This is a genomic window from uncultured Butyricimonas sp., from assembly GCF_959596855.1.
Taxonomy (GTDB): domain Bacteria; phylum Bacteroidota; class Bacteroidia; order Bacteroidales; family Marinifilaceae; genus Butyricimonas; species Butyricimonas muris.
The window spans coordinates 1-52,682 of record NZ_CAUFYA010000040.1; the positions used below are offsets into that span (position 1 = coordinate 1).

The window sequence follows — 52,682 nt, forward strand, 5'->3', positions numbered from 1 at the left end:
TATTGGCTTGACGAGCATCGTTGGCATATCACGAATTGTTACATGGAGAAGAAGATGGAAAGAATATTACGGGATGCCGGTAAATGCCGTAAGGGGAATTGATGAACTTGGTTTTGCGGAAGTGTTAATCAAGTATGATGTCAGTTTTTTAATTTTTCAGGAGAGGGAAATATAAATCCCGGGTATTGTTGCAAGAAACTTATAAACGCTTATCTTTGTCAGTACATGCTCCTGAAATTTTATTATCGATGACAGAAAAGGAGTGTTCGAAATTTTAAATGTTGAATGTCAAATCGAGTAAACTAATTTCAAGAAACTACATGATATGAAATTTGCAGGGGTAAGATTGTTAGTTAAAGACTACAAGAAATGTTTCAAGTTTTACACGGAAAAGCTTGGTTTTGAATCTCTTTGGGGGGCAAGGAGAGTGGTTATGCTTCGTTCAAAGTAGCCGATGGGATAGAAGGGTTTGCTATATTTGTATCTGATGATATGGCTCCGGCGGTGGGTAACGTGGACAAAGAACAGCCCGTGGGATATCGTGAAAAATCAATGGTATCTTTTGAGGTGGAAAACGTGGATGATGCTTATCGGGCGCTTCTATTGAAAGGAATCGAATTTGTCAATCAGCCGACCGATATGCCTGAGTGGGGAATGAGAGTGGTTCATTTTCGTGACCCGGAGGAAAATTTAATAGAGCTTTATACTCCTCTTCATGCTAAATAAGGTTATTGTTGGATTATAGAGATAAGGCGATACATTGTGTCAAGGATACGGTATTGCCAATGCAAAGAAAGCAATTTGAAGAATGTGGCTGTTGTTTAGACGAACAGTATAAACGATACGGGAATACAGAATGGCTTTTTGCGGAAATAATTGAAGAAGGACACGTTTATGAAATTGGTTACCCGGCGTGTGTTTGTCCGGAAGTGGTAAGCGGAAAAATGTCGTTTTAAGGTAACCGTGGAGTAAGACCGGATTAGATTGACACGCCCCAAAAAAGAGTTCTTCTCTTTTAAGTTGCTATATCCCGTTGGTAACACTTTTTGTACTTTTAACGTACTACAGTTATCTTTCAATTTTTATCTTTATCTTTGCAAAGAGTAACAAATAGTTTTATGGCTGAACTTCGGGATGAAATAGTGAAAAAATCGTTACTCCAGTTTTTGAACCGGGGGTATAAAGGTACGTCTTTGAAGGATTTGGAGCAGGCGACAGGGTTGACGAAGGGGGCGTTTTATTATTATTTCAAGGATAAGAAGGAGATTCTGGAGGCCGGAATCGAACGTTATTTCAGTATCACGCGGGAGGAGAGTGACGAGGATGCGGAGCGGGTGGCGACGTTGCGGGAGTATATTGATTTGGTAATCCGGAACAAGGAGGAAGGTGCCGATTTGGCGCAGAAGTTTTTCGGGTGTTTCATTCTGGAAGTGTTGTTTTTTCAGCTTGTGCTGGAGGTGGCGCCGTTGTTTCCCGCTTTCAGGGAACGGATTTACACGTTGTCGAAAACTCGTTTGACACACTGGGAGCGCGTGATTCTGAAAGCGAAGCAAAAGGGGGAGATTCGGGAAACGCTGGATACTTCGGTGTTGGCGCGTAACTTGATGTCGGTGTCGAGCAGTATGTTGAATATTGAATTTGAGGAGCCGAATTTGCAGTATGTCTTTTCCGATATGCGGATGCAGTTCGAGCAATATTATATGTTGATAAAAAAATGAACGGAACGAGGGATACCATTATCGAGACCGCTTTCCTGTTGTTCCTCAAGAAGGGATACAAGGCGGTTACTCTCACGGATTTGGAAAGAGCCGTGGGGATGACGAGAGGTACTTTTTATTATCATTTTCTGAACAAGGAGGAGGTATTGAAGGAAGGTGTCACGAGGTATTACCGGATGTTGAATTGCCGGAGGGCGGAGGAGATCGGGCGTGTGCATTCCTTGAGGGAGTTTATTGATTTGACGATACATAATTTGCTGGAGATAGAGAATTACGGGGCAAAGCGGTTTGATAGCGATATCCCGGAGATTTTGTGCCTGTCGCTGATGGTGGAGGTGATTTCGCTTTACCCGGAGTTCAAACAGATGGTGAGTAACACGAAAATCTCGTGGATGTCGAAGTTGGAAGGGGTAATTCTGGAGGCCAAGAAAAATAAAGAGATACGGGATGACGTGGATACGTCTATTTTGGCAAAGAATTTGCTGAATATCAGCGTTGGGTTGATTCATTACGTGGTCATGCATCAAGATATAGCTTACGCTTTGTCGTCCGTGCGTTACCAGTACGAGCAGCTTTATTCGCTCGTGAAAGTGGGGTGAGATTTTTATAAAAGAACATACCGAAAAGTATAAAAACTGATAGAATTGAAAGAGGAAAATAAAAACGATAAGGTGATGAAAAAGTTTACAGTATGTAAATTAGGAATCGGTTGGAGTGTTGTTTTTCTGTGCTTTACATTGGCAGCGAACGCGCAGCAAGTGTTAAGTTTGGAGGATTGCCGACGCTTGGCGGTGGAGAATAACAAAAAACTGAAAATTGCAGACGAGGAGGTGAAAGCGAGTGAGGCACAAAAGGCCGAGGCTTTCACGAAATATTTGCCCGGCATTGATGCCATGGGGGTGTACCTGCGTAACCAGAAAGAGATTAATCTTTTGTCGGAAGACGCGCATTTGCCCGTGGGGACTATCGGGTCGGACGGGAAGTTCACGTTTCGTCCGGATCAGTTGATGGTCGGTGCGGACGGTAAACCGGTTATGGTGAACGGGCAGTACGTGCCGAAGGATTACGCCCTTCTGCCGAAGGAGGCGATGTCCGTGGATGCCCGTAACTTGGGAATCGTGCAGGTGGGGTTGACGCAGCCGGTGTACATGGGCGGAAAGATTAGGGCGTATAACCAGATAGCGGGGTTGTCCGAGCAATTGGCGAAAAGCAAGCGTGCGCAGGAGATGCAGAACGTGATTCTGGCGACCGACGAGGCGTACTGGCAGATTATATCGCTGGTTAACCGGAAAAAGTTAGCGGACAAGTACGTGCAGACGTTGCAGAAGTTCGTGAACGATGTCGAATTGATGCACACGACGGGAGTGGCGACGAAAGCGGACGTGCTTTCGGTGCGGGTGAAGTTGAACGAGGGGGAGATGGTGCAGACGAAGGTGGATAACGGGTTGAGTTTGTCCCGGATGTTGTTGAACCAGATTTGCGGTTTGCCGACGGATACCATCGTGGCGTTGCAAGAGGAAATGACCGAAACGGAAGTGGAAATGGTGCCGGAGGAATCTCTCGAACAGGTGTATAGCCGCCGCCCGGAAGTGGCGAGCCTGCAATTTGCCTCGGATATATACAAGAAAAAGGAAAAGATTGTGCTTTCAGAGTATTTGCCGACGGTGGCACTGACGGCAAATTACTTGAGCAGTACGCCTTCTTTTTATGACGGGGTGCGTAGTAAGTTCGAGGGAATGTGGAGCGTGGGAGTGGGAATAAAAGCACCGCTCTTTCATTGGGGGGCTTCCCGCAAGAGCCTGCGGAATGCGAAAGCACAGACCAATGTTATGAATTACAAGTTGGAGGAAGCGAAGGAACAGATAGAGTTGCAGGTGAATCAAGCGGAGTTTAAGATGAAGGAGGTCGCGAAGAAGTTGAAAATGGCGGAGAAGAATCTGGAACGTGCGGAGGAGAATCTGAAGTTCGCTAACCTTGGCTTTAAAGAGGGTACGATTCCCGTGTTGAATGTGCTGGAAGCACAGACGGCATGGCTGACGGCTAATTCCGAATTGATAGACACGAGGATTGAGGCAAGGTTGTGTAAAGTTTATTTGGAAAAAGCGTATGGAATTTTGGATTTATGATTTTAGATTTTTGATTGAGAGATTATAATATATAAGGAAGTTATGAAAGAGGAAAAAAAGGTTAGCGGGAAGGTATTGATGTTCACGGGGATTGTGATTATCGTATTTTTAGTGGCTATTTTTGGATTTATATTCTGGGAGCCGGTGCCGGAGGTGATACAAGGGGAAGCGGAGGCGACGGAAGTTCGGATTTCCGGTAAGGTGCCGGGGAGAATCGAGAAGTTTTTGGTGGACGAGGGTGACCGGGTGAAGAAGGGGGACACGGTGGCGATTCTGGATAGTCCGGAGGTGTTGGCGAAGTTGAGTCAGGCACAGGCGGCGGAGGATGCAGCCCAAGCGATGAGTAATAAGGCTCAGAAAGGTGCCCGGGAGGAGCAAAAAGCGATGGCTTATCAAACTTGGAAGAAAGCACAGGCGGCTCTTGAGGTTGCCCGGAAATCGTATGAACGGGTGCAAAAGTTGTACGAGGGTGAGGTGATGTCCGCCCAGAAACGGGATGAGGCGGAAGCTAATTATAAAGCTATGCTGGCAACCGAACAGGCGGCTAAAGCTCAGTACGAAATGGCTAGAAACGGGGCGGAGAAAGAAGATAAAATGGCTGCCGAGGCTCAGGTAAATCGGGCGAAAGGGGCAGTCGAGGAGGTGAGTTCCTATATCAAGGAAACTTTTTTGGTATCCCCGATTGACGGGGAGATTTCGGAACGCTACCCGAAAGTGGGTGAGTTGGTTGGAACGGGTTCTCCGGTGATGAACGTGTTGGATTTGGAGGATATGTGGGTAGTTTTTAACGTGCGGGAGGATTTGCTCGGAGATTTGAAGATGGGTGCCGAGTTCACGGGTTATATTCCGGCGTTGGGGGATAAAGAAGTTCGTTTGAAAGTGACTTATTTGAAGAATATGGGAACTTATGCCGCTTGGCGGGCGACGAAGACAACCGGACAGTATGACGCGAAGACCTTTGAGGTGAAGGCGGTGCCGATGGAGAAGGTGGAAGGGTTGAGGCCGGGGATGAGCGTTTTAAAAAAAATTTAAAATTGAACTATGCGTGAAAATATAAAGGCGGTGGGGGCGCTGATGAAGCGGGAGATTCGGATGCTGGCAGGGCATCGGATTTACTGGTTCGTGATGGTTTTTGCCCCGCTGTTTTGTTTTTTGTTTTTCATGGATTTGTTGAAGGACGGGTTGCCGAAGAAGTTGCCCGTGGCGGTCGTGGATGAGGATAACACGACGACTTCACGTTCGTTGGTGCGTTCGCTGAATGCTTTTGCCCAGACGGATGTGGTGATGCGGTCGGCGAATTTTAGTGAGGCGAGGGAGGCTTTGCAACGGGGGGATGTGTACGGGATATTTTATATCCCGGCGAACTTCCGGCGGGATGCCTCGACGGGGAGTGAACCCGTGTTGTCGTTCTACACGAATGATACCTATTTTTTGGCGGGTTCGCTGCTCTACAAGGATATGCGTATGCAGGCGAATCTGGCGAACGGGGCGGTGCAACAAACTTTATTGTTGGCACGAGGGGAGAATCAACCCGTGTTGACGGCGAAGTTGATGCCGGTGGTGTTGGACACCCACCCGTTGAATAACCCGTGGTTGAGTTACGCCATTTATCTGGCGAATTTCCTGTTGCCCGCGTTCCTGTGTATGTTCGTGATGTTTACCACGGTGTATAGTATCAGCGAGGAGATTAAGCAGAGGACTTCAAGGGAGTGGTTGAGTGTCGGGAACAATTCGATTGTCGTGGCGTTGTTGGGTAAATTGCTCCCACAGGCGATTATTTTCACGATTATGGGTATGTTGTATCTGTCTATCCTGTACGGTTACGCTCATTTCCCGTTGAATAGCGGTTACTTCCCGATGTTTCTGGCGATGGTGTTGATGATTCTTTCGGCGCAGTGTTTCGCGTTGTTCGTGACGGGGATTAGTCGGCGCAGTCGGATAGCATTGAGTGTATGTGCCTTGTGGGGAGTGTTGTCATTCTCTATTTGCGGTTTCACGTATCCGGTACGTTCGATGCCGGAATTGGCGCAGATCGGTTCTAACCTTTTCCAGATGCGTCACTATTTTTTGATTTACGTGGATCAAGCTTTGAATGGTATACCGATGATCTATTCATGGCAGAATTACGCGGCATTGGTAGTGTTCCTGTTTTTGCCCCTGTTTATCCTGCCGAAATTGAAGTTGGATTTGTTGGAGTTTAAATATATGCCGTAAGCCGCAGAGCGGCTTACGGGTTGCAGGTTACAGGTTGCATTTGCCTGCGGCAAGTTGCAGGTTGAAATCTAAAATCATAAATCTAAAATGGAATGATGGTTTTTTGGACAGATATATATTACGTTTTCAAGCGGGAGTTTTACTCGATTTTTCGGGATCATGCCGTGTTGACGTTTTTTGTGGCGTTGACGTTGGGTTATCCGATCGTGTACACGTTCATTTATAGTAACGAGATCGCACGGGAGGTGCCTGTTGCCGTGGTCGATCATTCGAAGTCGGTGGCGAGTCGGGAGTTTATCCGGAACTGGGACGCGACGGCAAGCGTGGATGTCGTGGCACGTTGTGCGGATATGGAAGAGGCGAAGATTTTGATGTATAAAAAAGATATTTACGGGGTTCTGGAGATACCGGAGGATTTTAGCAAGAATATAGCTCTCGGGGAGCAGGCGCACGTGTCGCTGTTCTGTGATATGGGGGCTTTGTTGAATTACAAGGCTTTGCTTATGGCGGCAACGGATGTGGCTTTGCAAATGAGTAAGGATATCCAGATACGGGGTATGGAGTATGCCACGAAGATAACGGAAGAGATTAAAGCGTCGCCCGTGAAGATTCAGGACGTGAAGTTGTTTAATCCGCAGGGTGGTTTTACTTCTTTCCTGATTCCGGCGGTATTGATTCTGGTGATTCAACAATCTTTGTTGCTGGGAGTGGGAACGATTGCCGGGACGGAACGGGACAGGCGTCGCAAAAGAAGCCAGTTGCCCGTGGGATGTCATTTCTGTCGTCCCGCGCGGGTAGTGTTGGGTAAGGCGTTCGCTTATCTCCCGGTTTATTTTGTCATGGGGTATTGGGTATTTTTTATCGTGCCCCGTTTGTTTGGGATGACACAGATCGGGGAACGGGGGGAATTGATGTTGTTTTTGTTCCCGTTCTTGTTGGCGTGTGTCTTTTTCGCGATCGCGATGTCATTCTTGAGCCGGGAACGGGAAATGCCGTTTCTGATATTTGTATTCACGTCGGTACCGTTGATGTTTATTTCGGGGATCTCGTGGCCGAAGTCGGCTATCCCGGAGTATTGGGTATGGTTCGGCAAGTTGTTTCCCTCGTCGTTCGGGATAGACGGTTTTGTGAAAATTAATAACACGGGTGCCACTTTGTCAGAGGTATTGCCGGAGTTCTGGGGATTGTGGATTTTAGTGGCGGTTTATTTTATTGTGGCATGTTTGTTGTATAAAATAGAGTATAGAAAGCTAAAAAATAAAAAAGATTTAGTGGTTTCGTAACCGGGACAGAAAGATACTGAATCTGAATGTTTAAATGAAAAGATGATGAAAGGTGTTGTGCTTCCCCTGCTGGGGATCGTTTTATTGTTGTGTGCTTGCGGGAATAATAAGTCCGGGCAAGAGCGTACGAGAGCAACGGTGAAAGCCGATACGGTGAGAGATTACCGGGGAGAATTGTCTGTTGTTTATCCGGGGAAGGTTAAGGCTGCTTCGGAGGTGAAATTGTCATTTCGGGTAGCGGGTCCTATAAAAAACGTGTTCCCGGAGGTGGGGGCATTCGTGAAAAAAGGTCAGTTGCTTGCGCGGATAGACCCTCGGGATTACGAGATACAGTTGTCGGCGACCGAGGCGGAGTATAAGCAGGTGAAGGAGGAAGCCGGGCGGGTGATGGAACTGTACCGGCGGGGAAGTGTTCCCGTGAATGACTATGACAAGGCGGTGTCGGGAATCAACCAGATCACGGCGAAGTATAACGCGCATAAAAACGCGTTGGAGGATACGCGTCTGACGGCTCCTTTTGACGGGTATGTACAGCATAAATATTATGACGCGCATGAAACGGTAGCGGCGGGTTATCCGGTAGTGTCGATGATTAACAGTAATTATTTTGACGTGGAGATTGATATTCCGTCAAGTGATTTTGTACGGCAGGATCAATTTAAGGAGTTTTTTTGCACGATAGATGTATTTCCGGGAAAAGAGTTTCCTCTTGAATTGATAGAAATCACGAGAAAGGCTAATTTGAATCAGCTTTACCGGATGCGGTTGCGTCTGAAGCCGGTGGAGGGGTTGGATATTGCTGCCGGAATGAGCGTGAACGTGACGATAAGTTATAATCCTAACATGGATGCACTGGTGATTATGCCGTTGTCCGCGATCTTTGAGGATAACGGACAGGCTTCCGTGTGGGTGTATAATCCGGGGAAACAGGTCGTGGAGAAACGTCCCGTGCAGTTGAAGAAGTTATTGAGGACGGGCGAAGTGATCGTTTCCGAGGGATTGGTTCCCGGTGAGATTGTCGTTTCGGCAGGTGTGCATAGTTTGAAGGAGGGGATGCAGGTGGAGTTGTTGAAGCCGGTATCGAAGACGAACGTTGGGGGACTGCTTTAATTTTAGATTTTAAATTTTAGATTTAAGATTCGGCAGCTATGCTGCCGTGAACAAAGCGTCCCGCGGTGCCCATTGACCTTATAAACTTTATGGACTTTATAAACTTTATGAACTTTAAACGTTGCGAAGCAACAAAATATGATGAATCTCGCGGAATATGCATTGAATAATAAGGCGCTGGTGAAGTTTTTTATCGCCGTGCTGGTGATTGGGGGTATTTTTGCTTTTATCTCGATGAGTAAGCTGGAAGATCCGGAAATCAAGGTGAAACAAGCTATGGTGGTGACGGTTTACCCGGGGGCTTCGGCGCATCAGGTGGAATTGGAAGTGACGGACGTGTTGGAAAAATCCATCCGTTCGATGGGGGCTATCGGTAGTATAGAGTCGAAGTCGATGGCTGATTTGTCGATGATTACGGTGGAGTTGGAGAGTACCGTGGGACCGGATGAGTTGGAACAGAAATGGGATATTTTGCGCCGCAAGGTTACTAATGCGCAGGCGCAATTGCCGGATGGGGCACGGGCTTCCGTGGTGATGGACGATTTCGGTGACGTGTACGGGATGTTTTACGCAATTACGACGGACGGTATCGGTGACGAGGAATTGTTGGACTATGCCCAACTGGTGAAACGTGAATTGCAGGAAGTGGAAGGTGTGCGTCGGGTGGAGATTTACGGGAACCGGACGGCGTGTATCAATATAGAGATTTTGCAGGATAGAATGGCAAATCTCGGAGTGCATCCGATGGAGGTGCTTGCCACGTTGAATAACCAGAACAAGACGGTGTATCCCGGTTATTTTAACAGCGGGGATCAGCGTTTGCGGGTGGCGGTCAATGATAGTTATCATTCGGTAGAGGATATAAAGAATCTGATTATACAAGGACACGAGGACGATCAGTTGCGCTTGCGGGATATTGCCAGCGTGACGGAAGGATACGAGGAACCTTCCCGCAACGAGATGCGCTATGACGGGAAACGGGCTTTCGGGCTTGCCGTGTCCATGGAGAAAGGCGGGAATATCGTGAGTCTGGGAAAGAAGGTGGATCGGGAACTGGAACAACTGAAAGAATCGAGGATTCCCACGGGTGTTGAGTTTCACAAGGTGTTTTTTCAGCCGGACAGGGTGAATGACGCGATAAGCGTGTTTATGGTTAACCTGATCGAGTCGGTGGTTATCGTGATTCTGGTGCTGATGCTGACGATGGGATTCCGGAGCGGTGTGATTATCGGTACCGGGTTGGTGATTATCGTGCTAGGTTCTTTCGTGGTGCTTTATTTGTTTGACGGGACGTTGCAACGGGTGTCGTTGGGTTCTTTGATCGTGGCGATGGGGATGCTGGTGGATAATGCAATCGTGATTGTAGACGGTATCCTTGTCGATCTGGAACGGGGGGTGAAGCGTCCGGCGGCGTTGACGAATATAGCGAAGAAGACGGCAATGCCTTTGCTGGGAGCCACGTTGATAGCGATACTGGCGTTTTTCCCGATATTTATATCCCCGGATACGACGGGGGAATACGTGCGGGATTTGTTTATCGTGCTGGCGGTGTCGTTGTTGTTGAGTTGGGTGCTGGCATTGACGCATATACCGATTCACGCGGATCATTCTTTGAAGGTAAAAGCCAAGAAGAGTGGAGAGCAGTTGTATGACAGTAAGATATATCGTTTGTTCCGGCAATTCCTTTCTTTTATGCTTTGGCACAAGTCGATGGCTATCGGGGTGGTCGTGGTGTTGCTGGCGATCACGGCTTTCCTGTATCGGTATATCCCGCAAGGATTTTTCCCGGATTTGAGTTACACGCAGTTATATATAGAATTCAAGATGCCGGAGGGCACGAGAGTGGAGCGGGTGGAATCCGATTTGGCGGAGATCGAGGACTATTTGATGAACCGCCCCGAGGTGACACACGTGACGACGAGTATAGGGGGTACTCCTGCCCGCTACAATCTGGTACGGTCTATTGCCGAACCGTCGATGAGTTACGGGGAGTTGATCGTGGATTACACGACCCCGGAGGCGTTGAAAGAAACGATGGAGGAGATACAGGATTATCTCACGGCGAATTATCCGGACGCTTACGTGCGGATGAAGCGGTATAACCTGATGTACAAGAAATACCCGATAGAGTTGATGTTCACGGGACCTGATCCGGCGGTGTTGAAGGAGTTGACGGAGAAGGCGGAGCAGATCATGCGGGATGAACCCGCGGTGGTGCTGGTGACGAATGATTGGGAGCCGATGACGCCGACTCTGATGGTGAATTATTACCAGCCTATTGCCCGAGCGATTGGTCTTTCCCGTTCGGACGTGGGACTTTCCATGCTTTCCGCCACGGATGGAATGCCTATCGGCTCGTATTACGAGGGGGTGCATGCCAAACCGATTTATCTGAAGAGTCTGGATAGCAAGGGCGAGAAGGTGGAAGCCTTGGATAATATTCCCGTGTGGAGTATGTTGCCCTCGACTGCCGCTTTGAATGAAGAAACGCTGAAAGGTTTGTTGATGGGGACGACTTCGGGTGAAGATTTGTTGTCACAGACTATCGGTTCGATTCCGTTGAATCAAGCTACGCGGGGAATCACGATGAAGTGGGAAGATCCCGTGGTGCGTCGCTATAACGGGCAGCGTGCTTTGCGGGCGCAATGTAATAATGCCCCCGGGTATACAGCCGAGAGCGCCCGGAAGCTGTTATTGGCGAAAATCGACACGATAGCGTTGCCGGAGGGTTACGCGATGCAATGGTTGGGAGAACATAAGGCGAGCGGGGATTCCATGCGTTACTTGTTTGCCAATATCCCGCTGGCGGTAATTTTGATGATCGCTATATTGATCATGTTATTCAAGGATTTCAAGAAACCCGTCATTATATTCTGTTGTTTGCCTTTGGCGGCAATCGGTATCGTTTTGGGAATGTTGATCAGTGGCAAGGAATTTGGTTTCGTGGCGATAGTCGGGGCGTTGGGGTTGATCGGTATGATGATTAAGAACGGGGTGGTGCTGTTGGATGAGATTGGGTTGCAAATTGCTTCCGGGAAGGATCAGACACAGGCATTGCTCGATTCGTCTTCTTCTCGTTTCCGTCCGGTGATGATGGCGTCGCTGACCACGATTCTGGGAATGGTACCGTTGCTGGGTGATGATATGTTCGGTTCGATGGCGGTGACGATTATGGGCGGTTTGTTGGTGGGGACGGTGATCACGCTGGTGTTTATCCCCGTGTTGTATGCCGTATTTTTCAAGGATAAAAAAGTAACAGGTAAAGAGTTATGAGATACGCGTTAGTAATATTGTTGGCGGTTGCCTGTAGTTCGGTTTTCGGACAGGTACATCTGGATTTGAAGAAATGCCGGGAAATGGCATTGGAGAGCAGCAAGAAAATGGCTATTGCCGTGAAGCAAGAGGAAAAGGCGGAAGCGGACAAGAAGTCATATCGAGCCAATTTCTTGCCTAAAATCTCGGCGACGGGCTTGTATGCTTACATGCAGAAAAAGACTTCGTTCACGATTGACGGGGGGTATTTGCCGACATTCGTGCCTCAATTGGACGGGACGTTGAAGCCGAATTATTTGTTGAACCCGTTGACGAACGAGCCGTTGATCGGACCGGACGGGAACCCGATATTTAATCAATACGCTTTTATGCCGGATATTGATTTGGAATTAGGCTTGCGGGGGGCGTATTCGGCGGGAGTGATGTTGGAACAACCCGTTTACATGGGTGGAAAGGTACGTTCCGCTTACCGTATGGCTTCTATCGGTAAAGAAATGGCAGAGATTAATAAAGAGTACAGTCGGGCGGAAGTGATTACCGAGGCGGACGAGGCGTACTGGCAATATTTGCGGGTGGTGGAGTTGGTGGCTTCCGCCGGGAAATATAAATTGGTGGTATCCGAGCTGGTGCGCAACCTGACGGATGCTTTTGAAACGGGGATGGCTTCCCGTAACGATTTGCTGAAAGCACAGGTGCGTCTGAATGAGGCGGAGTTAATGTTGCAAAAGGCGGAGAACGGGAGAGCTTTGTCGGGTATGAATCTTTGTCGGGTGATAGGCATAGATCTTCATTCCGTGTTGCTGGTGAATGATTCTTTGCAGGAGAACGTGACGCCGGGGGTATTGGACAGCAATGAAGGGGTGGGAGGACGCCCGGAATATAATTTGTTGGAAAAAGAGGTCGAGTTGAAGAGCAGGGAGGTTGCCTTGACACGTTCCGATTTCCTGCCTGAATTAGGGGTATCCGCATCATACGGGTATCACGGGGGTATCTCGTTAAACGGGAAGTCCACGGATGTTTCTTCTTTTTCCGCGATAGCGTCATTGAAGATTCCTATATACAATTGGGGTGAAGGAAGAGGTAAAATCAAGGCGATGAAGGCAGAAGAGGAGATGAGCCGATTGAAAAAAGAGGAGATGACTCAATTGATGTTGCTGGAAATAGCTCGTGCCCGTTATAATATCGAGGATGCCCGAACGAGGGTGACTCTGACTCGCAAGTCTTTGAGTCAAGCGGAAGAAAACCTGACCGTGAGCAAAAACCAGTACGAGGTGGGAATGGAAACGATTACCAATTATCTGGAAGCACAAGCCCAATGGCAGAAGGCGTGGAGCGATTGGATCGATGCCAAGGCCGAATTGAGATTGAGTGAAACGAAATATCTGAAAGCGACGGGAAGACTGAACTGATTTTGGATTGAATGATTCCGTGATTCGGTGATTGCTGACAGCCGTGTAAGGGGAAAGTAACGTGTGATCATGCAAGAAGAGTACTTCGTGATTTATGAAGAAAGATGCTCATTTACTTGCAATTGTATTTTATTCTTCCTATCATTGTGAAAACGTGCGCGAAGCTCTTGAGCTAATAAGAATTTTTAAATGCTGTCATCATGAATCTTCACAATTTGAGAACGGTTGCCGCTTACAACTCTAGGTTATTGCTGCGGAGTTGGTTGTTTCGAATCTTTTTTTTACTGACGTTCTGTTGTATTATTTTATACCAAATATTGATTCAGTCGAATCTTTTTATGCTATCGAATAGCGGGTTAATTAGCCTGTCTTCGTTTTTCCCTTACATGAATGCTTATTTGTTCGCGGGATTGCAGGCTATTCCGTTGATATTTCTGGCGGGAATGTTTCTGACGAAGGAGAGGAAGCTGGATTCGATGGATACGATCTATTATCGTCCGGAGAGTAATGCCGAGTATGTACTGGGTATGGCTGCCGGGTTCGCGGGGGTGTTTATCGTGATGGCGATTGTATCTTTGTTTTTCGGTTCTTTGCTGCATTTTTTTGCCAGTAGCTCCCCGATGAACGTGTGGATATATTTGTTTTATCTGGTTACTTTGATTATTCCGGCATTGATTTTCATGGTTGGACTTTCTTTCTTTATCCATACTTGGGTGCGTAATCAGGCTTTGAGTATTTTACTTCTTTTGGTGATTGTCGGATTTACGATTTTTTATGCGGGGGGTATGGGACAAGGTGTTTTCGACCCGTTCGGGCATAGCTTGCCGAATACTTTCTCGAGCGTGACGGGACATTCGGATTTGACCGGTTATCTTTTACAGAGGTTGTGTTGGTTGCTTGTCGGTTTCGGTTTGCTCGGATTCACGGTGTGTTTGTTCAAGCGACTTTCCAATCGTCCGGTGAACCGGGTACGCGTGATGGGACTTTCTATTGCTTGCATGATAGCGGGTGTTATGGCGGGAGGTCTTGTTTATTCTTTTCACTCCCAAAAAATCTCCGTGAGAAAGGTTTACACGGAGACTTACAATAAATATAATAACGTGCCGAAAGGCAGCGTGACACGTCATGATATACGTTTCGAACAACAAGGTGATGAAATGAGCGCGAAAAGTACTCTATTGATACAGAACCGTACACGGGAAACATTACCGGAGATTATTCTTTATTTGAACCCGGATTTGGAGGTGCTTTCGATCAAGGGGGATTCGGATTTATCGTTCGAGCGGGAGCAACAAGTGATTCGGGTACGAAGGGAATTGCAAACTGACGAGGAGATCGTGCTGACGGTAGTGTACCGGGGTGGAATAGACGAGCGGATATGTTACTTGGGAGTGCCTGATGATATCGTGTTCGAGCAGGAAAGTAATGCTTATTTGAAATGCCGCTACGGAAAGAGGTTCATGTTTTTGGATAAGAATTTCACTTTTCTGACACCGGAATGTCTGTGGTATCCGACAACGACACCGCCAGTGAATCCGGCTCACCCGTATGACGTATCTCCGGAGTTCACGTTCTATTCGTTGCAAGTATCGAACCCGGGCGAACGGACGGTTATTGCACAAGGGGATGAGGAAAAAACGGATAACGGGTTACATTTCACGAATCACCTTCCATTGCCGGGAATTTCACTTTGTATCGGCGGTTACGAGAAAAGGGAGATAACCGTTGATTCCGTGCGGTATGAACTTTATCTTTTCAAAGGGCATGATGATATTTTGAGGGGCTTGGAGGCGTTGTCTGATTCATTGCCCGGGTTAATCCGGGAGATGCGGGAAACTGTCGAGTATCAGATGCGTCATTCTTATCCTTATTCCGGTTTGAAGTTGATTGAAACGCCGATAACTTTAGCGAGTTTCTTCCGGCAGGAAAAAGGGACGAGTGAATATATCCAACCCGAGATGGTCTTTCTGCCGGAACGGGGAGTTGGGGTTTGGTCCGATCACAAGGCGGTAATGGAAAGAACAATGAAGATGCTGGCTTCCGTCGCCGGTTTTGATAATATATCCGAGATGGACAGACTCCGGCAGACGGTTCATGGGAGGTTAACGAATTTATTGACAAGTGCCACAACCATGAATTATGATCGGGGGCAGATACTTATGCGGTGGTTTGGTCCTTCGGCAATCAAGAATGTGGCAGGAAACAGTTACTCGACACGCAACAGTTTGTATTATGCCGCTTCTATGTTTTATGACTATTCGCTTTGTTTCCGGTCGGATGATTATCCGGTTATTAACGCGGTATTATTGAATATATTGAAGGGGCGCTCACGAGATTATTCCGGTCAGGCGACAGAAGAACGTGCTTTGAATTATCTTTCCTCTCATAGTTTTGAAGACTCTTTTCATGACCGGGAACTTGATCCGGTTGTTTTGTTTCGTGTATTACGGATGAAATCAAAAGAGTTGGTCAGGAGATTGGCTTTAGGAGATATGACAGAAGAGCAGGTCGTCGATTTCTTGGATGGATATATCGCGACACATCGTTTTCAAAAGATTGATTTCGACCAGTTTGATGAAACCTTTGCACGGGAATTTGGCGTCCGTTGGCGGGATGTATTGCCTTCTTGGTACACGAATAAGCGATTGCCTGAATTTTGGATAAAAGATTTTAAAGCGGAGTCCGCGGGTGTAGATAAAGAAAAGGCGGATGAGATGAATCGAATTTTATCTCTTATAGGTAATGGAAGCGTGTATATAGATGGATTGGGCGGTAGTGCTTCAAGGGTGCGTCTTACTATTTTTAATGATAGTGATGTGGATGGGGTGGTATCTATCGAAGCCCGGAAGACAGAGGGGCGTCCTTCTTCCGGCGGTTCCGCTTGGAATTTCGGAAGAAGAATGGAAGAGTCTACCATCACTCGTAATTATTTGATAAAAGCAAAGAGCGGGAAGGAGATCGTGACTAATTTTGACGAGGGTATGATTACTTTGAATACTAATCTTTCTTTGAATATTCCGACAACTCTGAGTGGAGAGAGAGGGGGTACGACAGATGATAAAACCGGCGATAACGAGAGAGAGCTCGGGCGCTCTTATTTTCTTCCCGGTGAAAACGTGACCGTGGTAGATAACGAGGAAGAGGGTTTCCGTATTGTACAGTCTTCATCCAAGAAGCGGTTACGCGATTTGTTCGCCAAGGAGCCGGAGAGTAAATATCTGCGCCAGAATAGATCGATACAGCTCATGGATGGAGTGGAAGTACGACCGGGATACGTGCAAAATGAGAGTGCTTACGGGCTTTCCAAACGTACTCATGCCTTTATGATGCAAGGCGGGGGTGCAAGTATGGAGTGGGTTACCCGGATCGAAAAGGAGGGCGAATATGATGTTTATGCATATATTCCGCCAAAGATGAGTGCTTATAGAGTCGATAAGGAAAAGCAGGGAAAAGGTATAACCGCCGGTTTTTCCATGGTGACCGCATTTTCGACAACAGAGAGTGATGCGGGATTTAGGCAATATTATACCTTGACAAATGGCAATGAGGAAAAAGAGGTTGTCGGGGAGTGTGACGGGACATTCGGTTGGATATTATTAGGACGATACCGGCTTTCCCCGGGCGAATGTAAAGTCGTGCTGACTGACGAGGGGGAGGCGGATCAGGTGCTTTTAGGTGATGCCGTCAAGTGGGAATATATAGAGGATAAATGATTTTATAGAAACTTTAACACGGGCTTTTGAGTATATATAGTCGATTTAAATGACATATATATGAACAAGACAGTGTTTTCGGTATTGAAATGGGCTTCCGTGTCGGGACTTTTGTTGCTCGTATTTTCCTGCCGTAGGGCTACGCCCGGTTTGGAGATAGCGCAACTGGTAAAGACAGCGGAGGTGCAGAAGTATGAAGGGGAGAGTAGTACGACTTTTCCGGGGAAGATAAAAGCGGCTTCTGACGTGCAGCTGGCTTTCCGGGTAGCGGGTCCTATTTTACGTTTCAACACAGAGGTGGGAGAGTATGTGCGGAAGGGACAAGTGCTGGCAGAGATAGACCCTAGGGATTACAAGTTGCAGTATGACGCCACGAAGGCGGAGTACGAGCAGGTGACGGGAGAATCGGATCGGGTGATCGAGTTGTATCACCGGAAAAGTGTCCCTGTAAATGATTATGACAAGGCGGTTGCAGCGAAGCAACGAATTGCGGCATTGTATCATGCCCACTTGAATGCCTTGAATGATACGAAACTGAAAGCCCCGTTTGACGGGTATATTCAAAAGAAATTCTTCGGTGCCCACGAGATCGTGAACACGGGGACTCCCGTGCTGTCCATGATTAATAATGATTACTACGAGGTAAATATTGATATACCTTCCAGTGATTTTATCCGTCGGGAGAGTTTCGAGGAATTTTATTGCGAGGCGGACGTGTACCCGGGGGTAAAGATTCCTTTGGAATTGCTGGATATGACACAACAGGCGAATTACAATCAATTGTTCAAGGTACGTTTCCGGATGAAACCGGAGTCCGATCTGAGTCTGGCGGCAGGGATGAGCGTTAGCGTGACGATTCGTTTTACTCCCGGGCAAGCGGGTCTTGCTGTTGTTCCCATTTCTTCCCTTTTCCAGAAAGAGAATAAGTCGTATGTATGGGTGTATGACACCGCGAAAGAGGTCGTGGGGATGCATCCTGTTCAGATTGTGGAACTGCATAAGGACGGACAGGTAATTGTCGAATCCGATCTGTCGGACGGGACGGTGATTGTTTCGGCAGGAACCAATACCCTTAAAGACGGACAGAAAGTACGGCGATTGACTCCCGTGTCTTCTTCCAACGTGGGAGGACTGCTTTAATTTTAGATTTAAGGATTTTAGATTTTAGATTGAACTCCTCCGTCGGCTTTGCCGCCAAGTGAGCCCGGAAGCCGGTCTCGAACCAGCTCACACTCAGCAAACCGAGAGCAAGCTCTCTTTCTGCCCTCGCTTAATCGCTGGTTTCCTCTATAAACAGAGGAGGAGCTGGAATACAGTCTTGAACGCGAGAGAAACAACTTGTAACTTGCCGAAGGCAAATGCAACTTGCGACTTGTAACTCGCCGCAGGCGACTCTAAACAGAGGAGGAGCGGTGAATCTTACCGAAGACGGTGAGTATTTTAGCTCTCCCTCTGTTTATAGAGGGAGTCCCCGAAGGGGGAGGGAATTTGAAATTAACTTGCAACCTGCAACCTGATAACTTGCAGCGTTGCCTAGCAACAATATATTATGAACTTTACGGAATATGCATTAAAGAATAGAGCTTTTGTCTACTTCTTCGTTTTCGTTTTGGTAGTGGGGGGAATATACTCGTTTTTCACGATGAGTAAGTTGGAAGATCCGGCGATTACCGTGAAGCAGGCTATGGTGGTGACGGCCTATCCGGGGGCTTCTGCCTATCAAGTGGAGTTGGAAGTGACGGACGTACTGGAGAAAGCGATTCGTTCCATGGGCGATTTGGACCACGTGTCCTCTCGTTCGATGGACGACGTGTCGGAGATTATGGTGGAGTTGAGCAGTACGGTTCCGTTAGCGGAATTGCAGCAGAAGTGGGATATTTTGCGAAGAAAAGTGATGGGTGTACAATCCCAACTCCCGGATGGTGCCCAACCGTCTATTGTTATGGATGATTTTGGGGACGTGTACGGTATGTTTTATGCCATGACGTCCGACGGTTTTGATTATCAGGAGATGTCCGACTACGCCGAACTCGTCCGGCGTTCCGTGCTGGATATTGACGGGGTGAGCAGTGTGGACGTGTACGGGGAACGGCAATCGTGTATTAATGTCGAGTTCTTGGAAGACAAGATGGCAAACATGGGAGTTCACCCGGCAGAGATAATCATGACGCTCAACGGACAGAACAAAACCGTGTACTCCGGTTATTTCGACAGCGGGGAGAAACGGGTACGTGTAAACGTGAACGGGGCGTATAAGGCGATCGACGACATCCGGAACTTGCTTATTAAAGGGCACGAGGAGGATCAGATACGACTTTCGGACGTGGCGCGAATCACGAAAGGATACGTGGAACCCCAGCGGGAAGGCTTGATATATAATACTTTACCGGCAATAGCTATATCCATAGCCATGGAAACCGGGGGAAATATTCTCGAACTGGGTAAAAAAGTGGATGACAAGCTGGCAGAATTGAAACAAGAGATTATTCCGGCGGGGATAGATTTCCAGAAGGTTTTCTTTCAGCCTGCCAGAGTACGGAGTGCCATTAACGTGTTTATGGTCAATCTGATCGAATCGGTGATTATCGTGATTCTTGTCGTGATGCTTTTCATGGGGTTCCGGAGCGGATATATTATCGGGACAGGATTGGTGATCGTGGTTTTAGGATCGTTGCTCGTATTATACATGATGCACGGTACGTTGCAGCGGGTTTCGCTCGCTTCCTTTATTGTGGCGATGGGAATGCTTGTCGATAACGCTATCGTGATAACGGACGGTATTCTGGTCGATTTGAAGAAGGGAATCTCGAAACCCGCCGCGCTGGTTAATATCACGAAGAAGACCGCTTGGCCGTTACTCGGGGCTACAACAATCGGTATCTTGACTTTCCTGCCGATATTCCTTTCTCCCGACACGACGGGCGAATACGTTCGGGATTTGTTTATCGTGCTGGCAGTTTCCCTGTGGTTGAGTTGGATTCTTGCCCTCGCTTTCGTGCCAATCCAAGCCGATCGGGCTTTGCGGGTGAAACCGGGCGAGGTGGAGGACGAGCAGAAGATGTATAGTACCCGGACGTACCGGGCGTTTCGTTCCACGCTGCAATTCTCGGTACGCCATCGGGTGTGGGTACTTGGCGGGGTGATTCTTGTACTTGCCGTCAGTGTATATTTGTTCCGATTCATACAACAGGGCTTTTTCCCCGATTTGAGTTACAATCAATTGTATATAGAATACAAGATGCCATACGGTACGAACCCTCAAACGGTGAAACGTGATCTGGCGTCGATACAAAGTTACCTTTCAAGTCAACCGGAGGTCACGACCGTAACCACGAGTCTTGGGGGAACCCCGTCACGTTACAATCTGGTACGTACGGTTGCCGAACCTGCGCTCAGTTATGGGGAGTTGATCGTGGACTTCACTTCCCCCGAAACCCTGAAAGCAAATCTCGATACCTTGCAGCGTTACCTTTCCGAGCATTACCCGGAGGCATACGTGCGGATGAAGCAGTACAACCTCATGTACATGGATTTTCCCGTGCAGTTTATGATTACGGGACCCGATCCCGCCGTGTTGAAAAGGCTTTGTGCCCAAGTGGAGGAGATTATGAAAGAGGATTCAACCACGGTATTGGTGACGAATAACTGGGGACCTACCATCCCCGTGCTTAACGTGGACTACTATCAGCCGATTGCCCGGGTGGCGAATCTTTCCCGCGAGGACGTGGGACTGGCTTTATTGGCAACGACCGACGGGTTGCCCGTGGGTTCGTATTACGAGGGAGAGCATGATTTGCCCATATATATCAAAAGTATCGGGAAGGATCGGCAACGTCCCGGAAAGTTGAATAACGTTCCGGTGTGGAGTCTGGTGCCCTCGACCAATATGTTGAATATTGAAACGGTGAAAGAACTGATGGCGGGGATGATATCTCCCGACGAAGTGATGACAGCCGTGGCGGGTTCTACCCCGTTGAATCAAGCTACAAACGGTATCACGGCCTCGTGGGAGGTTCCCGTGGTGCGCCGTTACAACGGGCAGCGTTCCATCTCGGTTGAATGTAACAATGCCCCGGGATACACGGCAAACGACGTGCGTAACAGTCTTTTGCCCAAGATCGAGCAATTGAATATCCCGCCGGGTTATTCCACGGAATGGCAGGGGGAATACCTCGCGAGTACGCAATCCAAGCAATACCTGTTCAAGAATGTGCCTCTCGGCATCGTTCTCGTGTTGGCAATTCTTATTGCCTTGTTCAAGGACTTCCGTCGTCCGCTAATGATTATTCTTTGTTTGCCGCTTGCCATTACCGGGGTGGTGCTCGGGATGCTTCTGGCGGGTAAGGAATTTGGATTCGTGGCTATCGTGGGAGCCCTCGGGTTGGTCGGTATGATGATCAAGAATGGCGTTGTACTTGTCGATGAGGTGGATATCCAGATTCGATCGGGGAAGGATAAAGTGCTCGCTTTACTCGATGCTTCGTCTTCCCGTTTGCGTCCGGTGTTTCTGGCGGCGATGACCACGATTCTCGGTATGATTCCCTTGATTAACGATGATATGTTCGGCTCGTTGGCGGTAACTATCATGGGTGGATTGTTTATCGGTACGGTGGTAACGCTCGTTATCCTGCCCGTGTTGTATTCTCTCTTTTTCAAGATAAAAATGGAGCGGAAAAATTAAAATCATAGTATCATGAAATATTGTATCATTATAATAATCTTTTTGGCTGCATTTCAGACATCTCGTGCCCAGCAGAAACTGGATTTGAAGCAATGCCGGGCTATGGCGCTTGATTACAGCAAACAACTCTCCATCGCCGAGCGGCAGAAAGAGAAAGCGATTTGGACAAAGAAAGAGTACCGGGCGAACTATTATCCTCGTCTTTCTGCTTCGGGAACGTATTTCTACTATCAGAAAAAACAGGAGTACAAATTATCCGGGGGATACCTCCCCACTTATGTGCCGGACGAGAGCGGCAAGTTGCAGCCGAACGTGATCATGGGGGGGGACGGCAAACCGGTCATGGGTACTGACGGCAAGCCCCTTTTTCACGAGTATGCCTTTTTGCCCGATATCCCGATTACCCTTTCGATGAGAGGGGTATATATGGCGGGAGTGCAATTACAGCAACCGATCTTCATGGGGGGTAAAATACGGGCGGCACATCAGGCGGCTAAATTCGGTGAAGAGTTGGCGGATGAGAATATCCGGCTCAATCGTTCGGAAGTGCTTGTCGAACTGGAGCAGGCTTACTGGCAATATGTCCGTGTGCAGGAGCTGGTTTCTGTGGCTCGAAAATACAAAGAGGTCACGGGTGAACTGGTGAAAAACCTAGAGGATGCCCGTGACGCAGGTATGGCTCCGTTGAATGATGTATTGAAGGCGCAAGTGAAACACAACGATGCCTTGTTACAACTGCAACAAGCACAACACGGTCGGACGCTGGCAGGCATGAATCTGTGCCGTTTGATCGGGTTGGAGTTGAATACTTCTTTGGAATTGACCGATACTCTTTCGGGGACAATAACACCGGGTATTTTGTCATTACCGGATGAACTTAGTCAGCGTCCCGATTATAATATGCTTGAGAAACAGGTTGAAATGAAGCGTAAAGAGGTGAATGTTACCCGTTCCGATTTCCTTCCGCAAGTGGGTGTTATGGCAGGTTACAGTTACGGGGGCGGTTTAAAATTGAACGGTGATAATTCCAACTCTGCCTCTTTCAGTGCTATGGCTTCGGTTCAAATACCGATTTTCAACTGGGGGGAAGGACGTAACAAAGTGCGGGTAGCGAAAGCCGAGGAAGAGATTACCCGTTTGAATAAAGAGAGGATGAGCGAAATGATGCAACTGGAGATATCCGGTAATCGTTTTAAATTGAGCGACGCCCAGACTCGTGTAAACCTTACCCGGTCGGCTCTGGCGCAGGCGGAGGAAAACTTGAAAGTTTCCCGCAACCAATATGACGTCGGCATGGAGAGTCTGACCAATCTTCTTGAGGCTCAAGCGCAATGGCAACAAGCATGGAGTGACTGGGTGGATGCCAAAGCGGCTTTGAAGATTTGTGAAACGGAGTATTTGAAATCGTTGGGAAAATTAGAGTAGTCCGTAAGGTCTATAAGGTCAAAAGTCCATAAGGTCATAGGTGTCCTTCGGACAAAATTGAAACGGCAGCTTATGCTGCTGTTGATATAGCGCCCCGCAGGGGTCCAAGACTTTTGACCTTATGGACTTTATAGACTTTATAGACTTATAAACTAAACACCATGAAAAACTTATTATTACTATTAGCGTTATTGATTGTCGGGACTGCCGTCGCGCAAGTCAAACGAATCAAAGGAACAGGGTATCTTTTAGTACAGGCACGGGATGCTAAACAATCTTTCACGAAAGTTTCCGTGCAGCAGGGAATCACGTTGTACCTCAAACAAGGTACGGAATTCGGGATCACGATTGAAGCGGATGATAATATCATCTCGTACGTGAAAACGGAAATAAAGAACGGTCAGCTAAACGTGTTCCTTGATCCTAATGTCATCATTCGTAGTTTTACCGCTATGAATGTATCCGTGGCGGCGCCCGATATAACTGATATTAACGTGGAATCGGCGGCAAGATTAATCGGAAGTTCCCCGTTGAAAGTGAATAAATTGGATATAAATGCTTCCGGGGCAGCAGTCGTGAAATTGGAAGTAGAAGGAAAAGAGTTAGACGTGGAAGCCTCTAATGCCGCTAAATTGGAATTGAAGGGAGCGGTCGATCACTTGGAACTGGAACTTTCTTCCGCTGCAACTTTAAAAGCGTGGGATTTACGGGTAACCGATTGCGAAGCGGGAGTCAGCGGGGCAGCCAAAGCAGAGGTATACGTGTCGGGCACGCTGGAAGTGCAATTGTCATCGGCCGGATTGCTTATGTATGACGGCAATCCCCGTATCACGAAAAAAGATGTAAGTGGACGGGGCGCTCTTGTCAAAAGGAAGTAATGTGGTCTTCGAATATCACGACGGATGAGGCTTTTTCGGGAATGATCCGGTTGTATTTCTCCACGGACATACTTCTGGATTTTAGTGCTACCGGAGTTTTCCCGGGAATCAGAGCGAGTGTTGCGGCAAGCAACGGATCGTTTACATCGTCCAGTTCATACCGGTGCGGGAATGGTTCGGGTATGTATTCTTTCGGTTGAATACCTCCCCGTACGGATTCGCAGCGGCTATTCGTGTAGAGTAAGGATATCAACGTGATATTCCAACCTTGCAGGTCACTTTCCGTAGGGGTAAACGTGATACCTCCCATGTTTTTCCCGACAGTGGGAACACCAATGACATTAACTTCCATGTAAGGAGATAAAGCGCTGATAAGCAATTCAGAAGCTGATGCGGTTTCTTTTCCTGTAATTACCCACAAGCGCGATAAGTTCAAGCGGGAATCGGCGGGAACCGTTTTGTCGAAACGTTCTTCCAGTTGTTCCGGTATATCTGCATATTTCTCTTGATACACGTCGTTCCATCTTTTGTGTATCAGAATTTCTTCACTTTCCACGACACTTTCCGGGGCTATAAGTGAACACAAGCGTTTAACAGCAAGCATATATCCGCCGGAATTATAGCGCAAGTCAAGAATTAATTCCTCGATACCTTCTTCTTTTAGTTTTTGGAAAACGTTGTTCAATTGAAGTAGTGAAGTGGTGTTACGGTACACGAAACTGGAATACGCGATATGACCGATCTTACGTTCCTCGTGGTCGATAACGCCGTACGCGAGTATAGGATTGATAGTGAAATTCTGTGCGGTCAGTTCTATCGTCTTGTAAGGCTCCGATACTTCATCCTCGGACAACCCGATAGATAAAACACTCTTGTAATAAAGATTTGTATAGTTTTCCGTGGTAATCTTCTTACCGTCCATTCGGGTAATCAGGTCGCCTCGTTTTATTCCTGCTTTTGCTGCCGGAGAATTGTCATACACGAAATTCACTTCGGCAATGATGTACCCCTTGTCTTCCCAAAAATTGAGATGATAACCGAATCCGTTCTCGTATCCGCTGGCATCGGCAATTTCACCGAATCCCTGTGATTTAGTGATACGTGACCATGGATCTTTCTCGTATTTCATGTTGGCGAAATAGGTTAACGGATCCAAATCTGCTTCTATCTTTTTATCCTTGACTTCATCTGCCCAGAAATACTGGTCTGTCATCTTGTCTTTCGTGAACGTGTTGATGCGCTCGTAGGTACGAGATGGGGGCGACGGTCGGACTGATGTGTCCTCGCAACCGATCAGAAGACCGATAAGAACCAGAAAGAAGCAAATTCTATACATATTTCATCGTTCTAATCACAAAACACAATATTACGGAATTTTGATGAATTTCCATGCACGAGATAGTAAGAAAGTTTTATTGGTCTATATTTATGCATATTTATCCAATAGTCAAGCGAGGCTAATATTTTGTGATTCCCGAGAGATTCTCTGTAAAGTGTCCACGTGACGCTTGGTTGTTTTGGAAGCGTTTGATTTATAATGTCGTGCAAGAGAATTCTATTTTTCTTCAAAAAAATGGCATAAATACTTGTTCGTTTGGAATATTAATGCATATATTTGCAAGCTCAATAAATAAATATGCATATAGAGAAAACGGAAAATGATTTGAATGATTTAGATTAAATTGTACGAAGATGAAGATTGAAGTATTGGTTGCGTCCGAGAAACACCTGTCATACGTGACGGCGATAAATGACGCGATTGACAACGCTGCAAAAGCGCGTGGAACAGGTATAGCAAGAAGAACGAACGAGTATATCGCCGGGAAAATCCGGGATGGCAAGGCGATTATTGCTTTGAACAGAGAAGAGTTCGTGGGCTTCTGTTATATCGAGTGCTGGGGACACCAGAAATTCGTGGCTAATTCCGGGTTGATCGTTGTACCGGCATACCGGGGATTGGGAGTGGCAAAACGCATCAAGAAAGCCGCTTTCGATTTGTCGCGAAGGCGATTCCCGCGGGCGAAATTGTTTGGTCTGACCACGGGCGAGCAAGTGATGCGTATCAATACTTCGTTGGGTTACGTGCCTGTTACTTTTGCCAAGTTGACCGATGACGAGGAGTTTTGGGCTGGTTGCAAATCATGCGTAAATTACGATATCTTACAACGGACAAATATGACAAAATGCCTTTGCACGGGAATGATTTATGATCCGGAGGTACATGCCCGTGTTCGGGATGCGGCGGGGGAAAAGAGCGGGAACCTACCCGGTAGAATCTTCCGAAAATTGCGTCGGGTGGTGAGTGTTATGCTTGCTGCTTTTAAGGCACCGGGAAATCATCCCGGTGGAAAGCAGGAATACGGGGGAGTTGTTTGTCGTTTGTAAATAACAGAAAAATGAAAAAAGTTGTTTTAGCGTATAGTGGAGGATTGGATACCTCCTACTGTGTGAAATACTTGAGCGATGAACTGGGGCTTGAGGTTTACACGGCGATTGCCAACACGGGCGGGTTCTCGCCGGAAGAGTTGGTTGTGATCGAGGAAAAAGCGTACGCCCTTGGGGCGAAACGTCACGTGACGCTCGATGTAACGGGCGAATATTACGAACAGTGTATTCGCTATATGGTATTCGGGAACGTGTTGCGTAACAAAACTTATCCTGTTTCGGTAAGTTCCGAGCGGACATTTCAAGCGTTGGCAATCGTGCGATATGCCAAGGAAATCGGTGCCGATGCGTTAGCACACGGGAGTACCGGGGCGGGAAACGATCAAGTACGTTTTGATCTTTGTTTCTCGGTATTCGCTCCTGATATGGAAATTATCACGCCGACTCGTGATTTACGATTGAGCCGGGAGGACGAGATCGCTTATCTGAAAGCAAAGGGGGTGGAACGTGATTGGACAAAATTGGTTTATTCCATAAATAAAGGACTTTGGGGTACTTCCGTTGGTGGGCGGGAAACTCTGACGTCCGATCGGTCGTTGCCTGAAGAGGCTTATCCCTCGTCGTTGCAGCGGGTGGGGGAAGAGGAATTGACTCTCGCCTTTGAACAGGGGGAATTGTGTGCGGTGAACGGGAAAACGTATGCTGATAAAATCGAGGCTATCCGTGCGGTCGAAGCCTTGGCTGCTCCTTGGGCTATCGGGCGGGATACGCACGTGGGCGACACGATTGTAGGGATTAAAGGTCGCGTGGGCTTCGAGGCTGCTGCACCGTTAATTATTATCAAGGCGCACGAATTACTGGAAAAACACACGTTGACGAAGTGGCAGTCGTACTGGAAGGAGCAATTGGGCAACTGGTACGGGATGTTTCTGCACGAGGCGATGTACGGGGAACCGGTGATGCGGGATATCGAGAAATTTCTGGAACACTCGCAGCGTAGCGTGTCGGGTGAAGTACGGGTATTGATGCGTCCCTATCACTTTGATTTGTTGGGATGCCATTCTCCGCATGATCTAATGAATGCTTCTTTTGCCAGATACGGGGAGGAAAACAACGCGTGGACAGCGGAAGACGTGAAGGGCTTTACCCGAATATTGTCAATGCCGTTGAGAATACACGAGGCGGTTAATAAATGAGTTTATAAAGTTTATAAGGTTCATAAAGTTATAAAGTTACGGGTGTCTTTCGGACAAAATTAAAGCAGCAGCTTGTGTTGCCGTTGATATGGTATCTCGTGAGTTATTAAAACCTTGTAAACCTTATGAACTTTATAAACTTTATGAACTTTATAAACTGATTGTCATGATAAGAGTTGGAATAGCAGGTGCTGCCGGGTACACGGCGGGAGAGTTGATTCGGATTCTCGTGAATCATCCCGCCGTGGAATTGCGGTATTTGCAGAGTGAATCACACCGGGAAGAACCGATAGGACGGGTACATCGGGATTTGTTGTATTCAAAACAGGTTTTCACGGATTTGGATTTTGATGACATAGATGTACTTTTCCTGTGTATGGGGCATGGAGTTTCTGCCCGTTTTCTATCGGAGAACAAGATACCGTCATCCGTGAGGGTGATTGATTTGAGTAATGACTTTCGTTTACGGGCGTCGGCAGGTAATTTCGTTTACGGGTTACCGGAGTTAAATAAGGACAAGATCATGGAATGTCAACGTGTTGCAAATCCGGGTTGTTTCGCGACTGCGATAGAGTTGGCTTTGTTGCCTTTCGCGAAGAGTGGATTGTTGACAGATAGAATTACGGCCTTCGGCATAACCGGAGCGACAGGTGCGGGGCAACGGCCAACAGAAGAAACGCATTACAGTAACCGGGCGCAGAACTTATCCGTGTACAAGGTTTTCACGCATCAGCATTTGGGCGAAATTCGGGAAACCTTGCAGGAGGCGGGAGCAAAAACAGAACTCGATATCGCTTTTGTGCCCGTGCGAGGATGTCATACACGGGGAATTATGGTGAACGTTGTGTTTCAAAGTAAAGCCACGTTAGAGGAATTGACAACTCTTTATAAAACGTATTATGAGCAACATCCGTTTGTACTCATGAGCGATGAACCGGTGTCATTGAAACAAGTTGTGAACACGAATTATTGTTTTATTCATCCGGATAAAGAGGGGGATAACGTGCTCGTGACATCAATGATTGATAATCTGATAAAAGGAGCTTCCGGACAGGCGGTGCAAAATATGAACCTGATGTTCGGTTTAGACGAAATGACAGGATTACGATTGAAAGCAAATTATTTTTAATGATCAAGAAATGTTTGAAGTATATAATCTGATAAATATAGAGCCCGTCCGGGCAGAGGGAATGTATTTTTGGGATAAGGAAGGAAACAAATACCTTGACCTCTATGGCGGGCATGCCGTGATTTCCATCGGGCATACCCATCCTCGGTACGTGGCGGGAATCACGGAACAGTTGGAAAAGATCGGTTTCTATTCCAATTCGGTGGAGAATCATTTGCAAGGAGAGTTGGAGGAGAAATTGAAACACCTTTCGGGATGTATGGATTACAACCTGTTCCTCTGTAATAGTGGGGCTGAGGCGAACGAGAACGCTTTGAAACTTGCTTCGTTCGTGACCGGGCGGGCAAAGGTGCTTGCCATGCGCGGGGCTTTTCACGGGCGAACAAGTGGAGCCGTGGCGGTGACCGATAATTCCGAAATACGGGCTTCGTGGAATATGGGGCATCAAGTGAAGTTTATCTCGTTGAATGACGAGAAAGCTCTCGAACGGGAATTGGCAAGCGAAGAGTACGCGGCTGTTATCATCGAGGGAATCCAAGGTGTGGGAGGAATCCGGGTTGCGGAACCTGCTTTTTTGCAATTGGCACGAGAATGTTGTAACAATCGCGGGACTCTGTTGATACTTGACGAAATACAATCCGGGTACGGGCGGAGCGGACAATTTTTTGCACATCGCTATGCCGGGATAAAACCCGACATAATTACTATGGCTAAAGGCATGGGGAACGGATTCCCGGTGGCGGGAGTGCTTGTTCACGAATGGATAGAGGCAAGGAAAGGAATACTGGGAACCACTTTCGGGGGAAATCATTTGGCGTGTGCCGCGGCCATTGCCGTGTTGGACGTGATGCAGCGTGAAAATCTGATAGAGAACGCCTTGCAGGTCGGAGAATACTTTGCCGAACAACTGAGAGGATTGCCCGGGGTAATTGAAGTACGGGGAAAGGGATTGATGATAGGAGTGGATATTGATATTCCGCATATTATATTCCGTCGCCGCTTGTTGACGAATTACAGGATTATCACGGGATACAGCGGGAAAAATACATTACGGTTACTTCCCCCGTTGTGCATGAGAAAGGAGGAAGTGGATTATTTCACGGAAAGCTTTAAAGGCAATTGAAAATGAATGCGACATGAGATACAAAGTAATAAAAATTGGCGGGGCATTGTTGGAAGACGAGGGGCGGTTGGAGCTGCTTTGTCGAAAACTGGCGAAAATAGAACCTCCTTTCATGATTGTGCATGGGGGAGGAATATTTGCCGGACAATTGGCAGAACGTTTGGGAATACCCTGCCGGATGATTGACGGGCGTCGGGTAACAGACGATGAGATGTTGCGTGTAACCGTGATGGCATACGCCGGGTGGGTGAACAAGATATTGGTAGCCCGGTTGCAGGCACTTGGTGTAAACGCTTGCGGGTTATCCGGTTGTGACATGAGTTTGGTGGGCGCGAAACAGAGAGTGCAAGAAGGAGTAGAATGGGGACATGTGGGAGATGTTGTACATGTAAATAGTACTGTATTGGAATTATTATTCCAAAATAGGGTCATGCCAGTCCTGTCACCGATCACGTGTGACGGGCAGGGAGGATTATTAAATTCCAATGCCGATGGAATCGCATCGGCTGTTGCGAAAGCCTTGTCTTCCCGCGTAGAAGTCGAATTAATCTATTGTTTCAATAAACGTGGGGTATTAAGAGATATGGAAGATGAAAATTCCGTGATTCCTCGTTTGACTCCCGTTATGTATGACAAACTCAGACAGGAAGGACGTATTCATGCTGGAATGATTCCAAAATTGGAATATTCATTTGTTGCAATACACGCGGGAGTACAATCCGTGCGATTGGTTCATCCCGATGAATTGGATAATCCCGAGGCAGGCACTCGAATAACCGGAGAAGAATAATGGATACAAAGGAGGCAATAGAAGTATTAAAACGGATTATATCCATCCCCTCTTTTAGCGGGGAGGAGGGGCAAGTGGCAGATGTTATAACCGGAATACTGCAAAAATATAGGTTCGACGTGCATCGTCAAGGTAATAACGTGTGGAGTCGCTCGCCGGAGTTCGACGCGGCGAAACCCACGTTATTACTGGATGCACACTTGGACACGGTACGTCCCGGTGGGGCATGGGATACCGATCCGTTTACCCCGACGGTAAGAGATGGAAAATTGTACGGCTTGGGAAGTAACGACACGGGCGGAAGTATCGTGTCCATGTTGGCAGCGTTCATCATATTGAACAGAAAGCCACAAGCGTACAATCTGGTGTATTTGGGTTCTGCGGAAGAAGAAAACACGGGAGCCGGGGGAATACAACGCGTATTCCCGGAATTGGGGAGAATTGATTTTGCCCTCGTGGGCGAGCCTACCGGAATGCGTCCCGCGATAGCCGAAAAAGGTCTTATGGTATTGGATTGCCATGTTGCGGGAGTATCAGGACATGCTGCACGGGAGGAAGGCGTGAATGCTATTTACGGGGCATTGCAAGATATAGAATGGTTTCGCACCTATCGTTTTGAACGGGTGTCGGAACTATTGGGAGCAGTAAAAATGAGCGTTACGGGGATTGAGGCGGGAACGGTACATAACGTGGTTCCCGCGACTTGCCGTTTCATGGTGGATGTACGGGTAAATGAACTTTACACGAACTTACAAATACTTGATACAATCCGTCGCCACGTGAAATGCGAGGTATCCCCCCGCTCTATCTCCCTCGATTCATCATCGGTACCCGCGGAGCATCCGGTCGTTCGGCGTTGTCGGGAGTTGGGATTAGAACCCTACGGTTCGCCCACGACCTCGAATCAGGCTGTGATTCCATGCACCTCACTGAAGATCGGTCCGGGAGATAGTGCCCGTTCCCATACGGCGAATGAATATATTCGCTTGGATGAAATAGAGCGAGGAATAGAAACGTTTGTTCGAATATTGGACTGGATAATAATTTAAAATCTAAAATTCATGCGGCTTTGGGATAAAGGATACGATGTAGACAATTTTACCGAATCATTCACCATCGGGAAAGATCGGGAATTGGACGTGATGTTGGCGAAAGCTGACGTGACGGGGAGTTTGGCACATTTGGAAATGTTACATCACGTGAGTTTGGTAAGTGACGAAGAATACAGACAACTACGAAAGGCATTGATCGGTATTCATGCACGGGTGGAAAAGGGGGAGTTTGTGATAGGAGAAGGGGTTGAGGATGTACACTCGCAAATAGAATTGATGCTGGTGGAGGAATGTGGGGATGCGGGAAAAAAGATCCACACGGGACGTTCCCGGAACGATCAAGTATTACTTGATTTGAAATTGTTTTCGCGAGAAGCGATTTTCGAGACATTGGAAAGCGTGGAACGCTTGTTCCGTTTGTTGATACAGCGGGCGGAGGAAAGCAAGGATGTACTGATACCGGGATACACGCATTTGCAGGTAGCGATGCCCTCTTCATTCGGGTTGTGGTTCGGCGCTTATGCCGAATCGTTGGCAGATGATTTGTTGCTCTTGAAAGCGGCGTACGATATGGTAAATACCAATCCGCTCGGGTCGGGTGCAGGCTACGGTTCGTCGATAGCCTTGAACCGGAAAATGACAACCGGGTTGTTGGGATTCGCCGATCTGGCGTATAACGTCGTGTACGCTCAGATGCAAAGAGGAAAGATGGAAAAGAACGTGTTGTTCGGGTTGGCTGCCGTGGCGACAACTTTGGGGCGGCTGGCTGCCGATGTCTGTCTGTTTGCCTGTGGAAATTTCGGTTTTCTGCATCTGCCGGATAAATACACGACAGGCTCAAGCATTATGCCGCACAAGAAAAATCCGGATATATTCGAACTGATTCGGGCGAAGTGTAATCGCTTACAATCATTGCCAACCCAAATGGCAATGTTGTGTGGAAATCTCACTTCCGGTTATTTCCGGGATATGCAATTAACGAAGGAATTATATTTACCCGCGTTCCGTGAATTGAACGATTGTCTTTTTATGGCTCATCTCGTGCTGAAAGACATGGCGTTAAAACGGGATATACTGAAAGATCTCCGCTACGGGTATATTTTTTCCGTGGAAGATGTAAACGAAATGGTGATGGCGGGAGTACCTTTTCGGGAAGCCTATCGAAAAATAGGAATGCAAGTCCAACAGGGGGAGTATCATGCGGGGACGCGTGAGATTCATCACACGCACGAGGGGAGTATCGGGAATCTTTGTCTGAACAAAATAAAGGACAGGTTTGACGAAAGAATGGCTGCGTGGGATATTTCTGCCGTTCGGGAAGCTGAAAAACGCTTGTTGAAATTGTAGTCTTTTTCTACACTTTTTCCACATAATTCCCCATGGAATACATTCCACGGGGAATTCTAGTTTTATAGCATATCATTGATAATTAGACATCTGAGTGGCAGTGTTACCCTGTTTGCCGATATGGCATACAATTCTCTATTATAAGAGTAAAGGATTGAATGATAAAAAAGGAGGAATTATGGTAACGTACATATTTTTCATCGTGATGGCTATTTCGGGACTTTTACTACCGCACTTTTTAAGTGACCCCGAACATGAAGCAGAATAAAGAAAGCTCCCCTTTATCCTAAATTGCGTTAAAAACTTTTTTCTTTAGTCGATTAAAACTATTTTCGTGTGTAAAATAATCGACGTATGGCAAAAATCTTAGTGGTTGATGATGATACGACTTTCTGTATCATGTTGAAGAATTGGTTAGGGAAACGGGGATTCGAGGTGGAGAATGCATTCTCGTACAAGGAAGCCGTGAAAAAATTGGACAAGGAAACGTTTGATCTTGTGCTGACGGATTTGCGTTTACCCGATAAGGACGGGATTGATTTGTTGCGGTTGATTAAAGAGAAAACACCCGAGACACAGGTGTTGCTAATGACAGGATACGCCGATATTCAGACAGCCGTGACGGCGATGAAGTTGGGGGCTTTTGATTACGTGGCAAAACCGGTTATCCCGGACGAAATTCTGAAGAAATTGCAGGAAGCGTTGAAGCTGGAAACGGAACCTGCCAAGCCGGTTCAGGCAAAAGTTAAAACAACGGCTTTCGCTTATATAAAAGGGGTAAGTGAGAGTGCTGATCAGCAGTACGAGTATATCCGTTTGGTGGGACCGACCATGATGACCGTTTTAATTAACGGCGAGAGCGGTACCGGTAAGGAATATATAGCCCGTCTGATTCACTTGACGAGTGCCCGGAAAGACGGGCCTTTCGTGGCAGTGGATTGTGGGGCTATCCCGAGAGATATTGCCACGAGCGAGCTTTTCGGACACGTGAAAGGTGCTTTTACGGGGGCAGCGTGTGATAAACAAGGATATTTTGTGACGGCATCCGGGGGAACGATTTTCCTCGATGAGATAGGTAATCTGCCTTATGACGTGCAGGTTCAATTGTTGCGTGCCCTTGAAGAACGCAAGGTACATCCCGTGGGAAGTAGTGTCGATGTGCCTTTTGACGTGCGTATTATTTCGGCTACAAACGAGAATTTGAAAGAAGCTGTTGCCGAAGGGCGTTTCCGGGAAGACTTATACCATCGTCTCAACGAGTTTTCCATCCAAGCTTTGCCGTTAAGAGAACGGAAAGAGGATATCATGGTATTTGCCAATCATTTCCTTGACAAGGCGAACGAAGAATTGGGTAAACAAGTGGCAGGATTTGATGATGAGGTGATGCGGATATTTAATACTTACGCTTGGCCCGGTAACCTTCGTGAATTGCGTAATATCGTGAAACGGGCAACCCTGCTTTGCCAAGGAAAATTAATCACCAAGATATGCTTGCCACCGGAATTATCACAAAAGCCTGTCGAACCGGAAAAGACGATGGGTACCCGCCGGGAGATGGAAATCGAATTAATAAAGGAAGCTCTGCAAAAGTGCAGGAATAACAAGAGCGAGGCTGCCCGGATGCTCCAAATCGACCGAAAAACCCTGTATAATAAGCTAAAAAACTATGGGTTGGAGGATTTATAGTTTGTAAAGTTTATAAGGTTTATAAAGTTCATAAAGTTTAAAAAAATCAACGAGATATTATATCAACGGCAGCTTGTGCTGCCGTTTTAATTTTGTCCGAAGGACACCCGTAACTTTATAAACTTTATGAACCTTATGAACTTTATAAACTCCGAAGCAACTGTATTACTTCATTCCCCGTTTGAACGACTTTTCTCACGGTTTCAGCTACCTGTGTTTCTTCCACTTGTTCGGGACCCATTCTCTCGAGGGAGAGTAATAGCGGTATAACTTGATTGATTGACAATTGTTTGAACATAGGTAGCATCTTGTGAGCGAGTTTCTTGACTTGTTCCATCTCGTGTTGTTGCACGTGTTCCTCAAGATGTTGGAAATTCTGGACACAATCCGAAACGAAGGATTGAATGATCTGGTTTGCGGCATCCTTATCGTTGTCGGCGAAGACCATGATCATACTTAGGTCAAAAGGTGCGTTCGTGTCATGGTCTTCACCCGCAGGTGGAGCTATTTTGATGTCCCAGTCCAATAACTCGTTTACCTTGGTGTAAAGTTGTTCCGGGGTAAACGGTTTATTCAGGTAGGCAGAGAACCCCGCATCAAGGTACTCCTGCTCCTGCATGTCAGCTCGTGCCGACAGCGCGATGACAGGAAGGTCTTTTATCTTTTCCGATGCTGACTGTCTGATCTGTTTCACCAGTTCGAACCCGTCCATATCAGGCATCTGTATATCCGAGAGAACAAGGTCGTAATTCCCTTTTTCGAGTATGGACAGCGCTTCAAGAGGATGGGTGCACGTGTCGCTGCTAATACCTACTTTACGCAAAAATTCCGAATTGACGGTAAGCTGTAATTCATCATCATCCACGAGGAAGGCTTTTGTTCCCTCGTGCATAACGGGAGCGATTTGTCCCGATTCTGTTGCGGCTGTTTCTTGCATGGGCGCTTTCACGAGAGGAAGTTTCACGGTGAATGTGCTTCCTTCCCCCTTTTTACTGTTGAGGGAGAGTTCTCCTCCTAACAGGTGTACGAGTTGCATCGTGATCGTGAGTCCCAATCCGGTTCCTTCCGCGCCGTTATTGTGCTGTGGTGTAAGTCGGGTAAATTCCTTGAAAATAAGTTCCTGTTCTTCTTCCGTCATGCCGGGACCGGAGTCTTTGATAACGATCATCAGTTGCTCGTTGTTGGTTCCGGGGCTAAAGGCGGAGAGCGAAATCTTACCTTTTTGAGTGTATTTGATGGCGTTGGAGAGGATATTCACCACGATCTGCCTTACTTTCATGGGATCGCCCAAGAAATGTTCGTTCAGCGCGTTGCTGATATCACTCCTTAATTCTAATCCTTTTTCTCCGGCCAAGGGCAGAAAACTGTCTGCAATCTCTTGCAGGAGGCGACCGGGAGTGTACGGAACGGTATTAATCTCCATTTTGTTGGCTTCCAACTTGGAGAAATCCAGTAGGTTGTTAGCCAGATGCAGTATATGCTCGGCAGAGCCTTTCATGTTCCGGAGGAAATAATATTGGCGTTCCTCCAAGGGTGTATTGCTCAGTAATTCAATATACCCGATAATAGAACTTAGAGGTGATTTTATATCATGCGTAACGGTAAGCATCAACTTTTCCCGGTTGTGCAACAAACGTTCCGTGTAAGCGTTGGCGGCTTCCAGTTCCCGCCTGTATCGTTGGCTTTGGCTGATGTCATTGATGATAAGAATAACAAAAAACACCACCAGCAGGCAGGCTATGATTGCCACCCACGAGAGCGTTTGGGTAAGCTGTTCGGTGGTTGTTTGCTGCTGTTCCAAACGGATGCGGGTGTGCTCGATTTCCTCTTTTTCGAGGGCTTTTAATATGCGTTTCAAACGTTCCGTGATCTTTTGTCCGCTTTGTATGACAATCTTTTCCCGCTTGTAAATCTCTGCATCTATTTCTTCTTTCTCTTGCTGGTATTGACTCCACGAATCGCGAATCACGTTCATGAGTGAATCCGTGTTATTGGATATCCCGACCGTGTCCGCGAAGTAGTGGTAGGTCGTGTCCACTCTTAAAATGGAATCCCTTTTAGTACGGATGCCGAGCCACCCTTTCTTTTCTTTAATAATCTTACTGCTATCCACTGTCGCGACAATCCGATGTTTGATTTCAGGTTCTTTGCCGATAGAGTCTTTCAGAAATTCAATCTTTTCAACTGTCTTATTGTAAAAATCCTCCGGGATAGCGTATTTTTTGACATAGAGTAAATCTTTCAAATTCTGTATCCGGTCGCTCAAAAGCGCATGAACCGTGTCGATCCGCATGTTTTGTTCCTCGCTCATGGACAGGTATTTCAAGGTATCCATATTATACCGGATATCTTGAATCAATTGCATATACCTGTTGAAATTCTTTTCCGAACCGGTTTGGGAAAAAGACAATCCAGTATTCTCTGCCTCGTATAGTTTTGTCAGCGTATTGCCAATGATGAATAATTTCTGTTGCATGACAATCTCGTCATTCCCTTTCTCCGTGAGAGCTATCGTCTGCTTGTAAATAAAAATGATGGCAATAGCACCGAGAAGGAGTATCAGAATATACCCCGTGATCAGTTTGAATTTGGTAAATTTAAACGGTCTTTGCATAACTATCAGTTTGTACAAAGGTATAAAAACTCCCGATAATCCGAATCGGTAATACAGGGCAAAAGCGTTAAAAACGCTTTTCGCCCGGTTCATAAAGTTGAGCTTTTCAGCTCCTAAAGTTTATAAAGTTCATAAAGTACTGTGCGTCCTTCGGACAAGGTTTACCGGCAGCTATGCTGCAGTGGACAAAGCGCCCGCTAGGGTCCATAAACCTTATGAACTTGATGGACTTTATAAACTTTTGACTAAAAGGGCGAAAAGCGTTTTGACGCGTTTGCCCTGATCAGTAATACGGGTATATATATCTGTAATTCGTATAACGAACGGTTTATCGTTTCCCCTTATTTTTGTATTGTCGAATAAACGAGATACAATATAATAATCACAAAAATAGAATAGTATGAGCAAGAAATGTTATTTATTCATGTTAGCGGCGGTATTCACCGGCGTCGGATTGGAAGCACAGCCTTCAGCGGAAAAGAAAAAAGTACTGGTCGTGTATTTTTCCCATAGCGGGAATACCAAAGAAGTGGCGAACCAGATAAAAGAAGCCACGGGAGCCGATGTTTTTGAAATCGTGCCGGAGAAAGCCTATCCGACCAACTATCAGGCGGTAGTCGATCAGGCAAAGAAAGAGATCGCGGAAGGACATAAACCTGCAATAAAGGGAAAGATCGAAAATATCGAGCAGTACGATACCATATTCGTGGGCTCGCCTTGCTGGTGGGCGACGATTGCCCCTCCCGTGTCAACATTCTTGTCCGGGTATGATTTATCGGGGAAAACAATCATCCCGTTTATGACACACGAGGGTAGCCGCATGGGACATACGGGTGACGATATCAAGAAACTTTGCCCGAAATCAAAGGTACTGGACGGCTTCCCGGTACGAGGCAGCCAAGTGAAGAAAGCGAAAGAGGATATATTGAAATGGTTGCGGGAGATTAAGGTAATCCGGTGAATAAAAAATGTGTGTCAGTTCTGACACACATTTTTTATGTGATCCCCACGGGACTCGAACCCATATCAAAGGAACCGGAATCCTTCATTCTATCCATTGAACTAGGGGACCATTGTTTTATCCGAGTGCAAAGCTAATCAATTTTTTAAAAAAAGGGAGCGTTTGCCCCCTTTTTTTAAATTATAATTGATAAAAGTATTATACTTTCTTCCGTGTCGCGTAGCTGATACGAAGTGAATTCGCTTTACGTAGTTCTTGCTTCACGTCGGTAACAATACCCATCTTTGTAAATTGATCAACTTTCAAGTTGTTGGTAATCATGTTGCGCTCTTCCTCCTTACGAGTTTCCTGCTCGGCGATCACGAAGGCACTGATTTCATGTAATCCGGCAAGTTTGTCATTTAACTGGATACGCGGTTCACTACCGTATACCCCGACAAACTGATCTTTCGGTTTCCCGATATAGATGTTACTAACCAAGGATTTCTTTTCCAGTTTCGAAACTTGTCTTGCCTCGGGCATACCGTTGTTGACCATAAGAGTAACCTCGCGCATCGTTGTACTTACCATGAAGAAGAATAACAACATGAAAACGATGTCAGGTAAAGATGCCGTTGAAATTGCCGGTACATCTTTCGAGCCTTCTTTTCTGAATTTAGCCATTATTTACCTCCTCCTTTCTGTCCAACATTTTTAGGTTCAGCCTCGGAAATAGCCGTCGGGATGTATTTTCTTACCGCATCCATCTGCTCTTCCGTGAGTTCACTATACTTCTTTCCCCACTTTTCCATGGCCTTCATATCTCTTACTTCATCGTAGGCAGCCGTCAATTCATCCTGAACGGCGATATACATTTTGTAAGATGTACCGCGGTCACTTTGCAGGGAAACAATACCATTCGAGATCTCGACTTGCCCGAAGAAAGGAATCTCCTTGAGTTTCTTGCTCGGTAGGTCTGGTTTATTATCCTTGTTCAGGATAAACTCTATCGTTTTTGCCTTCAACTGGGAAACGTCCATCATCTCGGAATTTACAGCCAACATGTCATCCTTGTTTACCATCACCTGTAAAACGTTACGTTTGGCAACGGGAGGAATCTGTACTTTATCCTCGGGTGGCATGGGCGGTAACCGTCTGAACAAACCGGAATCGACGTCCATTGTTGTTGATACCAAGAAGAAGATCAACAACAAGAATGCGATGTCCGCCGTTGAAGTGGCATTAATTTCCGGTGTCTTTTTTCTTGCCATAATAATTATCTAAATCGTCTGATAATTTCAGTTACAATAATTGCTAATACGGCTCCTATTCCCAAGAAATACATGGTAAATAGCATCGTGTCGGCAAATTTCAAAGTGCCTTCCACGTTGTCCGGTCCGTCGTATCCCGGAAGATTCATGATCGTTCCGTCTGACATGGAATAAGCGATTAAAACGAGTAAACATACTCCGACGAGCGCGATCAGCGTTTTAACTGCCTGTTTCGGGTTGGTCAACAGGCGACCAATCGGGAATACTAAAGCAGCAAGGGCTGTCAACCCGAACAATATATATGCCCACCATATTAATTGGTCTGTGTATACAGGCGTGCTATATTGGGCGTTCGGAAGCTCTCCCCCGAAGAAAAATAACCCAACTAACACCACTGTAATGGCAAACATTGCAATGGTTAGGATATTTAATAACTTGGTTACTTTAAGCATGGTTTAGTGTTTTTGATTGTACTTTACAAGGATATCTAACAAGGTTACGGATGCATCTTCCATATCGTTTACGATACTTTCAACTTTTGCAACACAGTAGTTGTAGAATACCTGAAGAATCATGGCAACGATCAAACCGGCAACGGTCGTGATCAATGCAACCTTGATACCTCCCGCAACCAATGACGGTTGGATATCACCTGCTGCCTGAATCTTATCGAAGGCGTCGATCATACCGATAACTGTTCCCAAGAATCCCAACATCGGGGCCAAAGCGATGAATAAAGCGATCCAAGACATTCCTTTTTCCAAAAGTCCCATTTGAACGGAACCGTAAGAAACAACGGATTTCTCTACCATTTCGACTCCCTGGTCATAACGGGATAATCCTTGATAGAAAATACTTGCGATAGGACCTCTGGTCGTGCGGCATACTTCTTTCGCTGCTTCAACACCACCGTTTTCCAAAGCGTCTTCTACACTCGCGATTAATTTCTTGCTATTAGTAGCTGCCAAGTTCAAGTAGATAACTCTCTCGATAGCGATAGCCAAACCGAAGATCAAAGCCAAGATAACGAAACTCATGAACATGGCACCACCCTCGATGAATTTTTGTTTTACAACGGCGTGGAAAGAAGAACTTTCGATCGCGTCTTCATCTTCCAGAACGGTCGGGTCTGTTGTAGTTTCCTCGTCTTGATAAGTTTCAGTGGTCTCTGTTTGAGTTGTTTCATTCTCTTGAGCCATTAGCATAGATGATGCTCCAATAGTAAGCATTCCTAAAACTGCTATTAGTGCAAATAATTTTCTCATGATCAATTTAACTGATTTTTAGTTTATTAATAATTAAATTTTAACTCTATATTTTGTTTTAAGCTGTTATATTTTTCAATTTGCACCACCTTGAGTCCAAATCGGGCACCAAGGTATAAAAAAAACGTTAAAAGCCAATATATTTGGGTGATATTTCTCCCTTCAAGGCGTTATTTAAATATTTTTTCACTTCGTTAGGGTCTTTATATTTGCCCAGCACGTACATCATTTTACACGCTGCCGCTTCCGTCGTGATGTCATGTCCGCTGATAACTCCGGCATTAAGTAGCTCTCTACTTGTTTCATACTTACCCATTTCCACGCTTCCGCCTTGGCATTGGGTAACATTATATATAAAGATACCTTTCGACAGGGCATCCTTTACTTTGTTAAGAAAAACTTTATTTGTCGGGGCATTCCCGGAACCGTAAGTTTCGAGTATGATTCCTTTTAATCCCGGGATACCCGTTACGGCGTCGATCACCTCCGGACGCATACCCGGGAATATTTTCAATATGGCGATATTCGTGTCCACGTCGCAGAATGCCTCCACCGGTTCCACCCTCGGCGTGTAATCGATCGCGCTGTAATCGTAATGGATATGAATACCTATGCTCGCTAAAGGGGGATAATTGAATGACTGGAACGCGTCGAAGCTCTCGGCGTTTATCTTGGTCGTCCGGTTTCCCCTGAATAATTTAGCCCCGAATAGGATACTCACTTCCGGTACGATAGCTTTTTCTTGGTCATAAGCCGCCGCGATCTCGATGGCGGCGATCAGATTTTCTTTCCCGTCCGTGCGAATTTTCCCGATCGGCAATTGCGATCCGGTAAACACGACCGGTTTCGTCAGGTTGTTCAGCATGAAACTCAATGCCGCTGCCGAGTATGCCATCGTGTCCGTTCCGTGCAGGATCACGAATCCCCGGTAATCGTTGTAATTCTTCAGGATGATCTCGCACAGATCTTTCCACAGCTTCGGTTGCAGATCCGAGGAGTCGATGATTTCCGGTAATGTATAACTATCGATCGTGAAGCCGAATTCTTTGATTTCGGGAACTTCACAGGCAATCTGGTCGAAATTGAACGGGCATAACGCCCCCGTTTCGGGATCGTTCACCATCCCGATGGTTCCGCCAGTATATATAATCAACACGGGTTTTGTCATAAATCAAAATTTACTTTCCACGCTTTTGCTATGCAAATTAAATAAATTCATCGCATTATTCGTTGTTATTTCCTGTAATTTTTTCGTGTCAATACCTCTAATTTCAGCAATTTTAGTGGCTATATACGGAATATAACTACTTTCATTCCGTTTTCCCCGGAAAGGAACAGGTGCGAGGTAGGGTGCGTCCGTTTCGAGAACAAGGTGTTCCGTTTCTATTTTGCCGACGACTTCGGCCATAGAAGATTTCTTGAAGGTGACGACCCCGCCGATACCTAACCGGAACCCGAGATCTATCGCCCGTCGGGCGTCTTCCTCGTTGCCGGGGAAACAATGGAGTATCCCCTTCATGTTATAATGTTGCTTTTTCAACACGGCGAAAATTTCTGGCAAGGATTCCCTTGAATGAATCACCACGGGAAGATCCATTTCACGGGCGATATGCAGTTGCCGTTCAAAAACGACGATTTGCTCCTTGTAATAAGTTTTGTCCCAGTAGAGGTCAATCCCGCACTCCCCGATACCGTATATCGTCGTTTGCCCGAGAAGTTTCTCGAAGGCTTTCATCTCTTCCCGGTACGAAGCGTTGACCGAGGTAGGGTGGACTCCCAGCAACGGGAACAGGTTATCCGGGTATTGCCCGGCAAGCGCCAACATGGATTGCCGTGTAGTTCGATCTATATCCGGTAAAATGATATACCGGACGTCAGCTTCAAAAGCCCGTCGCACGGTTTCATCCCGATCATTGTCAAATTCTTCCGCGTAAATGTGCGAATGAGTATCTATGTACATGTTTTCTTTATCTTGCGGGACAAATATAGGGAATAATTCGGGGGAATGCAAAGGTTTCCGGTTGCAGGTTTTCTTCACGGGATGAGTATAAATACTGTTTATACTAATAACCTGAAAGAATCAAACTATACTTCCATATGACTTCCGGTTCAGTAGTAGATGAAAAACTTTAGATAAGCTTTTATTTCCCTTTATGAACGCTATTTATAATAGCGTTCATATAGGGTTCATATAGGGTTCATATAGGGTTCGTATAGCGTTCATGACGGAATTGAACCGGAATTGATATGGAAGTATAGTTGTATTAATATAGGTTATTGACTTGACTTGTAGATGATTTCTTCGTGTTGTGTTGAAAATTGAAAACAGCTTCGTGTGATTGAAATTTTAGATAGCTCGTTTTGTTTTAATACAACCTCTAATGTTGGAATATTGATTTTGTTCCTGATTTTTTTTTGTAAAACGGAGTATTTTGCCGATTTTTTATAATTTTGTATTCAATTCATTCCGTAAACAGGCAAGAATGGGATTATCTATCGAAAAAATCAGGCAGGGTGACGAACAGGCTTTCAAGGAGTTGTTCGACCAGTACTATCAGGCTTTGTGCGTGTTCGCTGCGACTTACCTGAAAGATGATGCCTTGGCTGCTGATATCGTGCAGGAGAGTTTCGTGAAGTTCTGGCATCGCCGTGCGGATTTTAATGATACCTTTAATATAAAGTCTTTTCTTTATACGATCGTGCGCAATCACTGTCTGAATTCGATACGGGATAACAAATTGAAACGGGAAGATTTGTCTGTCGTGATATCGGAGGAATTTTACACGGAGACATTGATCGAGGAAGAAGCGTACAGGATTTTCTATGAGGCGGTGAACGCGTTGCCCCCGCAAACACGTCAAGTCATACAGTTGTCCTTGGACGGTTTGAAAAATTCAGAGATCGCCGAACGTTTAGGTGTTGCCGAGAGTTCCGTGCACACGTTGAAAAAAATTGCTTACAAGAAACTGCGTGTGATGCTGAAAGATTATTATTACTTGGTATTTATGTTTCTTCATTGATTTTTCAAGAGTGTAAGTTTTTGTAAATCTGTGTGTTTTATTTTATTTGGGAAAATAAATGGAATAAAATGAATTTTCCGTTCCCCATAAAAATTGATTTTCGTGTTATATATTAAAACGATTGTAATAACAGACGGTTTTATGGAGGAAAAATTTATTTATGATGAAGCAAGGAAAAAATGATATGGAATACGATCCTTTTGTTATCGCTCAATGGATTGCGGCCTCGTTGACGGGAGAATTGTCGGGGGAGGAGGAACGGAAGCTGGCGGCGTGGCGGGAGAGTTCGGCTAAACACGAACGCTTGTACGAGCGGTTATTGAACGAGGAGAACCGGAGGTGGAAAAAGCAGCAGTTCGATTCGTTTGACAAGGAGAGCGGTTGGAAGGGATACAAGGAAAAACGGAGTCGGGAGAGAAGGATTTCCCGCGGGTGGGTAGGCTTCGCGCGTTACGCTGCCGTATTGCTGGTACCCTTGTGCGTGGCGCTGTATCTGTGGAAAGGACAGACGGAAGATAAGTCCGTGTTACCGGTAATGGCGAGCCACACGATTGAACCGGGAGGGGCGAAAGCTTCTTTGATTTTGTCCACTGGGGACGTTGTCGATTTGGCAGCAACTTCCGGTGCCATCCGGGTAAACGATGGAATGGTTATACAGAATTGCGGAAATATGCTTTCTTATCAAGACACGGCAGGGAAGGTTCCGACGGATAGTTTGATATATAACGTGGTAACGGTACCGAAAGGCGGGGAATATCAACTGGTGTTGAGTGACGGGACGCAGGTGTACTTGAATTCGATGACCCGGATTCGTTATCCCGTCCGGTTTACCGGGGATACCCGTGACGTGGAACTGGAAGGGGAGGCTTATTTCGAGGTGGCACGAGACGAGGAGAAGCCGTTTGTCGTGAGGACGGCGTGTTATGATGTAACCGTGTTGGGAACGCGGTTTAATGTTACCGCTTACCGGGATGAGGTGTTTACAAGCACGACTTTGGTTCAAGGGGCTGTGGCGGTGTCAGGGAAAGGGATTACCGGTTCGAAGAGGTTGCACGCGGATGAACGATTGGTTCTGGATAAAGCGACGGGGGGCGTGAAAGTGGAGAAAGTGGATGTCAGTTATTACACGGCGTGGAAAGATGGCAAATTCCGCTTCCGTGACGTGCGATTGGAGGAGATTATGCGGATTGTCGAACGTTGGTATGACGTGACGGTGGAGTATGACAGTGACGAGGTGAAAGATTTCCGGTTCGGTTTTAACATGAGTCGCCACGAGACGATAGAGCCTTTGTTGCGCGTTTTTGAATTGAACGGTAAGGTGAAAATAGAGAGGAACGGTAAAGTTCTAAAAGTTAAACGCGGCAGATAAAGAAAGCAGGAAATGCCGGTAACATTTCCTGCCTGAATTACCTCCGTTGGGACAGAGATAATTATTAACGCATTTAGAGAACAAATTTATGGAAAAAAAACCAATGTTTCCACAGAGCGATCTAGGGAAATTTAAAAAGCTATGGCTTATGACGAAGTGTACATTATTATTTGTTCTATTGGGAATAATGAGCACGAACGCGTCCGTGTATTCCCAAACGGGGCAACAGATTTCTCTTTCGATGAAAGACTCTTATCTGAAAGATGTTTTGTGGGCGATAGAGCGCCAGACGACCTTTGTGTTCATGTATAATCAGGAGGATTTGGATAAAGCCGGGAAGGTTAGCGTGAATGTCAAGGCTGCCGATATCGAGAAAATCTTGAGAGAATGTTTGAAAGGGACGGGATTGACCTACGTGATCGAGGACGCCGTGATCGTGTTGAAACCTGTCAGGGATGACGAGAAGAAGAAAGAAATCCGTATCGCCGGGCGGGTGACGGATGAGGAGAAACAGCCTTTGCCGGGAGTGACGGTGCGTGTCAAAGGGGTGAATCTCGGTACCGCCACGAACGCCGAGGGACGGTATTCGCTGACGCTACCGGAGATGAAGGAGGTCGTGTTGGTTTATACTTTCGTGGGGATGGTTACCCAAGAGGTGAAGTACACGGGTAAGGACACGATCAACGTGGTGATGAAAGAGGATAAGGTGAAGATGGACGAGGTCGTGGTGACCGGGTACATGAACGTGCGTAAGGAGAGCTTCACGGGAAACGTGACCACGGTGACGAAAGACCAGTTGATGAAAACGAATAACAAGAACGTGATTGCCGCCTTGCAGGTGTTCGATCCTTCTTTTCGACTCAAGGAAAACAATATTTGGGGGTCGGACCCGAATGCATTACCGGAGTTTAATATTCGGGGAGAGTCGTCCATTGAGATTAACAAGGGGTTGGAAGCGGAGAAGAATAGACGTACCCAACGGACGAATTTAAAAGATAACCCGAATTTGCCGATATTTATTCTGGATGGATTCCAGGTGGACGTTCAGAAAATTTATGATATGGATATGAACCGTATCGAGAGCATGACGATTTTGAAAGATGCTGCTGCCACGGCAATGTACGGTTCGCAGGCGGCTAACGGCGTGGTAGTTGTGACGACGGTAGCCCCGAAGCCGGGCGAGATGCGGATCACGTATAATTTTAGCGGGGGTGCAGATTTCCCGGATTTGTCGGATTACAACCTTTGCGATGCGAAGGAGATGTTGGAAGTGGAACGGTTGAGCGGGCGATATACACCCGATGAAAATAATACGCAATCTTGGTGCGATCAGGAATATCACGCCCGATTGAATAATATTTTGCGGGGAGTGAACACGGATTGGATGTCCAAGCCTTTGCGCAATGTGTTCAATCATACGCATAGCTTGAATATCCAAGGTGGGGAGGAGAGTATCCGCTACAGTTTGGATTTTAATTACGACAGCAACAACGGTGTGATGAAAGGTTCCCACCGCAGGCGGGTTGGGGCTGGATTGACCTTGGATTATCGTCCGAAGAAGTGGTTGCAAATGTTGAATTCTATTACGTATAATAAGACACAATCGGAAAATTCACCTTATGGAGATTTTTCTCAATACACGACGTTGAAACCTTACGTGGAGTTGTACGACGAGGATGGCGAAATGTTAAAGAAAGTATCCGTCGGGGGGTACAGTGCGGATAATCCGTTGTATAAAGTACATTATTTGAATAGTTTTGACGGACGGAGTTCTAATGATGATATCACGAATAATTTCAACGTGAACATGTATTTTCTGGATGGGTTCCAATTCAAGGGTTCTTTCAGTATCCGAAAACAGACGGGGAAATCGAAGTCGTTTAACGATCCTCGGGACTTAGCTTTGGGTGGGGCAGCCGAAGAGGATAAGGGGGTATTGAACATATCTGATAATAGTGGTTGGAGTTGGAGCGGTAAGGCGATGTTTTATTATAGTAATACGTTCTCCGAGCAACATTTTTTGAACGTGACTTTTGGTGTGGATTTGAGCGAGGATAAAAGTGAGGCGTCTTCCTCTACTTTCACGGGGTTCGGGTTGAGTAATGCTTATTCCCCGATTTATGCGGCAAAACAGTTGGATAAATCCAATGTGTCGTCGAATAAAAATCGGAAAATTGGTATCTTAGGTTCTGTCAATTATTCATTCAAGGATGTTTATCTGTTAGATGGTTCTTTCCGTTTTGACGCCTCCTCTAAGTTCGGGAAAGACAAACAGTGGGCACCGTTCTGGTCCATAGGAGCCGGTATAAATTTCCATAATTATGCTTTTATGAAAGACAGTTGGTTGATTTCCATGTTGAAATTAAGAGGCTCTTACGGTAGCACCGGTAATGTGAGTTTCCCGTCGAACATGGCAACTACGACATATAAAATTGATTCCGATGCGTGGTATTTCACTGGACCTGCTGCTGGGCTTATGTCGTTGGGGAATCCGAAGCTGACTTGGGAGAAGACGAAGACCTTGGATCTTGGCTTGAACATGGGGTTCCTGAATGATTTGATTTCGTTGAATTTTTCGTATTATTGCAAGAAGACCACCGATTTGATTGATAACATCAACGTGCGTAAATCTTCTGGTTTTACCTCTTATAGCGTGAATGCCGGCGGAATCAAAAATGAGGGTATAGAGTTGACTTTGAATGCCACGCTTTTTCGCAACAAGGATTGGATGGTGGCTGTCAATGGTACGTTGGGACATAACAAGAACGTGATCACGGAGTTGGGTGAGGACGTACAGGCTTACAATGCGGCAATATTAAAAGAATGGGAAAATTTAAAGAACGGTAGGAGCGAGTACGAGGATATCTTGAGTAGTCCGGTCATCCTTTATTATGAAGGAGCTTCTAAGTCTGCTATCTATGCGGTTCGTTCGGATGGAATCGATCCGGCAAACGGTAGGGAGCGGTTTATCAAAAAAAATGGTATGGCTACCTATACATGGGATCCTAACGATCAGGTGGTTGTTGGGGATCGCAATCCAGATGTTCAGGGGTCTTTAGGCTTGAACGTAAGTTGGAAAGGTTTCTATCTCAATACGTCTTTCATGTATCAATGGGGTGCTCAGGCGTATAACGAGACATTGTTGAATAAAGTGGAGAATGCGCGTATTTACGACCAGAACGTGGATAAACGTGTATTAACGCAGCGGTGGGTGAAACCGGGTGACCGTACACCCTTCTATGATATGGGGAAGGACACGCAGACGCAGGTGACGTCTCGGTTCGTGCAGGATTATAATTATTTCAATCTTAGCGGGCTCTCTTTGGGATATGATTTCAGCCGGGCTTTGATATCGAAATATCGTTTGAATATGTTGTCTATCCGTTTTAATATGAACGATGTATTCCGGTTGTCGACGGTAAAGGAAGAGAGAGGTACAAGTTACCCGTTCTCGCGGAATTATAGTTTTACGCTTAGTATAGGAATTTGATAAAAAGGAGTGATATGAAAATATATAGTAAAATATTAGCCATTGTTTTCCTGTTGTCGTTTACGGCTTGCGAGAGTTGGTTGGATGTGCAGCAAGAGGGAGAATTCGAGTCGGAACACTTGTTTGCTGATGGGGAAGGGTACCGTGCCGTGTTGAACGGCTTGTATAAATCCATGAGTGTGACTGCTTTGTACGGGCGGGAACTTTCGTTCGGGATGGTGGACTGTATGTCCCAGCAATATGACGTGGATAACGAAGATGCGAATCGGTCTGATTTGTATAAAGCATTTCAAGGATTCAGGTATTTGGATAATACGACTCGGGATGTGATCGATCAGGTGTGGCTGTCCGCTTTCAAGGTGATTGCCAATGCGAATGATTTGCTCCAGAATATAGAGCAAGCCTCGGCAGATAAATTTCGGGAGGGCGAGTTGGAGAGGAGTTTGATCATGGGTGAGGCGTATGCTTGTCGGGCGTTACTGCACTTTGATATGTTGCGCCTATTTGCTCCGGCGCCCGTGAATGATGACCAGCAGACTTACGTGCCTTATGTTGATACTTATCCGAATATCCTGGCAACGAGTATTCAGGTTACCCCGTTTTTGGAGAAAGTGATTGGTGATTTGGAGCGAGCCAAAAAGTTGGTTGCCGTGTTTGATACCACGGAAGCAGGAGTGAAAGCTAATGCGACAGCTTCGATGCGGACTTCTTTGCCCACGATTTCGGATTACGAGTCATTCTTCTATGGTCGTGCTTATCGGTTGAATTATCATGCGATTGTTGCCTTGCAGGCACGCGTGTATCAATATGCCAACCGTCTTGACGAGGCTTTCGCTTGTGCCAAGGAGGTTGTGGAGGCCGGAACACAGGAAGGGGGAAAGGCATTCTTTGAGGATGATTTTAGTGGATTGACATTTAAGTCTGGAAATGATATTGAGGCTTTTGATGCCCGGAGAGATTACAAGTCAAAGTCAAGTATTCTTTTTACTGCTTACAATAAGAGAGCGTATGATGAAGCCGGCTTAGAGAATTATTTTAAGCCGAAAGCCCCGGAGGGCGGAGGAGGAACTGTCAATAATTATTTCTTGGTGCGACGTGCGGATTTATTCAAAAGCCGCGGTAATGATGAATGGCAAACGGATATTCGTTCCAGTTGTATGATCTTTTTTGCTCAGTATGTGTATCCGATTTCAGGTAAATGGTATCTTCCCTCGACAAATCCGAAAGAGAGCGAGCATTTGAAGATGTCCCCGGTGTTGCGTTTGACGGAGATGCGTTATATTATGGCAGAGTATTACGCCAAGAAGGGAAATTTTGAAGAGGCATACTCCATTTTAAATGATATTCGGGCAAAGCGTGGATTGGCAAATACGTTGACTCAACAAAACAGTTTCTCCGAATTCGTGACGGATTTGGTAGAAGATGCACGTAGGGAATGGATTTCGGAAGGGCAGTTATTCTATTTGTACAAGAGGTTGGATGCACCCTTTGAGCGGAATGGGGTTTCTCGGAAATTGACGAAAAGCGAGGCTTGCTTGCCTTTACCGACAGATCAGAAGTAATTAGTTGAACCCGATAAAAAGATGTTATGAAAAGAGGTATATATTTTATATTCGTTGTGTTTGTGTTGTTAGCCGTTGCTTGCAACAAGGATGACATCAGCGTTTTTAACGGAAAGCACCAAATTTATTTCGATAAATTTTACATGAATGCCCTCTCTCCGGGGACCGAGCAAGCAGACACGACTCGGGCGTCCTTTTTCTTTTACCCGGACGGGACGAAATCTATTCAGGTGAAATTGGCGGTACAATTATCCGGAACAATGTTGACTTCGGATTTGCATTTCGGGTTGAAGGCGATCACGGATGACGGTACGGCCCAGGCAGAAGAATATGCGCTGGAGGAACAATACACCTTTCATGCGCGGCCTGTGGTTGAAGGCGACAAGGAGATCCGGGATACGATAACGGTGACGTTGCACAGATCGGATCGTTTGGTGGCAATGGGTGAGGAGGGAATTCGTTTGGTCGTGGAACTTGTCCCGAATGAAGCGGTAGAGCTTGGACAATATGAACGTCGTCGGGCAGTGATCGTGTGGACAAACGTGGAGACGAAACCCGAGTGGTGGGATTATGAGGTGCAGTATGCTCTATTAGGAGAGTATTCTTACGAGAAGTATAAATTGTTCTTGGAGGTTGTGGAAGGTGCTAACGAGTTTGACGGAGAGATGATAAAAGAGAGTCCGGCAAAAGCGATCGATATGGTGAATCGGTTCAAGAAATGGTTGAACGAGCATTTGGACGATCCGGTTGACGGAGAAAAATACCGACGTATTTTGGATTCATTGATTTAACGTTAAAATGAAATAGTATGAGAAATAGTATAATATTATTAGGAGTCTTCATGTTGGGCTTTTTAACAAGTTGTTTTGATGATGAAGGGAATTATGATTACAAGAACGTCGATGAACCGATTTGGACGGAAAGTGCCATCACGATGTATGCACGTGCAGGGGAGATAACGAAGTTTCGAGGAAGTCCCTATTTTGCTTGGAGAGTGGATTCTTTGCAGCGGGCATCAGAAGTGACTTACGAATGGAAGTTGGAGGACGAAGTATTGAGTCATGAGGCTGATTTCGAGATATCTACCGATGAGATAATCAAACGGATTGGTATGGTGAAGTTTGACGGGAAAGGGAAAAACGGAACTTTTTCGATTATTGAAAAAAATACCGGTGTTACTTTTGTGTTGCCGATATACGTGACTATCACCCCCTCGAATGCCTCGGCAGATTGGTTCGTGTTGTCGGAAAACGGAGGAAATTCTAAACTCTCCTTTATCAAGCGTGTTGCGGATGCCGGTATTTGGAATTATGAGTTGAGAGATAATGTCTATTTCGAGATGAATGGTGAAGAGCTTGTTGGGACTCCTAAATTTATGAGTTACGCTAATGGGGCAACGAATATCGGGGCGATGGGTTCGATTACGGTAGTATCTTCTTCAGGAATGTACGAGATCAATTGTGAGAATTTCATGAAGGTGGGGAATTTGGAAGAGCTGTCGTTTGTCGGAAATATTATGGATCGATATGATGTATATTCTATAGGAGGCGATTTCGGTTTACAGACATTCGTGAGAGATGAGAAAGGGGCGTTGTATCGTCGGATGATGAGTAAAAATAATTTGGCGGGAGAATTCGGACAGGAACCAATGGTTCTAGACGCCAAAGGGTACGAGATTTCATTGATCGGGCGTGCGTCCATGGCGTTTAAATCCATTCCGTGTTATGATGTGTTGAACAGAAGGGTGGTTTCTATTATGTTCACGAAGAGTGGAAGTTTGAAATATGAAGAGTGGTTCCCCGGTTGGGGACAGTGGGTTGAAGATGGTGAGCAATTCCAAATAGCCAAGTTGGCATCCACAAAATCTACGGCAAGCGTGGAAATTAGTGGGTGTGCCGAGGTGTGGGATATGCCGGTCGGTACGAAACCTTTGTATCTTTGGTATGTACAGGATGCAGGGCATCCTATGATGGGTGGAGAATATCCGGTTTTTGGTATGATTTATAATGATGCCTCCGGTAAAACTTGGTGGACTGAGTTTGCCACGGATGCGAAGACCGGAGAGGTGAAAAACGGTGCGGAAAATAGACTCATGGAGTTTCCTGTGGGAAATTTGCAGGAAGGAACTGTTTTCTTGACAAGATTGGGAACACGGCTTGAAGTAGATAAGCAACGTTACGTATTGTATAGTAAAGGAAATGAGATCCGTTACATTGATCGTAATTTAGGATTTACAGACCACCCTTTTATCACGTTGAAGGACCCGAATGACAGAGTTACTTATATGGCTTGGGGTGCGTATGAGAACTATGTTAGATTGTTTGTGGGTACGGAAATGGGGAATTTTATCGTGTATGATACACCGTATGGAGAGCCGTTGTCGCCTAATCCTAAGGAGATCTGTACGTTGAATGTCGGTGGTAAAGTAGTTTCTTTCAAAGAATTGAATAACCAAGATTCTTATATAGATCAATACTAATGTTTGTATAAATTATTCATATTGTATGTCAGAATCAATTGTAAAAATAGAACATTTATCTCATCGTTACAGTGTGCAGTGGGCGATACGGGATATTGATTTCGAGATAACCAAGAACGGGATTTATGGATTGC

The 52,682-nt window shown here is 46.2% G+C and carries 37 protein-coding genes, 1 tRNA gene and 2 pseudogenes; 31 read left to right on the plus strand and 9 right to left on the minus strand.

All coding sequences use genetic code 11. From position 1 onward, the window contains the following. The first annotated feature begins 325 nt into the window (after window positions 1–325). From Q5866_RS15550 to Q5866_RS15620, 15 genes and pseudogenes are all read left to right on the plus strand, one after another. Window positions 326–726 (plus strand): annotated as a pseudogene (locus Q5866_RS15550) (VOC family protein). Window positions 727–1,118: 392 nt separating this feature from the next. Beyond that, entirely contained in the window at window positions 1,119–1,718 is a 600-nt protein-coding gene (locus Q5866_RS15555; RefSeq protein ID WP_099291063.1) for a TetR/AcrR family transcriptional regulator, read from the plus strand. Next, complete coding sequence (locus tag Q5866_RS15560) at window positions 1,715–2,317, plus strand: TetR/AcrR family transcriptional regulator (RefSeq protein ID WP_099291062.1); 603 nt, start codon at window positions 1,715–1,717, stop codon at window positions 2,315–2,317. The genes Q5866_RS15555 and Q5866_RS15560 overlap by 4 nt, the downstream gene beginning before the upstream one ends. A 75-nt stretch (window positions 2,318–2,392) precedes the next feature. Next, window positions 2,393–3,844, plus strand: coding sequence for a TolC family protein (locus tag Q5866_RS15565; RefSeq protein ID WP_303181190.1), 1,452 nt, complete (start codon window positions 2,393–2,395; stop codon window positions 3,842–3,844). A 42-nt stretch (window positions 3,845–3,886) separates the two neighbouring features. Continuing rightward, complete coding sequence (locus Q5866_RS15570; RefSeq protein WP_186974657.1) at window positions 3,887–4,876, plus strand: HlyD family secretion protein; 990 nt, start codon at window positions 3,887–3,889, stop codon at window positions 4,874–4,876. Window positions 4,877–4,885: 9 nt separating this feature from the next. Next, window positions 4,886–6,058: an ABC transporter permease gene (locus Q5866_RS15575; protein WP_186974656.1), complete on the plus strand. Its 1,173-nt coding sequence runs from the start codon at window positions 4,886–4,888 to the stop codon at window positions 6,056–6,058. Between the two features lie 92 nt (window positions 6,059–6,150). Further along, window positions 6,151–7,341 (plus strand): ABC transporter permease, encoded by a 1,191-nt coding sequence (locus tag Q5866_RS15580; protein ID WP_303181193.1) that lies wholly within the window; start codon window positions 6,151–6,153, stop codon window positions 7,339–7,341. Window positions 7,342–7,383: 42 nt separating this feature from the next. Then, complete coding sequence (locus Q5866_RS15585) at window positions 7,384–8,451, plus strand: efflux RND transporter periplasmic adaptor subunit (protein WP_303181195.1); 1,068 nt, start codon at window positions 7,384–7,386, stop codon at window positions 8,449–8,451. Window positions 8,452–8,592: 141 nt separating this feature from the next. Further along, the gene (locus tag Q5866_RS15590; RefSeq protein WP_303181241.1) at window positions 8,593–11,724 is read left to right on the plus strand and encodes an efflux RND transporter permease subunit; all 3,132 of its coding nucleotides are present in this window, start codon (window positions 8,593–8,595) and stop codon (window positions 11,722–11,724) included. After that, a complete protein-coding gene (locus Q5866_RS15595; protein ID WP_303181197.1) occupies window positions 11,721–13,133 on the plus strand; it encodes a TolC family protein in 1,413 nt (470 codons plus the stop codon). Before Q5866_RS15590 ends, Q5866_RS15595 begins: the two co-directional genes overlap by 4 nt. Window positions 13,134–13,333: 200 nt before the next feature. Then, on the plus strand, window positions 13,334–16,846 hold the full coding sequence (locus Q5866_RS15600) for an ABC transporter permease (RefSeq protein WP_303181199.1): 3,513 nt from the start codon (window positions 13,334–13,336) through the stop codon (window positions 16,844–16,846). Between the two features lie 60 nt (window positions 16,847–16,906). Next, entirely contained in the window at window positions 16,907–17,986 is a 1,080-nt protein-coding gene (locus tag Q5866_RS15605) for an efflux RND transporter periplasmic adaptor subunit (RefSeq protein ID WP_303181201.1), read from the plus strand. Window positions 17,987–18,395: 409 nt separating this feature from the next. Next, the gene (locus Q5866_RS15610; RefSeq protein WP_303181203.1) at window positions 18,396–21,527 is read left to right on the plus strand and encodes an efflux RND transporter permease subunit; all 3,132 of its coding nucleotides are present in this window, start codon (window positions 18,396–18,398) and stop codon (window positions 21,525–21,527) included. A gap of 12 nt (window positions 21,528–21,539) precedes the next feature. Then, window positions 21,540–22,952: a TolC family protein gene (locus Q5866_RS15615; RefSeq protein ID WP_303181204.1), complete on the plus strand. Its 1,413-nt coding sequence runs from the start codon at window positions 21,540–21,542 to the stop codon at window positions 22,950–22,952. Between the two features lie 161 nt (window positions 22,953–23,113). Continuing rightward, window positions 23,114–23,830, plus strand: coding sequence for a head GIN domain-containing protein (locus tag Q5866_RS15620; RefSeq protein ID WP_099291051.1), 717 nt, complete (start codon window positions 23,114–23,116; stop codon window positions 23,828–23,830). Here the strand turns inward: Q5866_RS15620 and Q5866_RS15625 are convergent. Next, a complete protein-coding gene (locus tag Q5866_RS15625; RefSeq protein ID WP_303181206.1) occupies window positions 23,817–25,166 on the minus strand; it encodes a S41 family peptidase in 1,350 nt (449 codons plus the stop codon). The two genes, Q5866_RS15620 and Q5866_RS15625, sit on opposite strands and share 14 nt — an antisense overlap. A gap of 356 nt (window positions 25,167–25,522) precedes the next feature. Here Q5866_RS15625 and Q5866_RS15630 point away from each other — a divergent pair, with 356 nt between their 5' ends. From Q5866_RS15630 to Q5866_RS15665, 8 genes are all read left to right on the plus strand, one after another. Next, window positions 25,523–26,215, plus strand: a complete 693-nt coding sequence (locus Q5866_RS15630; RefSeq protein ID WP_099291049.1) for a GNAT family N-acetyltransferase — start codon at window positions 25,523–25,525, stop codon at window positions 26,213–26,215. A gap of 11 nt (window positions 26,216–26,226) precedes the next feature. Next, complete coding sequence (locus Q5866_RS15635) at window positions 26,227–27,411, plus strand: argininosuccinate synthase (RefSeq protein ID WP_227215806.1); 1,185 nt, start codon at window positions 26,227–26,229, stop codon at window positions 27,409–27,411. Window positions 27,412–27,577: 166 nt separating this feature from the next. Further along, the gene (argC, locus tag Q5866_RS15640) at window positions 27,578–28,540 is read left to right on the plus strand and encodes an N-acetyl-gamma-glutamyl-phosphate reductase (RefSeq protein ID WP_303181208.1); all 963 of its coding nucleotides are present in this window, start codon (window positions 27,578–27,580) and stop codon (window positions 28,538–28,540) included. Window positions 28,541–28,550: 10 nt separating this feature from the next. Beyond that, on the plus strand, window positions 28,551–29,663 hold the full coding sequence (locus Q5866_RS15645) for an aspartate aminotransferase family protein (RefSeq protein WP_292270029.1): 1,113 nt from the start codon (window positions 28,551–28,553) through the stop codon (window positions 29,661–29,663). A 13-nt stretch (window positions 29,664–29,676) separates the two neighbouring features. After that, window positions 29,677–30,453: an acetylglutamate kinase gene (argB, locus tag Q5866_RS15650; RefSeq protein WP_303181210.1), complete on the plus strand. Its 777-nt coding sequence runs from the start codon at window positions 29,677–29,679 to the stop codon at window positions 30,451–30,453. Beyond that, a complete protein-coding gene (locus Q5866_RS15655) occupies window positions 30,453–31,502 on the plus strand; it encodes a M20 family metallo-hydrolase (RefSeq protein WP_292270035.1) in 1,050 nt (349 codons plus the stop codon). The genes argB and Q5866_RS15655 overlap by 1 nt, the downstream gene beginning before the upstream one ends. Window positions 31,503–31,514: 12 nt before the next feature. Next, window positions 31,515–32,852, plus strand: a complete 1,338-nt coding sequence (gene argH / locus Q5866_RS15660) for an argininosuccinate lyase (RefSeq protein ID WP_303181213.1) — start codon at window positions 31,515–31,517, stop codon at window positions 32,850–32,852. A 354-nt stretch (window positions 32,853–33,206) separates the two neighbouring features. Continuing rightward, window positions 33,207–34,538 (plus strand): sigma-54 dependent transcriptional regulator, encoded by a 1,332-nt coding sequence (locus Q5866_RS15665; protein WP_099291043.1) that lies wholly within the window; start codon window positions 33,207–33,209, stop codon window positions 34,536–34,538. A gap of 142 nt (window positions 34,539–34,680) precedes the next feature. Here Q5866_RS15665 and Q5866_RS15670 read toward each other — a convergent pair whose 3' ends face one another. Continuing rightward, the gene (locus tag Q5866_RS15670) at window positions 34,681–37,245 is read right to left on the minus strand and encodes an ATP-binding protein (RefSeq protein WP_303181217.1); all 2,565 of its coding nucleotides are present in this window, start codon (window positions 37,243–37,245) and stop codon (window positions 34,681–34,683) included. 307 nt (window positions 37,246–37,552) lie between these two features. Between Q5866_RS15670 and Q5866_RS15675 the strand changes: the two genes are divergently transcribed. Beyond that, window positions 37,553–38,113, plus strand: a complete 561-nt coding sequence (locus Q5866_RS15675; RefSeq protein ID WP_303181219.1) for a flavodoxin — start codon at window positions 37,553–37,555, stop codon at window positions 38,111–38,113. A gap of 39 nt (window positions 38,114–38,152) precedes the next feature. Here Q5866_RS15675 and Q5866_RS15680 read toward each other — a convergent pair. The 7 genes from Q5866_RS15680 to Q5866_RS15710 form a co-directional block, all read right to left on the minus strand. Further along, window positions 38,153–38,224 (minus strand) — tRNA-Arg (locus tag Q5866_RS15680). Between the two features lie 87 nt (window positions 38,225–38,311). Beyond that, window positions 38,312–38,776 (minus strand): biopolymer transporter ExbD, encoded by a 465-nt coding sequence (locus tag Q5866_RS15685; RefSeq protein WP_227215799.1) that lies wholly within the window; start codon window positions 38,774–38,776, stop codon window positions 38,312–38,314. Beyond that, the gene (locus Q5866_RS15690; protein ID WP_186974638.1) at window positions 38,776–39,363 is read right to left on the minus strand and encodes a biopolymer transporter ExbD; all 588 of its coding nucleotides are present in this window, start codon (window positions 39,361–39,363) and stop codon (window positions 38,776–38,778) included. Before Q5866_RS15690 ends, Q5866_RS15685 begins: the two co-directional genes overlap by 1 nt. A 5-nt stretch (window positions 39,364–39,368) precedes the next feature. After that, window positions 39,369–39,815 (minus strand): hypothetical protein, encoded by a 447-nt coding sequence (locus Q5866_RS15695; protein WP_099291039.1) that lies wholly within the window; start codon window positions 39,813–39,815, stop codon window positions 39,369–39,371. Window positions 39,816–39,818: 3 nt separating this feature from the next. Next, window positions 39,819–40,628: a MotA/TolQ/ExbB proton channel family protein gene (locus Q5866_RS15700; protein WP_303181225.1), complete on the minus strand. Its 810-nt coding sequence runs from the start codon at window positions 40,626–40,628 to the stop codon at window positions 39,819–39,821. Window positions 40,629–40,755: 127 nt separating this feature from the next. Beyond that, entirely contained in the window at window positions 40,756–41,796 is a 1,041-nt protein-coding gene (locus tag Q5866_RS15705) for an asparaginase (protein ID WP_303181227.1), read from the minus strand. Window positions 41,797–41,799: 3 nt separating this feature from the next. Then, complete coding sequence (locus Q5866_RS15710) at window positions 41,800–42,588, minus strand: TatD family hydrolase (protein WP_303181229.1); 789 nt, start codon at window positions 42,586–42,588, stop codon at window positions 41,800–41,802. 523 nt (window positions 42,589–43,111) lie between these two features. Here Q5866_RS15710 and Q5866_RS15715 point away from each other — a divergent pair. The 7 genes and pseudogenes from Q5866_RS15715 to Q5866_RS15745 form a co-directional block, all read left to right on the plus strand. Beyond that, window positions 43,112–43,648: an RNA polymerase sigma factor gene (locus Q5866_RS15715; protein ID WP_303181231.1), complete on the plus strand. Its 537-nt coding sequence runs from the start codon at window positions 43,112–43,114 to the stop codon at window positions 43,646–43,648. A gap of 160 nt (window positions 43,649–43,808) precedes the next feature. Continuing rightward, window positions 43,809–45,017, plus strand: a complete 1,209-nt coding sequence (locus tag Q5866_RS15720) for a FecR family protein (protein ID WP_303181233.1) — start codon at window positions 43,809–43,811, stop codon at window positions 45,015–45,017. 148 nt (window positions 45,018–45,165) lie between these two features. Then, complete coding sequence (locus Q5866_RS15725; protein WP_303181235.1) at window positions 45,166–48,507, plus strand: SusC/RagA family TonB-linked outer membrane protein; 3,342 nt, start codon at window positions 45,166–45,168, stop codon at window positions 48,505–48,507. A 14-nt stretch (window positions 48,508–48,521) separates the two neighbouring features. Continuing rightward, complete coding sequence (locus tag Q5866_RS15730; protein WP_303181236.1) at window positions 48,522–50,069, plus strand: RagB/SusD family nutrient uptake outer membrane protein; 1,548 nt, start codon at window positions 48,522–48,524, stop codon at window positions 50,067–50,069. 26 nt (window positions 50,070–50,095) lie between these two features. Then, complete coding sequence (locus tag Q5866_RS15735) at window positions 50,096–50,860, plus strand: DUF4843 domain-containing protein (RefSeq protein WP_303181237.1); 765 nt, start codon at window positions 50,096–50,098, stop codon at window positions 50,858–50,860. A gap of 17 nt (window positions 50,861–50,877) precedes the next feature. Further along, complete coding sequence (locus Q5866_RS15740) at window positions 50,878–52,548, plus strand: PKD-like family lipoprotein (protein WP_303181239.1); 1,671 nt, start codon at window positions 50,878–50,880, stop codon at window positions 52,546–52,548. A gap of 25 nt (window positions 52,549–52,573) precedes the next feature. Further along, window positions 52,574–52,682 (plus strand): annotated as a pseudogene (locus Q5866_RS15745) (ABC transporter ATP-binding protein); the annotation flags it as partial.

Excerpts from the sequence above, each read along its gene's own strand:
- Q5866_RS15555 (WP_099291063.1), top strand. The coding sequence starts at position 1,119 with ATGGCTGAACTTCGGGATGAAATAGTGAAAAAATCGTTACTCCAGTTT.
- Q5866_RS15560 (WP_099291062.1), top strand. The coding sequence starts at position 1,715 with ATGAACGGAACGAGGGATACCATTATCGAGACCGCTTTCCTGTTGTTC.
- Q5866_RS15565 (WP_303181190.1), top strand. The coding sequence starts at position 2,393 with ATGAAAAAGTTTACAGTATGTAAATTAGGAATCGGTTGGAGTGTTGTT.
- Q5866_RS15570 (WP_186974657.1), top strand. The coding sequence starts at position 3,887 with ATGAAAGAGGAAAAAAAGGTTAGCGGGAAGGTATTGATGTTCACGGGG.
- Q5866_RS15575 (WP_186974656.1), top strand. The coding sequence starts at position 4,886 with ATGCGTGAAAATATAAAGGCGGTGGGGGCGCTGATGAAGCGGGAGATT.
- Q5866_RS15580 (WP_303181193.1), top strand. The coding sequence starts at position 6,151 with ATGATGGTTTTTTGGACAGATATATATTACGTTTTCAAGCGGGAGTTT.
- Q5866_RS15585 (WP_303181195.1), top strand. The coding sequence starts at position 7,384 with ATGATGAAAGGTGTTGTGCTTCCCCTGCTGGGGATCGTTTTATTGTTG.
- Q5866_RS15590 (WP_303181241.1), top strand. The coding sequence starts at position 8,593 with ATGAATCTCGCGGAATATGCATTGAATAATAAGGCGCTGGTGAAGTTT.
- Q5866_RS15595 (WP_303181197.1), top strand. The coding sequence starts at position 11,721 with ATGAGATACGCGTTAGTAATATTGTTGGCGGTTGCCTGTAGTTCGGTT.
- Q5866_RS15600 (WP_303181199.1), top strand. The coding sequence starts at position 13,334 with ATGAATCTTCACAATTTGAGAACGGTTGCCGCTTACAACTCTAGGTTA.
- Q5866_RS15605 (WP_303181201.1), top strand. The coding sequence starts at position 16,907 with ATGAACAAGACAGTGTTTTCGGTATTGAAATGGGCTTCCGTGTCGGGA.
- Q5866_RS15610 (WP_303181203.1), top strand. The coding sequence starts at position 18,396 with ATGAACTTTACGGAATATGCATTAAAGAATAGAGCTTTTGTCTACTTC.
- Q5866_RS15615 (WP_303181204.1), top strand. The coding sequence starts at position 21,540 with ATGAAATATTGTATCATTATAATAATCTTTTTGGCTGCATTTCAGACA.
- Q5866_RS15620 (WP_099291051.1), top strand. The coding sequence starts at position 23,114 with ATGAAAAACTTATTATTACTATTAGCGTTATTGATTGTCGGGACTGCC.
- Q5866_RS15625 (WP_303181206.1), bottom strand. The coding sequence starts at position 25,166 with ATGTATAGAATTTGCTTCTTTCTGGTTCTTATCGGTCTTCTGATCGGT.
- Q5866_RS15630 (WP_099291049.1), top strand. The coding sequence starts at position 25,523 with ATGAAGATTGAAGTATTGGTTGCGTCCGAGAAACACCTGTCATACGTG.
- Q5866_RS15635 (WP_227215806.1), top strand. The coding sequence starts at position 26,227 with ATGAAAAAAGTTGTTTTAGCGTATAGTGGAGGATTGGATACCTCCTAC.
- argC (WP_303181208.1), top strand. The coding sequence starts at position 27,578 with ATGATAAGAGTTGGAATAGCAGGTGCTGCCGGGTACACGGCGGGAGAG.
- Q5866_RS15645 (WP_292270029.1), top strand. The coding sequence starts at position 28,551 with ATGTTTGAAGTATATAATCTGATAAATATAGAGCCCGTCCGGGCAGAG.
- argB (WP_303181210.1), top strand. The coding sequence starts at position 29,677 with ATGAGATACAAAGTAATAAAAATTGGCGGGGCATTGTTGGAAGACGAG.
- Q5866_RS15655 (WP_292270035.1), top strand. The coding sequence starts at position 30,453 with ATGGATACAAAGGAGGCAATAGAAGTATTAAAACGGATTATATCCATC.
- argH (WP_303181213.1), top strand. The coding sequence starts at position 31,515 with ATGCGGCTTTGGGATAAAGGATACGATGTAGACAATTTTACCGAATCA.
- Q5866_RS15665 (WP_099291043.1), top strand. The coding sequence starts at position 33,207 with ATGGCAAAAATCTTAGTGGTTGATGATGATACGACTTTCTGTATCATG.
- Q5866_RS15670 (WP_303181217.1), bottom strand. The coding sequence starts at position 37,245 with ATGAACCGGGCGAAAAGCGTTTTTAACGCTTTTGCCCTGTATTACCGA.
- Q5866_RS15675 (WP_303181219.1), top strand. The coding sequence starts at position 37,553 with ATGAGCAAGAAATGTTATTTATTCATGTTAGCGGCGGTATTCACCGGC.
- Q5866_RS15685 (WP_227215799.1), bottom strand. The coding sequence starts at position 38,776 with ATGGCTAAATTCAGAAAAGAAGGCTCGAAAGATGTACCGGCAATTTCA.
- Q5866_RS15690 (WP_186974638.1), bottom strand. The coding sequence starts at position 39,363 with ATGGCAAGAAAAAAGACACCGGAAATTAATGCCACTTCAACGGCGGAC.
- Q5866_RS15695 (WP_099291039.1), bottom strand. The coding sequence starts at position 39,815 with ATGCTTAAAGTAACCAAGTTATTAAATATCCTAACCATTGCAATGTTT.
- Q5866_RS15700 (WP_303181225.1), bottom strand. The coding sequence starts at position 40,628 with ATGAGAAAATTATTTGCACTAATAGCAGTTTTAGGAATGCTTACTATT.
- Q5866_RS15705 (WP_303181227.1), bottom strand. The coding sequence starts at position 41,796 with ATGACAAAACCCGTGTTGATTATATATACTGGCGGAACCATCGGGATG.
- Q5866_RS15710 (WP_303181229.1), bottom strand. The coding sequence starts at position 42,588 with ATGTACATAGATACTCATTCGCACATTTACGCGGAAGAATTTGACAAT.
- Q5866_RS15715 (WP_303181231.1), top strand. The coding sequence starts at position 43,112 with ATGGGATTATCTATCGAAAAAATCAGGCAGGGTGACGAACAGGCTTTC.
- Q5866_RS15720 (WP_303181233.1), top strand. The coding sequence starts at position 43,809 with ATGATGAAGCAAGGAAAAAATGATATGGAATACGATCCTTTTGTTATC.
- Q5866_RS15725 (WP_303181235.1), top strand. The coding sequence starts at position 45,166 with ATGACGAAGTGTACATTATTATTTGTTCTATTGGGAATAATGAGCACG.
- Q5866_RS15730 (WP_303181236.1), top strand. The coding sequence starts at position 48,522 with ATGAAAATATATAGTAAAATATTAGCCATTGTTTTCCTGTTGTCGTTT.
- Q5866_RS15735 (WP_303181237.1), top strand. The coding sequence starts at position 50,096 with ATGAAAAGAGGTATATATTTTATATTCGTTGTGTTTGTGTTGTTAGCC.
- Q5866_RS15740 (WP_303181239.1), top strand. The coding sequence starts at position 50,878 with ATGAGAAATAGTATAATATTATTAGGAGTCTTCATGTTGGGCTTTTTA.